General features: G+C 30.4%; 55 protein-coding genes, 1 tRNA gene and 1 other annotated feature (1 of these 57 running past the window's edge). Of the genes, 51 read left to right on the plus strand and 5 right to left on the minus strand.

Annotated features, from left to right (window positions below; all coding sequences use genetic code 11):
* The first annotated feature begins 39 nt into the window (after positions 1 to 39).
* Positions 40 to 285, plus strand: a binding site (T-box leader).
* 136 nt (positions 286 to 421) lie between these two features.
* Positions 422 to 1,804: a cation:dicarboxylate symporter family transporter gene (locus RDK80_RS11425; protein WP_308524348.1), complete on the plus strand. Its 1,383-nt coding sequence runs from the start codon at positions 422 to 424 to the stop codon at positions 1,802 to 1,804.
* 177 nt (positions 1,805 to 1,981) lie between these two features.
* Here the strand turns inward: RDK80_RS11425 and RDK80_RS11430 are convergent, their stop codons facing one another.
* Entirely contained in the window at positions 1,982 to 3,253 is a 1,272-nt protein-coding gene (locus tag RDK80_RS11430; RefSeq protein WP_235601209.1) for a D-alanyl-D-alanine carboxypeptidase family protein, read from the minus strand.
* Positions 3,254 to 3,384: 131 nt separating this feature from the next.
* Here RDK80_RS11430 and RDK80_RS11435 point away from each other — a divergent pair, with 131 nt between their 5' ends.
* The 7 genes from RDK80_RS11435 to RDK80_RS11465 all read left to right on the plus strand — a co-directional run bounded on the left by RDK80_RS11435 (position 3,385) and on the right by RDK80_RS11465 (position 10,262).
* Entirely contained in the window at positions 3,385 to 4,014 is a 630-nt protein-coding gene (locus tag RDK80_RS11435) for a helix-hairpin-helix domain-containing protein (protein ID WP_158220000.1), read from the plus strand.
* Between the two features lie 12 nt (positions 4,015 to 4,026).
* Positions 4,027 to 5,061, plus strand: a complete 1,035-nt coding sequence (gene selD, locus RDK80_RS11440; RefSeq protein ID WP_094899426.1) for a selenide, water dikinase SelD — start codon at positions 4,027 to 4,029, stop codon at positions 5,059 to 5,061.
* Between the two features lie 18 nt (positions 5,062 to 5,079).
* Positions 5,080 to 6,501, plus strand: a complete 1,422-nt coding sequence (gene selA, locus RDK80_RS11445; RefSeq protein WP_094899428.1) for an L-seryl-tRNA(Sec) selenium transferase — start codon at positions 5,080 to 5,082, stop codon at positions 6,499 to 6,501.
* Positions 6,502 to 6,504: 3 nt separating this feature from the next.
* Complete coding sequence (gene selB, locus RDK80_RS11450) at positions 6,505 to 8,415, plus strand: selenocysteine-specific translation elongation factor (protein ID WP_308524349.1); 1,911 nt, start codon at positions 6,505 to 6,507, stop codon at positions 8,413 to 8,415.
* A 27-nt stretch (positions 8,416 to 8,442) separates the two neighbouring features.
* Positions 8,443 to 9,138 carry a response regulator transcription factor gene (locus tag RDK80_RS11455; protein WP_094899430.1) on the plus strand — a complete coding sequence of 232 codons (696 nt, stop codon included), beginning with the start codon at positions 8,443 to 8,445 and terminating at the stop codon, positions 9,136 to 9,138.
* Between the two features lie 61 nt (positions 9,139 to 9,199).
* Positions 9,200 to 9,296 (plus strand) — tRNA-Sec (locus RDK80_RS11460).
* Between the two features lie 465 nt (positions 9,297 to 9,761).
* Entirely contained in the window at positions 9,762 to 10,262 is a 501-nt protein-coding gene (locus RDK80_RS11465; protein ID WP_094899432.1) for a GNAT family N-acetyltransferase, read from the plus strand.
* A gap of 206 nt (positions 10,263 to 10,468) precedes the next feature.
* On the opposite strand, the gene RDK80_RS11470 is transcribed toward RDK80_RS11465, so the two are convergent.
* A complete protein-coding gene (locus RDK80_RS11470; RefSeq protein WP_094899434.1) occupies positions 10,469 to 10,819 on the minus strand; it encodes a hypothetical protein in 351 nt (116 codons plus the stop codon).
* A gap of 190 nt (positions 10,820 to 11,009) precedes the next feature.
* Here RDK80_RS11470 and RDK80_RS11475 point away from each other — a divergent pair, with 190 nt between their 5' ends.
* Both RDK80_RS11475 and RDK80_RS11480 read left to right on the plus strand, forming a co-directional pair.
* Positions 11,010 to 11,471 carry an N-acetyltransferase gene (locus RDK80_RS11475; protein ID WP_094899436.1) on the plus strand — a complete coding sequence of 154 codons (462 nt, stop codon included), beginning with the start codon at positions 11,010 to 11,012 and terminating at the stop codon, positions 11,469 to 11,471.
* A gap of 382 nt (positions 11,472 to 11,853) precedes the next feature.
* Positions 11,854 to 12,918, plus strand: coding sequence for a hypothetical protein (locus tag RDK80_RS11480; RefSeq protein ID WP_094899438.1), 1,065 nt, complete (start codon positions 11,854 to 11,856; stop codon positions 12,916 to 12,918).
* Positions 12,919 to 12,954: 36 nt separating this feature from the next.
* On the opposite strand, the gene RDK80_RS11485 is transcribed toward RDK80_RS11480, so the two are convergent.
* On the minus strand, positions 12,955 to 14,160 hold the full coding sequence (locus tag RDK80_RS11485; protein ID WP_094899440.1) for a DHHA1 domain-containing protein: 1,206 nt from the start codon (positions 14,158 to 14,160) through the stop codon (positions 12,955 to 12,957).
* Between the two features lie 210 nt (positions 14,161 to 14,370).
* On the opposite strand from RDK80_RS11485, the gene RDK80_RS11490 reads away from it, so the two are divergent.
* Both RDK80_RS11490 and holA read left to right on the plus strand, forming a co-directional pair.
* Positions 14,371 to 16,818 carry a DNA internalization-related competence protein ComEC/Rec2 gene (locus RDK80_RS11490; RefSeq protein WP_094899443.1) on the plus strand — a complete coding sequence of 816 codons (2,448 nt, stop codon included), beginning with the start codon at positions 14,371 to 14,373 and terminating at the stop codon, positions 16,816 to 16,818.
* On the plus strand, positions 16,805 to 17,836 hold the full coding sequence (gene holA, locus RDK80_RS11495) for a DNA polymerase III subunit delta (protein ID WP_094899445.1): 1,032 nt from the start codon (positions 16,805 to 16,807) through the stop codon (positions 17,834 to 17,836). The genes RDK80_RS11490 and holA overlap by 14 nt, the downstream gene beginning before the upstream one ends.
* 40 nt (positions 17,837 to 17,876) lie before the next feature.
* Here holA and rpsT read toward each other — a convergent pair whose 3' ends face one another.
* Positions 17,877 to 18,140, minus strand: coding sequence for a 30S ribosomal protein S20 (gene rpsT, locus RDK80_RS11500; protein ID WP_094899449.1), 264 nt, complete (start codon positions 18,138 to 18,140; stop codon positions 17,877 to 17,879).
* Between the two features lie 132 nt (positions 18,141 to 18,272).
* On the opposite strand from rpsT, the gene gpr reads away from it, so the two are divergent.
* From gpr to RDK80_RS11570, 14 genes are all read left to right on the plus strand, one after another.
* On the plus strand, positions 18,273 to 19,247 hold the full coding sequence (gpr, locus tag RDK80_RS11505) for a GPR endopeptidase (protein ID WP_094899451.1): 975 nt from the start codon (positions 18,273 to 18,275) through the stop codon (positions 19,245 to 19,247).
* Between the two features lie 73 nt (positions 19,248 to 19,320).
* Complete coding sequence (spoIIP, locus tag RDK80_RS11510) at positions 19,321 to 20,391, plus strand: stage II sporulation protein P (protein ID WP_094899453.1); 1,071 nt, start codon at positions 19,321 to 19,323, stop codon at positions 20,389 to 20,391.
* 67 nt (positions 20,392 to 20,458) lie between these two features.
* Positions 20,459 to 21,004: a signal peptidase I gene (gene lepB / locus RDK80_RS11515; protein ID WP_094899455.1), complete on the plus strand. Its 546-nt coding sequence runs from the start codon at positions 20,459 to 20,461 to the stop codon at positions 21,002 to 21,004.
* Between the two features lie 50 nt (positions 21,005 to 21,054).
* A complete protein-coding gene (locus RDK80_RS11520) occupies positions 21,055 to 21,315 on the plus strand; it encodes a hypothetical protein (protein WP_094899457.1) in 261 nt (86 codons plus the stop codon).
* 214 nt (positions 21,316 to 21,529) lie between these two features.
* A complete protein-coding gene (gene lepA, locus RDK80_RS11525; protein ID WP_094899459.1) occupies positions 21,530 to 23,341 on the plus strand; it encodes a translation elongation factor 4 in 1,812 nt (603 codons plus the stop codon).
* A 207-nt stretch (positions 23,342 to 23,548) separates the two neighbouring features.
* Positions 23,549 to 24,685 carry a radical SAM family heme chaperone HemW gene (gene hemW, locus RDK80_RS11530; RefSeq protein WP_094899461.1) on the plus strand — a complete coding sequence of 379 codons (1,137 nt, stop codon included), beginning with the start codon at positions 23,549 to 23,551 and terminating at the stop codon, positions 24,683 to 24,685.
* A 133-nt stretch (positions 24,686 to 24,818) separates the two neighbouring features.
* Positions 24,819 to 25,871 carry a heat-inducible transcriptional repressor HrcA gene (hrcA, locus tag RDK80_RS11535; protein ID WP_094899463.1) on the plus strand — a complete coding sequence of 351 codons (1,053 nt, stop codon included), beginning with the start codon at positions 24,819 to 24,821 and terminating at the stop codon, positions 25,869 to 25,871.
* 25 nt (positions 25,872 to 25,896) lie between these two features.
* On the plus strand, positions 25,897 to 26,433 hold the full coding sequence (gene grpE / locus RDK80_RS11540; protein WP_094899464.1) for a nucleotide exchange factor GrpE: 537 nt from the start codon (positions 25,897 to 25,899) through the stop codon (positions 26,431 to 26,433).
* Positions 26,434 to 26,456: 23 nt separating this feature from the next.
* Complete coding sequence (dnaK, locus tag RDK80_RS11545; RefSeq protein WP_094899466.1) at positions 26,457 to 28,274, plus strand: molecular chaperone DnaK; 1,818 nt, start codon at positions 26,457 to 26,459, stop codon at positions 28,272 to 28,274.
* Between the two features lie 88 nt (positions 28,275 to 28,362).
* Positions 28,363 to 29,481 carry a molecular chaperone DnaJ gene (gene dnaJ, locus RDK80_RS11550; protein ID WP_094899468.1) on the plus strand — a complete coding sequence of 373 codons (1,119 nt, stop codon included), beginning with the start codon at positions 28,363 to 28,365 and terminating at the stop codon, positions 29,479 to 29,481.
* 250 nt (positions 29,482 to 29,731) lie between these two features.
* Positions 29,732 to 30,664 (plus strand): 50S ribosomal protein L11 methyltransferase, encoded by a 933-nt coding sequence (gene prmA / locus RDK80_RS11555; protein WP_308524350.1) that lies wholly within the window; start codon positions 29,732 to 29,734, stop codon positions 30,662 to 30,664.
* 11 nt (positions 30,665 to 30,675) lie between these two features.
* Positions 30,676 to 31,419 (plus strand): 16S rRNA (uracil(1498)-N(3))-methyltransferase, encoded by a 744-nt coding sequence (locus RDK80_RS11560; protein ID WP_094899470.1) that lies wholly within the window; start codon positions 30,676 to 30,678, stop codon positions 31,417 to 31,419.
* 451 nt (positions 31,420 to 31,870) lie between these two features.
* Positions 31,871 to 32,062, plus strand: coding sequence for a hypothetical protein (locus RDK80_RS11565; RefSeq protein ID WP_094899472.1), 192 nt, complete (start codon positions 31,871 to 31,873; stop codon positions 32,060 to 32,062).
* Positions 32,063 to 32,407: 345 nt separating this feature from the next.
* Positions 32,408 to 33,355, plus strand: coding sequence for a hypothetical protein (locus RDK80_RS11570; RefSeq protein ID WP_308524351.1), 948 nt, complete (start codon positions 32,408 to 32,410; stop codon positions 33,353 to 33,355).
* A gap of 78 nt (positions 33,356 to 33,433) precedes the next feature.
* On the opposite strand, the gene RDK80_RS11575 is transcribed toward RDK80_RS11570, so the two are convergent.
* Positions 33,434 to 33,844, minus strand: coding sequence for a DUF3888 domain-containing protein (locus RDK80_RS11575; RefSeq protein ID WP_158220001.1), 411 nt, complete (start codon positions 33,842 to 33,844; stop codon positions 33,434 to 33,436).
* A gap of 281 nt (positions 33,845 to 34,125) precedes the next feature.
* Between RDK80_RS11575 and mtaB the strand changes: the two genes are divergently transcribed.
* The 25 genes from mtaB to RDK80_RS11700 form a co-directional block, all read left to right on the plus strand.
* Positions 34,126 to 35,478 carry a tRNA (N(6)-L-threonylcarbamoyladenosine(37)-C(2))-methylthiotransferase MtaB gene (gene mtaB / locus RDK80_RS11580; RefSeq protein WP_094899479.1) on the plus strand — a complete coding sequence of 451 codons (1,353 nt, stop codon included), beginning with the start codon at positions 34,126 to 34,128 and terminating at the stop codon, positions 35,476 to 35,478.
* Positions 35,479 to 35,532: 54 nt separating this feature from the next.
* Positions 35,533 to 35,874, plus strand: coding sequence for a histidine triad nucleotide-binding protein (locus RDK80_RS11585; protein ID WP_094899481.1), 342 nt, complete (start codon positions 35,533 to 35,535; stop codon positions 35,872 to 35,874).
* A 106-nt stretch (positions 35,875 to 35,980) separates the two neighbouring features.
* Positions 35,981 to 36,163 (plus strand): 30S ribosomal protein S21, encoded by a 183-nt coding sequence (gene rpsU, locus RDK80_RS11590; RefSeq protein ID WP_094899483.1) that lies wholly within the window; start codon positions 35,981 to 35,983, stop codon positions 36,161 to 36,163.
* A gap of 16 nt (positions 36,164 to 36,179) precedes the next feature.
* Positions 36,180 to 36,623 (plus strand): GatB/YqeY domain-containing protein, encoded by a 444-nt coding sequence (locus RDK80_RS11595; protein ID WP_308524352.1) that lies wholly within the window; start codon positions 36,180 to 36,182, stop codon positions 36,621 to 36,623.
* 201 nt (positions 36,624 to 36,824) lie between these two features.
* On the plus strand, positions 36,825 to 38,111 hold the full coding sequence (locus RDK80_RS11600) for a nodulation protein NfeD (protein WP_094899485.1): 1,287 nt from the start codon (positions 36,825 to 36,827) through the stop codon (positions 38,109 to 38,111).
* A 1-nt stretch (position 38,112) separates the two neighbouring features.
* Positions 38,113 to 39,090 (plus strand): flotillin-like protein FloA, encoded by a 978-nt coding sequence (gene floA, locus RDK80_RS11605; RefSeq protein WP_094899487.1) that lies wholly within the window; start codon positions 38,113 to 38,115, stop codon positions 39,088 to 39,090.
* 11 nt (positions 39,091 to 39,101) lie between these two features.
* Positions 39,102 to 39,587 (plus strand): hypothetical protein, encoded by a 486-nt coding sequence (locus tag RDK80_RS11610; protein WP_094899489.1) that lies wholly within the window; start codon positions 39,102 to 39,104, stop codon positions 39,585 to 39,587.
* A 70-nt stretch (positions 39,588 to 39,657) separates the two neighbouring features.
* On the plus strand, positions 39,658 to 39,936 hold the full coding sequence (gene yqfC, locus RDK80_RS11615; protein ID WP_094899491.1) for a sporulation protein YqfC: 279 nt from the start codon (positions 39,658 to 39,660) through the stop codon (positions 39,934 to 39,936).
* A gap of 11 nt (positions 39,937 to 39,947) precedes the next feature.
* On the plus strand, positions 39,948 to 41,150 hold the full coding sequence (gene yqfD, locus RDK80_RS11620) for a sporulation protein YqfD (RefSeq protein WP_308524353.1): 1,203 nt from the start codon (positions 39,948 to 39,950) through the stop codon (positions 41,148 to 41,150).
* Positions 41,151 to 41,182: 32 nt separating this feature from the next.
* Complete coding sequence (locus RDK80_RS11625) at positions 41,183 to 42,124, plus strand: PhoH family protein (RefSeq protein WP_308524374.1); 942 nt, start codon at positions 41,183 to 41,185, stop codon at positions 42,122 to 42,124.
* A 20-nt stretch (positions 42,125 to 42,144) separates the two neighbouring features.
* Positions 42,145 to 44,193 carry an HDIG domain-containing metalloprotein gene (locus RDK80_RS11630; RefSeq protein ID WP_308524354.1) on the plus strand — a complete coding sequence of 683 codons (2,049 nt, stop codon included), beginning with the start codon at positions 42,145 to 42,147 and terminating at the stop codon, positions 44,191 to 44,193.
* A 3-nt stretch (positions 44,194 to 44,196) separates the two neighbouring features.
* Complete coding sequence (ybeY, locus tag RDK80_RS11635; RefSeq protein WP_308524355.1) at positions 44,197 to 44,661, plus strand: rRNA maturation RNase YbeY; 465 nt, start codon at positions 44,197 to 44,199, stop codon at positions 44,659 to 44,661.
* Between the two features lie 4 nt (positions 44,662 to 44,665).
* Complete coding sequence (locus RDK80_RS11640) at positions 44,666 to 45,370, plus strand: diacylglycerol kinase (RefSeq protein WP_216561265.1); 705 nt, start codon at positions 44,666 to 44,668, stop codon at positions 45,368 to 45,370.
* 11 nt (positions 45,371 to 45,381) lie between these two features.
* Positions 45,382 to 46,428, plus strand: coding sequence for a DUF3048 domain-containing protein (locus tag RDK80_RS11645; RefSeq protein ID WP_216561263.1), 1,047 nt, complete (start codon positions 45,382 to 45,384; stop codon positions 46,426 to 46,428).
* Positions 46,429 to 46,504: 76 nt separating this feature from the next.
* Positions 46,505 to 46,924 carry a cytidine deaminase gene (locus RDK80_RS11650; RefSeq protein ID WP_216561261.1) on the plus strand — a complete coding sequence of 140 codons (420 nt, stop codon included), beginning with the start codon at positions 46,505 to 46,507 and terminating at the stop codon, positions 46,922 to 46,924.
* Entirely contained in the window at positions 46,917 to 47,801 is an 885-nt protein-coding gene (gene era, locus RDK80_RS11655) for a GTPase Era (protein ID WP_216561259.1), read from the plus strand. The genes RDK80_RS11650 and era overlap by 8 nt, the downstream gene beginning before the upstream one ends.
* A 13-nt stretch (positions 47,802 to 47,814) precedes the next feature.
* Positions 47,815 to 48,555, plus strand: a complete 741-nt coding sequence (gene recO, locus RDK80_RS11660; protein ID WP_216561257.1) for a DNA repair protein RecO — start codon at positions 47,815 to 47,817, stop codon at positions 48,553 to 48,555.
* Between the two features lie 338 nt (positions 48,556 to 48,893).
* A complete protein-coding gene (gene glyQ, locus RDK80_RS11665; protein ID WP_216561255.1) occupies positions 48,894 to 49,781 on the plus strand; it encodes a glycine--tRNA ligase subunit alpha in 888 nt (295 codons plus the stop codon).
* The gene (gene glyS, locus RDK80_RS11670; protein WP_216561253.1) at positions 49,774 to 51,852 is read left to right on the plus strand and encodes a glycine--tRNA ligase subunit beta; all 2,079 of its coding nucleotides are present in this window, start codon (positions 49,774 to 49,776) and stop codon (positions 51,850 to 51,852) included. Before glyQ ends, glyS begins: the two co-directional genes overlap by 8 nt.
* Before the next feature lie 76 nt (positions 51,853 to 51,928).
* A complete protein-coding gene (locus RDK80_RS11675; RefSeq protein WP_308524375.1) occupies positions 51,929 to 52,522 on the plus strand; it encodes a helix-turn-helix transcriptional regulator in 594 nt (197 codons plus the stop codon).
* 13 nt (positions 52,523 to 52,535) lie between these two features.
* Positions 52,536 to 53,363: a pyruvate, water dikinase regulatory protein gene (locus tag RDK80_RS11680; RefSeq protein WP_094899514.1), complete on the plus strand. Its 828-nt coding sequence runs from the start codon at positions 52,536 to 52,538 to the stop codon at positions 53,361 to 53,363.
* A gap of 145 nt (positions 53,364 to 53,508) precedes the next feature.
* Positions 53,509 to 54,525, plus strand: a complete 1,017-nt coding sequence (locus tag RDK80_RS11685) for a deoxyguanosinetriphosphate triphosphohydrolase (RefSeq protein WP_094899516.1) — start codon at positions 53,509 to 53,511, stop codon at positions 54,523 to 54,525.
* Between the two features lie 98 nt (positions 54,526 to 54,623).
* Complete coding sequence (dnaG, locus tag RDK80_RS11690; RefSeq protein WP_094899518.1) at positions 54,624 to 56,447, plus strand: DNA primase; 1,824 nt, start codon at positions 54,624 to 54,626, stop codon at positions 56,445 to 56,447.
* 5 nt (positions 56,448 to 56,452) lie between these two features.
* On the plus strand, positions 56,453 to 57,604 hold the full coding sequence (gene rpoD, locus RDK80_RS11695) for an RNA polymerase sigma factor RpoD (RefSeq protein ID WP_094899520.1): 1,152 nt from the start codon (positions 56,453 to 56,455) through the stop codon (positions 57,602 to 57,604).
* 57 nt (positions 57,605 to 57,661) lie between these two features.
* On the plus strand, positions 57,662 to 57,671 hold the start of the coding sequence (locus tag RDK80_RS11700; RefSeq protein ID WP_094899521.1) for a class I SAM-dependent methyltransferase. 686 nt of this gene lie beyond the right edge of the window; the window shows 10 of its 696 coding nt (coding positions 1-10); the start codon lies at positions 57,662 to 57,664; its stop codon lies off the right edge, out of view.

The following is a 57,671-nucleotide window of genomic DNA, read 5'->3' on the forward strand; positions in this document are numbered from 1 at the left end:
AAGTATTATTATATATAAAACATAGTAATTTAATAGGAATTAAACATGGCGATTAGGGAAAGTAAATTATGTAGACCAGACAGAGAGGAGCTTCTAGGCTGAGAAAGCTCTATGCATAAACTTAATTGAAGTGCCCCTATGAATGTTAGGTCGAATAATAGTAGACTTTTACGGAATCTCCCGTTATCGAGATACAGCATGTTAGTGTTGGAAATGAGATAGACATTATTACTATTATTTTGTCTAAACAGAGTGGGATCGCGGAGTTAAACTCCTGCCTCTGAGTTATCAGAGGCAGGAGTTTTTTTATTTCTAAAAGTAGAAATTTAGAGGAGGCGATATTGGATATAAAATTAGAAGATTAGGGACGTTTAAAGTTAATTTAAGTTTACAAAATATTAATAAATAAAGGAGTGTAGTTATGAATACGAATTTAGTAGTAATAATAAACATTATGGTTATGTTAGTCGCTATTTACAGTTTAGTATTTTTGAAGAAAAAAAGATTTTCTTTTACGGTTAGGGTTCTCTTGGCAATGGGATCAGGGATTATCTTTGGTGCAGTGCTTCAGTTAATTTTTGGAGCATCATCTGAGGTAGTAAATCAGTCTAATACTTGGTTTTCTGTTATAGGAACAGGTTATGTAAGACTTCTTAGAATGATTGTTATTCCGCTGATTTTTGTTTCAATAACATCTGCCATAATAAATCAGAATTCTAAGAATTTAGGTAAAATGGCGACTCAAATAATTGTCATTTTGCTAATAACTACAGCTGTATCAGCCTTTATTGGCGCAAGTACAGCTAATATATTTAAACTTTCTGCTGAAGGCCTTCAATCTGGGGAGAATGAGCAAAAGGCAGTTGTAAATCTAGAGACTCGTTTAGAAGATTTTAAATCAAAACCAATTCAAGAGCAGATAGTTGAGATAATACCAACTAATCCTTTTTATTCAATGACAGGTCAAGGTAGTTCTGCTACTTTATCTGTTGTAGTATTTGCAGCATTCATAGGTTTAGCTACTATAGGTATAAGAAAAAATAAACCAGATTCAGCTGAAAATTTTACTAAACTTATAAGGTCTCTTCATGATGTAGTAATGCGTATGGTTACTATGATTCTTAGATTAACACCTTATGGAGTACTGGCACTTATGACAAAAATAGTTTCTACAAGTAATTTTACTGAAATATTGAGACTTCTTAACCTCGTAATGGCCTCGTATGTGGCTTTATTGATAGTTTTCATTATACATTTAGTGATTTTAGCAGTATTTAGGATAAATCCAATCATTTATTTAAAGAAAGCTGCAGCACCTTTAATGTTTGCTTTTACCTCTAGATCATCTGCTGGCGCTCTACCAATAAATATAGAAACTCAAGTAGAAAAAATGGGGGTATCTCAAGGTCATGCCAATCTGTCTGCTTCATTAGGTACTAGTATTGGGCAAAATGGATGTGCAGGTGTTTATCCTGCAATGCTTGCGGTAATGATAGCACCTACAGTTGGTATAAATCCATTAGCTCCAGCTTTCCTAATTAAGCTAGTTATAGTTACAACATTATCCTCTTTTGGTATAGCTGGTGTAGGAGGGGGAGCAACATTTGCTGCTTTAACAGTTCTATCAGCTATGGGTTTACCAGTAGGATTGGTAGGATTATTAATAGCTATAGAGCCATTAATCGATATGGGTAGAACCATGGTTAATGTAAGTGATTCAATTGTAGCAGGGCTTATTTCAAGCAAGCTCATGGGAGAATTAAATACTGAGGTATATAATGGTGAATTAAGTATAGAAAGGTAATAGGAAAGTAGATATAGGAAGTAGGATAATTATGCTATAACTATGACTTTTAGTTAAATATCAGTATTGTTGAATGATTTAAGATTGAAGAGATTTAAATTTGATTATAAATAATGGAGTTAATGATAGTAATAAAATAAAGAAACCTAGTTAAATTTAATTAGGTTTCTTTATATCTTATACTCTGTATAAACTTGTCCTTCTTCTTCTTTGTCTTTTTCTTTTTTTATTTAAAGCTACTATTCTTCCAAACACTAAAACCATTAAAACTAATATATACCATTTACTTAAAATATTTTTAAATATACTAGGAGCAGGTATCTTCTCTATATCCATGGTAGAGACAATATCTGTTTCGGCTACAACTTTGCCATTTAAAAGATATTCTAGCTTGCCAATTACTTGCCCTTTTGATATTGGAGCTTCTAAGGTTTCATCTACTATAATTCTTTCTTCTACCTTATCTTTCTGATCTTTCCTAACTATAAAATGAGAATCAGATTTACTAACTCCAGCTACAAAAGGAATGACACCATTATTCACATTAAAATTATTAATAAATTTATTAGCAAAACCAATTTTTACTTTCTCAAAATTTTCAATTCCATAATTTAATAATTTATGAATGTCGGAGTAAATATTTTTACCATTAGATTTTAATACTACAGCTATGAGTCTATGTCCATCTTTTTCTAGAGATGTAACAAGACATTGCTGAGCTGCAACTGTATAGCCCGACTTCACACCATTTACCCCATCATATTTAATGGGTGTTAGTTTACCATCTACATCAATCTTTTCTGTACTATATAGAAGCCTATTAGCTGATTTTAGAGGTCTAGGTTCAGTTTTTTTATTTGTTATAGGTATAGTGTAAGTATAATTTTTAACTATAGACCTAAACTTTTCATTTTCCATTGCATATCTACCAATCAATGCTAAATCATATGCTGTTGTTAAATGTTCCTCATTAGGTAATCCATTAGGATTAATAAAATTAGTATTCAAAGCACCTATTGATTTTGCCTTTTCGTTCATTAATTTACTAAAATTTTCTACACTACCAGAAATATGTTTTGCTATGGCAACGGCCGCATCATTGGCGGATTCTATAAGTAAAGCATTTAATAAATGCTCTAATGACAATTGTTCACCAGGTTCTAAGGCTATATGAGATCCATCAGTTAAATCTACAACTTCTTGATCTATGGTAACTATATCCTCCATATTACCATGTTCGATTGCTAATATAGCAGTCATAATCTTAGTAGTACTAGCAGGATAAAATTGAGAGTGTGAATTTTTTTCATATAAAATTTCCGATGTATCCATATCAATTAAAATAGCTCCTTCTCCAGATAGGGTTAAATCATCAGCATATGAAAAGGAATATGTACTAAATAGAAATACAAAAATAAATAAAACTAAAATTTTTTTCAAATTATCCACCACCTCATCTTGATATTAAGATTATACCAGAAAAGTCATAAATAATTAAGTATAAATATTTTAAAAAAAGAAGGGAAAACAAAAAATAGGTCGAATATTAACAAATAAGAACATATTTCGGGGGGATGTATATGGTTTCCTTTACAAAGAGAGAGCAAATAGTTATACTATTAATAGTTTTTACAATTATTCTTACTTTAGGTTTTAAATTTTTCATAAGGGATATAATTGAATCAAGAGGTAATGCTATACAAATCATTAGTTCTAGGGATGAAAAAGATATAGAAGAAGTAGCAGATAGTAGTATAATAGACAATAAAGATAAAACTATCATGGTGCATATAAGTGGACAAGTTTATAATCCTGGTATAGTAGAGTTAGAATTAGGCAATAGACTAATTGATGCAGTAAAATTAGCTGGGGGATTGAAAAAAGATGCTGATATAGATAGAATAAATTTAGCAAAGAAATTAGTAGATGAGGAAAAAATATATATACCTAAAATAGGAGAAGATACTTCAGAAGAAATAGAGATATTGGCTACAACAGGTTCTAGTGAAAAAGAATCTGGTAAAATAAACATAAATACCTGTAGTAAAGAGGATTTAATATCATTACCTGGTATAGGAGAAACAATTGCAGGAAGAATAATTGAATATAGGTCTATGAATCCATTTAAAAGCATTGAAGATATTAAGAACGTATCAGGTATAGGAGATAAAAAATTTGAAGGAATAAAGGAATTAATTATAGTAAACTAAAGAGGTGTACTCATGGAAAAGAAATTAACTCAATTAACAAAAAGCTCTGGTTGAGCGGCTAAAATCGGTCCCGATATATTGGCACAAGTTTTGTGTCATTTACCAAAAACTTATGATGAAAACTTATTAGTCGGATTAGAAACGTCTGATGATGCAGCTGTATATAAAATAAATGATGATTTAGCGATGATTCAAACATTAGATTTTTTTACCCCAGTAGTAGATGATCCATATACATTTGGACAAATAGCGGCAACAAATTCATTATCGGATGTTTATGCCATGGGTGGCGAACCAAAGCTAGCCATGAATATTGTATGTTTTCCAAATTGTTTAAGTCCAAATATATTAGCTGAAATATTAAAGGGAGGATATGATAAAGTAAAAGAGGCAGGAGCTATTACGGTAGGTGGGCATACTGTAGAAGATGATGAACCAAAGTATGGCTTATCAGTTGCAGGATTTGTACATCCAGATAAAGTTCTTACAAATAGTAATGCTAAACCAGGAGATATACTTATATTGACTAAGCCTTTAGGGTTAGGTATTATAAATACTGCTATAAAAGGTGAGATAGCAGATAAAGATACCTATGATGAAGCAGTGATGGTAATGTCCACTCTAAATAAGTATGCTAAGGAGGCTATGGAACGTGTAGGAGGCGTTAATAGCCTTACAGATATAACAGGGTTTGGATTACTCGGTCATGCCCTAGAAATGGGTATGGGAAGTTCTGTGACCATAAAGATAAATCACAAGAATATTCCTATAGTTTCTAATGCATTAGAATATGCTCGCATGGGATTAGTTCCTGCAGGTGCATATGCAAATAGAACTCATACAGGAGAGAATGTCTATATTAATGAATATATACCAAAGGATATAGAAGATATTTTATTTGATCCTCAGACGTCTGGTGGACTTCTAATATCTATTCCCAAGGAAAGACAAGGCAAACTTTTAGAAGAATTAAAATCAACACCTACTAAATATGCAGTGGTAGGAGAGGTATGTGAGAAGCAGGAGTATTATGTAATAGTAGAATAGAAATAAGGAAGGGATTATATGGCAGAGAAAAATCTATTTACTTTAATACCTAAAGTAGATGAAATATTAGACAAAAATAGTATAAAAGAACTATTAAATTATATACCAAGAAAGACTGTGTTGGATAGTATAAGAACGGAAATAGAAGAAATTAGAGGAAAGATTAAAGGAAAAATACTTTCAGAAGAAGAAATAATTAACGAAATTGAAAATATTGATTTTAAAATAAAAAAGAGAGCAGATGAAAAAAACACATATAGATTAAAAAGAGTAGTAAATGCTACTGGAGTTGTAATCCATACTAATTTAGGAAGGTCATTAATCAATGAAAAGATTATGGACAATGTTAAGGAAATTGCGATTAATTATTCCAATCTAGAATATGATTTAGAAACTGGATCTAGAGGCTCTAGATATAGTCATTTGGAGGAAATAATAGCTGAGATAACAGGTGGGGAAGCAGCTATGGTTGTTAATAACAATGCAGCTGCAGTGATACTTGTATTAAGTACTATGGCTAAGGATAAGGAAGTAATAGTATCACGTGGTGAATTAGTTGAGATAGGTGGTTCCTTTAGGATACCTGATGTAATGGAACAAAGTGGAGCATCTTTAGTATCAGTTGGTACAACAAATAAGACTCATCTATGGGATTTTGAAAATGCTATAAATGAAAATACAGGAGCTTTATTAAAAGTTCATACTAGTAATTATAGAATATTAGGATTTACATCAAATGTTGATTCTGAGGAATTGATTCCATTAAAGGAGAAATACAATTTACCTCTTATTGAGGATTTAGGTAGTGGTGTGCTTATAGATCTATCTAAATATGGTATAGAGTATGAGCCAACAGTTCAAGAATCTTTAAGAAAAGGTGTAGATATAGTTACATTTAGCGGTGATAAACTTTTAGGGGGACCGCAGGTAGGGGTTATAGTTGGTAAGAGAGAATATATTCAGGCCATGAAAAAAAATCCATTTACAAGGGCGTTTAGAGTGGATAAATTTACTATTTCTGCACTTGAGGCAACTTTAAGATATTATCTTGATGAAGGAACAGCAGTTAAAGAAATTCCAACTTTAGCTATGCTTGTTATGTGTTTAGAGGAAATAGAGAAAAAGGCAATAGAACTTAAATCAAGAATGGATGAGAAAAGTTTTGATGATTCTTTGGAGATAAATATAGAAGATAATTTTTCAGAAGTTGGTGGAGGTTCTTTACCTTTAGAAAAATTACCTACTAAATGCATAGTACTTACTCTGAATAATTTTAGTACTCAAGAATTTGAAAATAATTTGAGAAAATTCCATATACCAATTATTACTCGATTGTATAAGGATAGAGTATACCTAGATTTAAGAACTATTAAAGAAGAAGAATTTGATGTTATCGTGGAAGGAATAAGTTTTGCTTTAAATAAGGTTAAAGGAGTTTAATAAATGAAACATGTAATTATAGGAACAGCGGGTCATATAGACCATGGTAAAACAACTTTAATTAGAGCTATTACCGGAAGAAACACAGATAGACTAAAGGAAGAACAGGAAAGAGGAATATCAATTGAACTAGGTTTCACTTACTTTGATTTACCTTCAGGGCAAAGAGCTGGAATAATAGATGTGCCAGGCCATGAAAAATTCGTAAAGAATATGCTTGCAGGGGTTATAGGTATAGATATTGTTCTATTAGTTGTGGCAGCAGATGAAGGTATAATGCCTCAGACATTGGAACATCTGCATATTTTAGACTTATTAGGAATAAAAAAGGGATTTGTTGTTCTTACAAAGTCTGATTTAGTAGATAGTGAATGGATAGATATGGTTGAAGAGGAAGTAAGGGAGGAAATAAAGGGGACATTTCTTGAAGATACTCCTATAATAAGAGCTTCCTCTACTACTAAAATGGGGATTGAAAAGATTATCAATCTTATAGATGGATATGCAGCTGAGCTAAAGGATAGAGATGTAGATGATATGCCTAGGCTTCCAGTTGATAGAGTGTTTTCTATATCAGGTTTTGGAACTGTAGTAACAGGTACTTTATTATCTGGACAACTTAAGATAGGAGATGAAGTTCAAGTATTTCCAGGAGATAAAAAAGCCAGAATAAGAACATTACAAGTTCATGACCAAGATGCTAGTATTGCCTATGGAGGACAAAGGGTGGCTGCTAATTTAGCAGGACTAAAAAAGGAAGATATTGATAGAGGAGATACTATAGCACCAGTTAATTCCATGAATGATACTATGATGCTTGATGTAAAGATTAAGCTTCTTAAAGATATAGATAGATATATTGATAATAGAACAAGACTAAGGCTGTATATAGGCACAAAGGAAGTATTATGCCGTGTTGTTTTACTAGATAAAGAAGAAATAGGGCCTGGTGATGAAGCTTATGCACAGCTTAGACTGGAAGAAGAGGTAGTAGCTAAGAGGGGAGATAAGTTTATCATTAGATTTTATTCACCTATGTTTACAATAGGTGGTGGAGAGATATTAGAACCTAATCCAAAAAAGAAAAAAAGATTTGATGACAAAGCAATAAAAGAATTAGAGATTAAAGAGATGGGTTCGTCAACAGATATTATTGAAAATATTATCGAGGATAAATCAAAGGAATTTCCAACAACGAAAGAAATAGCAGTTTTTACTGCAATGTTAGAAGAAAGTATAAAGAATGAGATAAATAAACTTATAGAAAATAAAAAAGTTATATCATTTTCCCTTACTAAGGATTTGCATATAATTCATATAAATTATTTTAATAAGGTTAAAGATAAAATCTTAGAGGAACTTAAGAATTTCCATTCTAAATATCCTTTAAGAGCAGGCATGCAAAAGGAAGAAATACGTAGTAGATTTTTAAAGAATGCAAAGCCAAAAGTAGCTGAAGCATTTATAGATTTGTTAATTGAGAAAGGATATTTAGAACAGAAACTTGAAAATATTTCAATCAATGGATTTGAAATAAAATTCAATGATAATCAATTAAAAATTAGCCAAGAGATTTTGAGAGGTTTCAAAGAAAATCCATATCAGCCACCAAGAAGAGAGGATTTAGAATCTATAATTGGTGAGAAGAAAGATGAAATAGAAGAAGTATTTATTTCTCTGTTGAATAATGGAGATATTATCAAATTAAATGAAGAGGTATATATCTCTAAAGAAGCTTACGACTTAGGTTTAGATAAATTGAAAGAACACTTTACAAACAAAGATTCAATATCGATAGGTGAGTATAGAGATTTGTTAAATACAAATAGGAAGGTAGCCCTTGCTCTTCTTGAATATTTTGATCAAATCAAAATAACAAAAAGAGATAAAGATATTAGAATTTTAAACAAATGATTAATGCTCAAGTACAGGGGTGAGGAGATGGAGAAAAAAGTACTAATCTTAGACAATGATAAATCCTTTGTGAAGGGCTTAAAATATAGCCTTGAGCAAGACGGATATAGTATAGATATAATGCATCATGGAAAGGATGCTATAGAGAGAGTAAGTATAAATGATTATAGTTTAGTATTACTTGATCTAATATTACCAGATTCTAATGGCTTGAATATCTGTCAAGCCATTAGAAATGTTTCTCAAGTGCCAATTATAGTAATAACTGAAAAAGATGAGGATATTAATAAGATTTTGGCACTTGAATATGGAGCAGATGATTATATTGTTAAACCTTTTAATATCCTTGAATTAAAGGCAAGAATTAAGGCAATATTAAGAAGAGTAAACTATAAATCTGTAGAACTTAATAATCAAGCGATAAAAATACAGGACTTCACAATAAATACTGTAGGTAGAAAAGTAAATATAAAAGATAGGAATATAAATTTAACTGGAAAAGAGTTTGATTTATTTTTTGTTCTGATTTCAAATCCCGGAAAAGTTTTTAAAAGAGAAGAACTGTTGGAACTAGTATGGGGTTATGCATACTATGGTGATCTAAGGACGGTCGATGTTCATATAAGACGAATAAGAGAAAAGATTGAAAAAGATTCATCGGATGCTGAGTATATTATGACTAAATGGGGAGTAGGCTATTATTTTAATAATTCTAAATTATAAATTGTAAAAAATGCTTGAAAAAGGTCAAAATTTGTTGTATAATGGATTTTGTTCCTAATTTGGGGGTAGATGAGTCCTGGTGGGCTCTCTGGTCTTCAAAACCAGCGTGAGGGGTTAGTAGCTTCTTAGGTGGGTTCGATTCCCACATACTCCCGCCATAGTAGATTAGCGACTTAGGTCGCTTTTTTTATTTTTTGTTTTTGTTTAACCGATGAGTCAATATTAGAGCCATCATCATTGCAGAAAATAAATCTTTCATTTTGACATAGACTTCCTTGTTTTGTAATCAATTCATTTTGTTCTTCTTGATGTTTCTTTAATAATTCAATAACACTATCAGATAAAGCTAGGATTCTCGTACTATTCTCTGTCTTAGGATATTTTAAATATAATCTAATTCCAATATCTCCATTATCTCCATCTTTAATTAAGTTTATTTGTATATTGATAGTTTGTCCATAAGCCCTAAGAGTTTGTCATTTATGTATAATTGAACATTAAAAACTGAATAATACGATATTCTAAAATAGAAACTTTCTATAAAGCTATAAAAAAAATATGGTATAATTTTCTTGTTATACAGATTTGATCAGTATAATAAAATGAGTTAAGAAGGTGAAGTTATGATAAGACATAGGAGAATAGATATTGTTAAAGATAGAGAAATATTGCTTGAGTTCCATTGCGAAATAAACTATGAATGTGAATCGGATTTTGCTAAAAAAACACCATATGAAATATACTACCAAAAATGGTTGAATACTGAAAATCAGGTTGAAGAGTTTATTTCCACTCTATATAAGAGCATGGGTGACAATCGAACAATTGCAGATATATTAGAGGATGAAAATGGAATAGTACTGGGCTATATTTGGGTAACTTTCTCTGATATAAGAGATTATAATTTATCAATTGCAGAAATTAATGAAATAGCAGTCACAAAACAGTTTAGAAAATCTGGAGTTGGAACATATGCTATAGAATATTCAGAGAAAATTGCTAAAATGAGAGGTGCAAATATTCTTCGCTCAGGTACAGGTTATGGAAATATTCCATCAAGGGAAATTCATGAACGCTGCGGATTTAAGCCATGTAGGATTGAATATGAAAAGATACTAGACTAACACTTAAATCATTTCATAATATTTATATTAAATGTTATCCTTGGTAAAACTAAAAATTCTATTGAAATATCGTATTATTCAGAAAAGAATTTTACGGTATTTTATTGTTTATAAATACCACTTTCTAATGAAGTATACTCCAAAAGTTTAAATTATAGCCTAACTTTTGGAGTACACTTCATTTACAGATGGTCATGATTTCAATATTATCTAGATAAAATAGCCAAAGTGACATCATTGTCCTTATTAAAAAGAAATATCATTATCTCTTTATTCTCTTTTGTTGCTTCTATGAGAAGTGGCTTATTAACAAATGTTATATTCCAAGAATCATTTTCAAGTATTTTTATATATTCTTCTGTAACTTGTTCTTGAGTTGAATTCTTTACTGTGTAAAGTGTAGTGGTATATTCATTTTCTTCTTTAGCTTGATGAACGATTTCAACAAATTCCATATTAGGGTGAGTAGGTAGCGTAACTTCATTAGTATTAGGATTGTTGTTACAAGCTGTTAAAGTAAGAATACAGATAAATATTACAAAAATAAATTTTTTCATATTAACACCTCCAGTGTTAGTATTAGCAAAAAACTAATATTGTATGATTAAAAAGTAGATTAATGTAAAAAAATAGATATTTTTGGAGATGTAGAACGGAAAAGTTTAGCAGATATAAACACAAGTATATTTACAGCAGTAGAGGTAATAGGGAGTGTAATAATAAGATTATTTTGAAGGGGAGGTAAAAATGACAGAAGTTATTGTACATGAAATGAAATATTATGGTGGAAAAGTAAATTCAGACATAGATGTAGTTAATTATAGTAATGAATATTATAATGATTATCGAAGAATTTGTTGTGATTGTTTTCGGAATCTGAGTATAGCTACAAATCAAAACCCAGATTCATTTTATACACAGGAGGAAATGAATGAAAAGAAATCTAATGTTTTTATTATGTTTATAGATAAAGAAATGGTAGGTTCTGTTGAAATACATGAGAACATAATAGATCATTTGTTTGTTAACCCTAAATATCAAAATAAGGGATATGGAAAGAAACTCTTATTTTTTGCTATTAACCGTCTTCAGGAGGCAGGAACTGATGAAATTACTTTATTTGTTGCAGATTTGAATAAAGAAGCTGTTAAGTTATATTTGAATAACGGATTTGAATGTATAAATACAACAATAGAAAATTGGGAGTAATAAAAATAATCTGTAGCAAATTTTCTTTGCAATGTCTTTTAATTTAAAAATTTTCGGAAAAAGAGGGAATTTTAATTTGAATATTGAACTATATATAAGTAAAGAGTAGTAAATAATAGTAGAGACCCTATTATTTATAGCTAGAGATTTATTACGTTCTTTAGGAATTATAGAATTTACGGAAGATAGAAGGGATTATATAGTTTATGTAGTAGCAAAAATTATGGCTGTTTGTCAATTGAGTTGGAGAAAGATATAACAATAGAGAAGGATCTTATTGGTCCTATTTTTGTTTTAGATGCATCTATACTGTTTATCACAAAAGTTTCATTTTTTGAATATATTGTATGAGTAGGAAGAAACTATATTGGGAGGTTTTGTTATGGCGAAAATTAGAAGGATATTTCCAGGAGGGAATACAGCAAGTGGATTCTACTCCTTACATGATAATATAATATCTAAAGATAGGAATAGACTATATATATTTAAAGGAATGCCTGGTGGTGGTAAGTCTTCTTTAATGAGAGATTTAGGAGAAAGAATGATAAGTGAAGGCTATGATATTGAATATCATCACTGTCCATCTGATCCTAAGTCTATAGATGCTATAGTTATAGATAAGCTAAAAATATGTTTGCTAGACGGAACTGCGCCTCATACCATGGACCCAACTTATCCAGGATTAACAGATAAAATAATAGATCTAGCACAATTTATAGATGCTAATATATTAGAAAATAATAAAAAAGAAATAATTGAAGCGAAAGCAAATAATAAATATGCATATAGGAAAGCTTTTAACTATTTTAAAGCAGCAAAAATTATACTTGAAGAAATAACAGAAGATAATAGATTGAAGTTAGATATTGAAGAAGTGAACAAAGAAAGTAAGAGATTTATAGAAAAGATTTTTCTAAAAGAAGCAAGTCAAATAGTTTCAAATGGATTTAAAGAAAGACATTTATTTTCTACAGCTTATACACCTCATGGATTTGTGGATTATACAAATACCATATTAGAATGGGTTACAGATATATATTATATCAATGGTGATATAGGTACAGGGAAATCCACTTTACTAAATAGAATATTAGAAGAGGGAAGATTAAGAAATTATGCAATAGAGATATACCATAATTCTTTGATACCAGAGAAGATTGAATCTGTATTTATTAAAGAATTAGATACAATAATAACATCAAATAAACATGGAGAACATTTTGCAAAAACTAAAATAGATTTAAATAAGTTTTTTGATAGCAGCAAAATAAATATAGAAGAATATAAAATGTTTAATTCTTTAGTAGATAAAGGGGTTAAAAGTTTAAATGGAGCAAAAGAAAATCATTTCATCTTGGAAAAGTGCTATAGACCATCTGTTGATTTTGCAGGAGTGACTAAAGTCAGAGAAGAAATATTTGATGAAATTTTAAGCTATATAAATTAATAAGATAAGGCAGACATAAGAGTCTGCCTTATCTTATTAATTTAGGGATATAGAATTTTTAATCCTTTCGAGGAATTTGTTTAGTAACTTATCCAAATCTTCTAATGAGCATCCACCTTGAACTGTTTGAGAGCTGCCTCCACCTTTTATCTCGAATTCTCCAGATATTTCTTTGAGAATATCTTTAAGATTTATATTTAAATCTTTTGATGCACTAATTAAAAATTGACCTTTATTTTCATATTTAGATCCATAAGCTTGAACAGAATCACATATATTATTTAAGTGATTTGCTATTACATTGATTTCTTTTAAGTCTGTATCATCAAATACTTTGGTAATAAAAGGAGTATTATTTATATGAATAGAATTTCTTAGTAGTTCATCTCCTTTATACCTAAAAAGTTCACCTCGTAAGTCTTTATTCTTTTTTTCCAGTTCTTCTTTTTGATTATATAATATTTGTACTTTCTCGAAGACATCTGTATCTTTTGAAGATAGTAGAAGTCCAATATCTTTAATGATCTTATTTTTCCATCTATAATCAAATAGAGCTCTACTTCCACAAACAAATTCAATTCTGACATTGCCTTTATATTTTTCCCATTTTCGTATCTTGATAAGGCCTATTTCTCCAGTGTTTCCCAAATGAGTACCTGCACAAGGGGAAAAATCAATATTATCAATTTCTACAATACGAATATCAGAATTCACAGTAGGTTGTTTACGAACAGGGATTTTATTTATGTCATTTTTTTCAATATAATAAGATTTAATTTCAAAATTTGAAGATATTATTCTATTAGCATATACTTCAATTTTTTCTGCCTCTTCTTCCGACAGTTCTGGTAGAGTAACATCAATGTATACATAATCTTGCCCTATATGAAATCCAACTGTTTCACCATTATATAATTTATAAAATGCAGCCGATAGAAGATGCTGCCCAGTATGTTGTTGCATGTTGTCTAGTCTATTTTCCCAATCTATATTTAATATCACTTTATCACTATGAATATTTTCTTTAACTACGTGAATTATATTTGAGTCTTCTTCGTACACTTCTAATACTTGAACACCATTTATAGTTCCTTTGTCTCCTGGCTGTCCTCCAGATAGATGAGGATAAAAAATTGTTCTATTAAGCTTTATATAATACTTGCCATCTTTATAAATTTTATCAATTATCCTTGAATCAATTTCTCGTAAATAAGGATTATCCAAATAAAGTTTATGAGTCATTTTGCCATCATTCCCTTCGATATTATATATAATATATTATCATAAAAAAATAAAAACAATAATAAAATATTAAATTATTATGTTATAATGAGGGAAATAAGGTTTGAGGTGATATTATGCCTGATGGTAGTATGTTAGTTCTTTTAGGATTAATACTTATGATTTGGAGTTTAAATAGAATGCATAGAAAAAAGTAAATTGGAGGGTCCTATGGATAGACCTTTTGTATTTATAACAATTCCGTTAGTTATAGGAATAATTCTTTCCTATTATTTTAACTTTAGTATATTTACTATTTTTATGCTAATTGTTTTAGGGTTGGGGACCTATTTTGTAAATCTTATGAGAAATAGTTCAAACGCTATCATATTATTTTTTATCATGGTCATACTAGGAGTTAGCCTTGGAACTTATAATTTAAATAGCAGTATACTTGCTTCAAGGGTAGATAGAGATATTATCCTTAGGGGTACTGTTAATGATATACTTTGGAAAGAAGATGGGCAAGGGAAATACATTGTTCGTATCAATGGGATAGAAGATAAATCAATTCATTCTAAAATAAATGAAAAATTGGTTTTAAAGGTAATAGGAGATAAAGATATTGAATTAGGTGATGAGATAAATTTTACAGGTAAATTAAAAAAACCTCTGGAAAATACAAATCCAATGCTTTTTAATTATAGACTTAATTTATTATCAAATAGAATACATACAACTATGACGATAAAAGATTATTCCATAATAGGAATTAACAATATGAATAAATCTTTTATATATAGGACAAAAGCTAATTTTAGAAAAACCATTGGAGCTATATTTGATAATAACTTAAATACTGAGAACAGCTCTTTGATGAAAAGTATAGTATTAGGAGAGTATTCCTATCTAGAAGAGGAAAATGTTGAAAAATATAGAAATTTAGGACTAGCCCATATATTAGCTGTATCAGGACTACATATAGGAATAATAGCAGGAGCTTTGATTTATATATTGTCTCATTTAGGTGTAAATAGGAAATTAGATATAATTATAACTCTAATTATTATTTGGCTTTATGGCTATCTTATAGGATTCCCGCCTTCTTTACTTAGGGCAAATATAATGTTTAGTATATTTTTTTATGCTCAAACCCTAGCAGAGCCTTATGATTCTATCAATGCTTTATTTCTTGCAATGTTTATCCTGTTAATCATAAATCCAATGTGGATATTTAATCTTGGATTCCAGCTTTCTTTTATTGCAACATTTTCAATAATTTATTTTACTCCTAAAATACAGAAGGTTTTTTATCCATATAATAATAAAATAATATATACCTTATGCGGGCTTCTAGGAGTCCAGATAGGATTATTGCCCATACAAGCATATTATTTCAATAGATTATCTATTTTAAGTATATTTTCTAATCTAGTTATAGCTCCTATATTATCGTTATCTTTAATTATAGGAACAATTATGATAGGATTTTATTATTCAGTACCTATATTGATTCCATTGATAGGTAATTTGCTAGACTTGATTTTGTCAATACAATTTAATTTAGTCAATATTTTATATAAGTTTCCATTTGGAATAATAAAATCTTATTCTCCAGGAATTGCAGATATTATATTGTATTACATTTTAATGTTAGTAATATTTGAGGTTATAAAAATAGATAAAGTCGGTTTAAGCATTAAAAAAGTCATTATATACTATTTATCTATCTTATTGTTATTTAATTCTATAATATTACTTATAGATAAATCCATTGAAATACAATTTATAGACGTAGGGCAAGGAGATTCAATTCTTATCAATACTAAAAAAGGGAGTTATTTAGTAGATACTGGCGGAAATATAATGGACTCTTTTGATGTCGGAAAAGATATTACACTTCCATATCTAGAGAAAATGGGGATAAATAGACTTAAAGGAGTCTTTATAACTCATTTTGATGATGATCATTGTAAATCATTACCTCTTTTAATAGAGAATATAGAGATTAACAATATTTTAATATCCTATGAGGATAATACATCCAAAATTTATAATGAAATTAAGAATAAAACTATACCATTAATTATATTAAAAGAAAATGATTTAATGTGGCTAGATAATAATACATCTATAAAGGTTTTAAGTCCTAATGAAGAACTGATAAAAAGAGGATTTGAGGGAAATAATCTTTCTTTAGTATTTTTGCTTTCTTATTATGATAGAAAGATACTCTTTACGGGAGATATGGAAAAAGAAGTAGAGCTGGGATTGATAGATAAGTTTGAAAGGCAAGTAGATATAATAAAAGTACCCCATCATGGAAGTAACACCTCTTCTACCGAGGAATTGCTAAGCAAAATAAAGCCGTCCGTAGGTATTATTTCTGTAGGAAGAAATAACTTCTATGGACATCCTAGGAAAGAAATAATAGATAGATATGAGGAATTAGGTACTAAGTTATATAGGACAGATACCATGGGAATGATTAAAGTAAAATTAGATAAAGAAGATATAGATATAATTCCTTTCATACAGAATGATTCAGACTTAATAAATATATTAAATGAAAACTTATTAATTCTTTCTTTTTATGCAATATATTATTTACTATCCTATATTTTAATAAAGAACTATTTATATTTTGAAACGGAGTTGACAATTAATGAATTACAGTGAACTTATTAATAGTATAAAAAAAGATAATCTATTTCCAGTATATTTCTTTACTGGAGTTGAGGAATATCTTATGAATGAAGCAATAGAAAACTTAAAGAATAAATTTATCGATTCTTCCTTTGAGGCATTAAATTATGTGGTAATAGATGGGAAGGAAATAAAATTTGATAATATATTAAATGCATGTGAAACTCTTCCATTTATGTCATCAAAAAAGATAGTCATTGTGAGAGATATTAGCGAAGTTATGGAGAATGAAACAAATGACATAGATGGGATAATGAGTTCATATATAGAAAAATTAGATAATTATCTTTGCTTGATTATAATGGATAGATCAAATAATCTAAAGAAAACAAGTAAACTATACAAAACCATTAATAAGTTAGGTGGGGTAGTGGAGTTCTCCAAATTAAAAGGCAAGGATTTAAATATATGGCTAGAAAATAAATTAAGGAAGTATAACAAAAACATATCAAATGTAAATCTAAATTACTTTATTGGAGAGTCTGCTTATAGTGATTATAATAGTACTAAAACCCTTTATGATTTGGAAAACGAGTTGTTAAAGGTAATTAACTATAGCTCAAGTAAAGAAATCATGAAAGAAGATATAGATATAGTTTTAACAAAAACGTTAGATACTAACATATTTAATTTACTGGCTAGCATAAACAAAAAAGATAGTGACTCAGCATTAAAAATATTTAATGAAATGCATATATCTAATGAACCTGTGCAGAGAATACTTGTTATGATTATTAGACAATTAAGATTAATGCTAGGGTATAAACTATATAGAGAAAAGGGATATTCTGAAGGAGAAACTCAAGAGAAATTACAGATAAAACCTTACGAATTTAAAAAAATATCCAAAGAATCTTATAATTTTACTGAAGAGCAACTCAAAGTATCATTAAATTACATCTTAGAATTAGATATAAAACAAAAGACTAGTTCCCATGATGAAAAGCTAGCCCTTGAAATGTTGATTATTAATTTAGTTTACTCAATATAAAAAAACTTCGGCCTCCCGAAGTTTTATCTACTTTTTTATATTACATTGCACTATTTAATTTCTTCGTTAAGCGGCTAACTTTTCTAGATGCGTTGTTCATATGAATAACATTTTTATGAGCAGCTCTTTTTAATTTCTTATCAATAGTCCTAAGTAATGTCTTTGCTTCATCAAAATTTCCGTTATCGATAGCTTTATCAAATTTCTTAATATATGTTTTAATTTCAGATTTTCTAGCTTTATTTATAGCTGTTCTTTTTTCTGTAATAAGAATTCTTTTTTCAGCAGATTTAATATTTGCCAATAGTTTCACCTCCTCTAATCTAACAAAAAACATTTTATCACGAAGAACCATAAAATGCAAGGATATTTAACATTATAATGGATAAAATTATAAAATGAAAGAAAAATTTATTATTTTAGGAGGAGAATTTAATTGTATCAAATTCGTACTGATTTAGCCTTAGAAAATAGAGAATTATATAAACAAGCAAGCAATGAGGATTCTAAGGGGGTTGATATAGAAAAAGAAGAGAAAGAATCCTATATAGTTACAAGAATAAAAGTATTAAACAAGGAGGGGAGTGAAAATATACACAAGCCCATTGGTACTTATATAACTATTGATGTGCCTAGGTTAAATAAATCAGATGAAGATCTAAAAGATGAAATTTCTCAAGTGGTGGCCAAAGAAATAAAAGGTCTAGGGAAGAATAAAGAAAATAGTAAGATTTTAATTGTAGGACTAGGGAATTGGAATATTACGCCTGATGCATTAGGACCAAAAGTTGTAGAACGAGTTTTAGTTACCAGACAATTTTTTATTAACTATAATAAAGAAATTGATGAGACTGTTGCAAATGTAGCAGCTTTATCCCCAGGAGTAATGGGAATAACAGGCATAGAAACAGGAGAAATAATAAAAGGCGTAGTAGAAAAAGTGAAACCAGACTTAGTAATAGCTGTAGATGCATTAGCTTCAAGAAAGATGGACAGAGTATCCACCACAATACAAATATCTGATACAGGTATAAATCCTGGAGCAGGTGTGGGAAACAATAGAATGGAATTTAATGAAAGCACCATAGGAGTTCCAGTAATTGCAATAGGAATACCTACTGTTGTTGATGCAGCTACTATTGTAAACGATACACTGGATTTAATCATAGATTCATTGAAAAGTGAAGCCAATGTAGGGTCAGAATTTTATAATTTGCTATCCCAAATATCATCAGAAGAGAAATATTCTTTAATTCAAGAGGTTTTAAATCCTTACATGAAAAATGTTGTGGTTACACCGACAGACATAGATATATTAATTGATGATTTGTCTATAATAGTAGCTAATGGCTTAAACATGGCATTACATCCTGGAATAGATTTAAAAGATGTAAATCGATATATAAGATAATTAAATTTTAGTATATTCGAGCCCCGATAAGAATATAATTTTTGTATTGAAAGTATATTGGGGAGTGTTTAACATGAGAAAAACCAGAAAGTCTGATTATATTATTTTGGCATTGATGTGTTTAATAACCTTAAATATTGGTGCTATAGCTATTGGATTATATTCATCAAAGCAGCCTCATGATCTAGATGGAAATGAGTTTAAGATAGTTAATATATCCTTTGATAAAATAAAAGAAGCATTAAATATAAATGAAACCATTAAAAAAGCTATCAACTCTTTATTTCCAGTAGCTAAGGTATTGGACAATACAGATGTAGTTGAAGTAGGATCTATAAATACAGAACATAAAGATGGCGATGAATTAGATGAGGAATATGATACTCAAAATGATATAATAATAGAAAATCTAGATGAGTATGAATCTTTAATAATTGTTAAGGATTCTGATGGTATAAATACAATAGAAAATGTTCCAGAGCCTTTGATGTTAAAGAAAGTTAAAATTGATAGAGAAAAACCATATGTATTGATTTATCATACACATGCAACGGAATCCTACCTAATCTCAAAGGATACTAATTATCGTAGTTCTGATAAAAAATATAATATGATAGGTATAGGCAGCATTATGTCAACTGTTCTAGAAGCCAATGGACATAAAGTGGATCATGTTGAGACCTCTCATGATCTACCATCATATAATCAGTCTTATTCACGAAGTTTAAATACAATCAAGAATAAAAAAGAGGGATCTGATAATCTAAAAATTTTGTTAGACATACATAGAGATGCTGTACTAGACACTAATCCAAATATAGAAAGTATAAAAGCAAGATCTAAAATAGATATAGGAGGAAAATCCGTTGCTACTTTTTCTTTAGTAGTAGGTCCAGATTCACCTAATAAGGAACAAGTCCTTAGCTTTGCTAAGTATGTTAAGGCTGTTTCTGATGCACTATATCCCGGATTATGTAAAGGAATAACCATAAAACCAGCAGGGAAATATAATCAACATTTATCAGACTATTCGGCTTTAATAGAGGTAGGGTATCATATTAATACATTGGAGGAAGCAAATGAAGGGGCAAAATTAGTAGGAGAAGTGCTGACTTTAGTACTAAATAGCATATTGGAAGAATAGTCTTTTCTAAATTCTGCAAATCTGATATAATGTAAATTACTTGAAATAGTATTAGGAGGTAATACTTATGGAAGAAAAAAATAAAGATGTAAAGAACGAAACTATGGAATGGATAAAAAGTATTGCAACAGCCGTAGTTATTGCAATCTTGATTAAAACTTTTGTTTTTAATACTACTTATGTATTGGGGAACTCTATGTACCCTACTTTGCATGAGAAAGATAGACTTTTCGCTAATAAGATTTCCTTATATTTTGGCGGACCATCAAGAGGTGACGTGATAGTTCTTAAGGCCCCAGATGCTCCAGATAAGGATTATATAAAAAGAGTAATAGGTATAGAAGGAGACGTAGTAGAGATTAAAGATGGAAAGGTATATGTTAATGGTTCTATGCTAGAAGAAGAATATTTAATTAACGATTCATACACTCATGTTTATGATGAGAGTATTTGGGAAGTTCCAAAGGGACATGTATTCGTACTAGGAGATAATAGAGAAGAAGGTGCATCTAAAGATAGCCGTTATTTTGGATGTATATCAGCTAAAACTATTAAAGGGATTACAGGATTTAGATATTTTCCTATAGATGATAGATTTGGAAAAATTCAATAAGACTTAGTATAATATATACAAAAATTGGATAATCTAATCTGGGTGATGGTATGGAAACTAGATTAGAGAAAAATAAGAGATTAAAGAAACAAAGACGAATAAATAGAGTAAAAAAATTCTATATTTTGATTTTATTCTTACTTTTGATATTAGGATTAGAAATTGTAAATCAAAATATTGTAGAATTGGACTGTTTGGACAATCCAAATATTTTAAGATTTGATATTAAGACGAAGAAATTAGATCTCTTTGGCAAATCTTATATAATAGACTTATCTTTTATAAGAAAGGTTTTTAAAGAAGCATTATAAGGAAGCCTTTTTGTCATTGCATAAGTAACTTGCATAAAATCAAAGGTTTAGGCAATCATGGAAAGTTCATTATTTAAAATAGATTAAAGTTGGACTTTCTATTCGTTATAAAAAATTATTAAAAGACCAGTTTCTGGTCTTTTAGTTTTACATAGTATGAAATTTCTGCTATAATTGTCTAGAGTTATCTTGAAACTTCATGAGGAGGAAAAATATGCAAAGAAATAAACAAAAAAATATTAGAAATTTCTCAATTATTGCCCATATCGACCATGGAAAATCTACTTTGGCAGATAGATTAATAGAAAGAACAGGAATGTTAACTTCAAGAGAGATGCAAAATCAAGTTCTAGACAATATGGATTTAGAACGAGAAAGAGGTATAACAATAAAACTAAAGGCTGTAAGATTAGTTTACAATGCTAAAGATGGAGAAGAATATATATTAAATCTTATAGATACCCCTGGACATGTGGACTTTACCTATGAAGTCTCAAGGTCCTTGGCAGCTTGTGAAGGAGCAATTTTGGTAATAGATGCTACTCAAGGAATAGAAGCACAAACATTAGCTAATGTCTATCTAGCACTAGATCAAGATTTGGAGATAGTACCTGTAATAAATAAAATAGATTTGCCAAGTGCAAGACCGGATGAAGTAAAAAAGGAAGTAGAAGACATTATTGGAATAGATTGTGAAGAGGCACCACTTATATCAGCAAAAGAAGGTTTAAACATTGAAGATGTATTAGAAAGTATAGTGAAAAATGTACCTGCACCGAAAGGAGATCCAAATGCGCCTTTAAAGGCATTGATATTTGATTCATATTATGATAGCTATAAGGGTGTTGTTTGCTATATAAGAGTATATGAAGGTACAATAAAACCTGGCATGAATATAAGGATGATGTCCACAGGAAAATTCTATGAGGTAGTAGAAGTTGGTGTAAACACTTCAAAACATATATCTTTAGATAAATTAGAACCAGGAGATGTAGGCTTTGTCACAGCTAGTATTAAAAATGTAAAGGATGCAAGAGTAGGGGACACAATAACAGATCACGATAATCCAACTACAGAGGTCCTGCCAGGATATAAAAAGGTTATTCCTATGGTTTACTGTGGCATTTATCCTGCAGAGGGAGAAGATTTTAATACAGTAAGAGAAGCCTTAGAGAAATTGCAAGTAAACGATGCGGCCCTAGATTTTGAACCTGAATCTTCTGCTGCATTAGGCTTTGGATTTAGATGTGGATTTTTAGGACTTTTACACATGGAAATTATCCAAGAAAGATTAGAAAGAGAATTTGATTTAAATATAATAACTACAGCTCCTTCAGTTATATATAAAGTTACAAAAACTACAGGAGAGGTACTTCAGATACAAAATCCATCTAACCTTCCACCTACTACAGAGATAGAATATATGGAAGAACCAATTGTAAAAGCTAATATAATGACACCTACAGACTATGTTGGTGCAATTATGGAACTTTGTCAAAATAAGAGAGGTACTTTCTTAAATATGGAGTACTTAGAAGAAAAAAGAGTTGTATTACATTATGAGTTGCCTTTAAATGAGGTTATTTATGATTTCTTTGATGCCCTTAAATCAAAGACTAGAGGATATGCATCTTTAGACTACGATTTAAAAGGATATCAGCAGTCAGAGCTTGTGAAAATGGATATACTTATCAATGGAGAATTAGTAGACGCATTTTCACTAATAGTTCATGAGGAAAAAGCATATGAGAGAGGAAGAAATATTGCGGAGAGACTTACTGATGTAATCCCAAGACATCAATTTGCAGTGCCTATACAGGCAGCTATAGGTTCTAAGATAATAGCTAGAGAAACCATAAGAGCTCTTAGAAAAGATGTACTTGCTAAATGTTATGGTGGAGATATATCAAGAAAGAAAAAACTATTAGAAAAACAAAAAGAAGGTAAAAAGCGAATGAGACAAATCGGTTCAGTTGAGGTTCCGCAGGAAGCTTTCCTAACAGTGTTAAAATATGACGAAAAATAGAATGATGTAGGGAACGACGCTTCTGTCGTTCCTATTTTTATAACTAATATGAAAGTTTGGTTTTTAATTATATATAGGAACTTGACCTTAATGAGTTTTAAGCAGATTACGAAATATTTGATTTCGTGCAAGTTTCTTATGCATTAGCCAATAAAAGTTTCCTTGATATGCTGCCATAGAAGATTTTATTATTATTGGAGGAGAAGAATGAAAGAATTATCCTTATACATCCATATACCTTTCTGCATAAGTAAATGTTATTATTGTGATTTTTCATCTTTTGTCAATATAAATCACAAAATTGATGATTATATAGATAGCTTGATTCATGAATTAAGCTTATATAAAGAAAGAATAAGTGAATATAATATAAAAACTATATTTATAGGTGGAGGAACACCATCATGTATAAATCCAAAATATATCAATAGGATACTAGAATTTATATATAAGAATTTTAGAACTACTGGATTAGTTGAAGTTACAATAGAAGCTAATCCTGGTACATTAGATAGAGAAAAGGTACGAATATATAAAAAATCTGGAATAAATAGGGTAAGTATAGGAGTGCAGACATTAGATGATAAATTGTTAGAATCCATAGGAAGAGTTCATAAGGCCAAGGATTTTTATAGAAGCTATGAAATTCTAAGAGAAGAGAATATAAACAATATCAACGTAGACCTAATATTTGGATTGCCAAATCAAACTATAGATAATGTAATAGACTCATTAAAGAAAGTAATTGAACTAGGAGTAGAACATATCTCATACTATGGACTTATACTAGAAGAGGGAACGAGACTTTATAAATCCTATATCGAAGGAAAGATTTTATTACCTGATGAAGATATGGAAAGATTAATGTATCATAAGGCTACGGAATACTTGATTGAACATGGCTACGACCACTACGAAATATCTAACTATGCATTACCAAGCTATGAATGCAAACATAATTTAGTCTATTGGGATGTAAAACCTTATCTTGGGATAGGGTTAAGCAGTCATTCAAATATGGAGGGAAAAAGATTTTCAAACACATCTGATATAAATATTTATATTGAAAACTTGAAAAAGAAAATCCTTCCTATAGAAGATGAAGAAATAATAGATAAGAATACAGAAATAGAAGAATTTTGTATACTAGGTCTAAGAAAAATATCTGGTATAGGTAAGACCCAATTTAAGAACAGATTTAGTATAGAAATAGAAGAATTATATAAAGATATAATAAATAAACATATAAAAAATGGTTTAATATTAAATGATGATAATTGTATCCGACTAACAAAACGAGGATTAGACTTGTCTAATTTAGTTGAAATAGATTTTTTAATGTAATAAAATATTTTGATAAAAACTATTGACAAAATTTAGAGATAGTGGTAACTTTAAATCGTGAGCATTAGCACTCAATGACATAGAGTGCTAATAAAACTATCTAGTATGTGAAAGAATACTGAGGTGATTAAATATGCTAGATGATAGAAAACTTAAAGTTCTTTATGCGATTATCAACTCTTATATAAATAGTGCAGAACCTATAGGTTCTAGAACAATAACTAAGCAATATGATTTAGGAGTAAGTTCAGCAACTATAAGAAATGAGATGTCAGATCTAGAAGAGTTAGGATATTTAAATAAACCACATTCTTCTGCAGGAAGAATTCCATCAGATAAAGCTTATAGATTATATGTAGATGAAATTTTAAAGAGTAAAAAGCCTAGGTTAGATTTAATAAAAAAAGATGAGATAAAAAAAATATTAGCTAGTGAATCTAGAGAGATAGAACAACTGCTTCAAAATTCAGCAAAAGTCCTATCGGCAATAACTAGTTATACGGCTCTTGCAATATCTCCACAGTTAATGGGTTCAAAAATAAAACATATTCAATTAATACCAATTGATAATCAACAAGTATTGATGGTTTTAGTTACTAATACTGGAGTAGTTAAAAATTCAATTTTTAGGCTAAATAAAGAGATTCCTGAAGAACAAATTAATATAATGTCTAATTTTTTGAATGATAGATTAAAGGGACTATCAGTAGATGAAATAAATGAAGAAGTTTCCAATGGAATTATTAAGGAGATATATGATTATAAGGTTATCATAGACGGGATTATACCTATTATAAATCAATCTATGGAAGATATAGATAATGTTGATTTATATGCTGATGGGATAACCAAAATACTCAATTTCCCAGAGTACAGAGACTTAGAGAAAGCTAAATCTTTTATATCTTTTATAGAAGATAAAGATTTGGTACTAAATCTTTTACTGAATGATTCTCTATCTCAAGATATTGAAATAACAATTGGTAATGAAAACATTTATGATCCTATAAAGGACTGTAGCTTGATTACAACTACCTACAGGTTAGGAGAAAGAACTATAGGTAAAATTGGAATAATTGGTCCTACGAGGATGGATTATTTAAAGCTAGTAAATACTTTGCATTTATTTTCTGTAAATATTACAGAGATTATAAATATGTTGATGAGTAAACATATATCAAAATAATCATAACATTATAAGAGGTGATGTAATGAAGAACAAGGATCAGGATAAAAAAGAAAACTCAGAGGTAATAGAAGAGGATATCTGTAAGGAGGAAATTGAAGAAACTAGTAAAGACTTAGAAGAAGCTTTAGAATCAAAGGATAAAGAACTAGAGGAATTAAATAATAAGTTATTAAGACTTCAGGCCGATTTTATTAACTTTAGGAAAAGAGCTGAAAAAGAGAAGGAGAGTACTATATCTTATGCTTTAGAATCCTTCGTATGTAATCTATTGCCTATAATAGATAATTTCCAAAGAGCCATGGAATCAGAAAATGATAAGGAAAATAATTTCTATAAAGGGATAGAAATGATATATCAGCAATTAATGAAGGTTCTTAATGAGAATGGAGTTGAACAGATTAAATCTCTAGGAGAAAGTTTCGATCCAAATTTCCATCATGCAGTATTCATGGAAGAGTCTAATGATTATGAGGAAGGTAAGATAACAGAAGTTCTACAAAATGGATATATACTAAAAGATAGAGTTATAAGACCATCTATGGTTAAAGTAGCAAAATAACATTTATTTAAGGAGGAGTTTTTATGGGAAAAATAATTGGGATTGACTTAGGTACTACAAATTCATGTGTCGCTGTTATGGAAGGTGGAGAGCCTATTATTATACCTAATTTAGAGGGAAATAGAACAACACCATCTATAGTAGCATTTACAAAAGATGGAGAAAGACTTGTTGGGGAGACTGCAAAAAGACAAGCTATTACAAATCCAGATAGAACTATAGCATCGATTAAGAGAAAAATGGGTTCTGACCATAAAGTAAATATAGATAGTAAAAATTATTCACCAGAAGAGATATCAGCTATGATTTTACAAAAAATTAAAATGGATGTTGAAAACTACTTAGGGGAGACAGTTTCTGAGGCAGTAATCACAGTACCAGCATATTTTACAGATAGCCAAAGACAGGCAACAAAGGATGCAGGGAAAATTGCTGGATTAGAAGTAAAGAGAATCATTAATGAGCCAACAGCAGCTGCATTAGCTTATGGAATGGATAAGGAACATGGTCAGCATAAGATAATGGTATTTGACCTTGGGGGTGGTACTTTTGACGTATCCATACTAGAGCTTGGAGATGGAGTATTTGAGGTATTAGCTACTCGTGGAAACAACCACCTAGGTGGAGATGACTTTGACGAAGCTTTGGTAAATTATATAGCAGAACAGTTTAAGAAAGAAAATGGCATTGATTTAAAACAAGATAAGATGTCATTACAAAGATTAAAAGAGGCGGCAGAAAAGGCAAAGAAAGAATTATCTTCCACCATGTCAACAAATGTAAATTTACCATTTATCACCGCGACTCAGGCAGGACCATTACACTTAAATATGGATATCACAAGAGCTAAATTCAATGAATTAACTTCATCCTTAGTGGATAATACATTAGAACCGGTTAGAGAAGCCCTAAAGGATGCTGGACTACAAGCATCTGATATAGAAAAAGTACTTTTAGTTGGAGGCTCCACAAGAATACCAGCTGTGCAAGAAGCGGTTAAAAAATTAATTGGCAAAGATCCGCAAAAAGATATTAATCCAGATGAATGTGTTGCATTAGGTGCAGCTATTCAAGGTGGAGTACTTGCAGGTGAAGTTAAAGATATATTATTATTAGATGTTACGCCTTTATCCCTTGGTATTGAAACTCTGGGTGGAGTAACTACTAGATTAATTGAAAGAAATACTACAATACCAACTAAGAAGAGTCAAGTATTCTCAACTGCAGCAGACAATCAAACATCAGTAGATATTCATGTTCTGCAAGGTGAGCGTCAAATGGCAAACGATAATACTACTTTAGGTAGATTCCAACTAACAGGAATACCACCAGCACAAAGAGGTATTCCACAAATAGAAGTAACTTTTGATATAGATGCTAATGGTATTGTAAATGTAAGTGCTAAGGATTTGGGAACAGGAAAAGAACAAAGAATAACTATTACAGCATCAACTAAACTTTCAGATGAGGAAATAGAAAGAAAAGTAAAAGAGTCAGAAAGATTTGCAGAAGAAGATAAGAAGAAGAAAGAAACAATTGAAATAAGAAATAATGGAGATAATTTAGTTTATCAAACTGAAAAAACTCTAAAAGAATTAGAAGGAAAGATTTCTGCAGATGAAAAGTCAAAGGTTGAATCTAAGTTGGAAGAGCTTAAAAAATCATTAGAAGGTGATAATTATGATGAAATTAAGCAAAAAACTGAAGAATTGACAGAAGCTTTCTATTCCATATCTCAAAAAATGTATGAGCAAGCTGGAGCACAAGGTAATCCAGAAGAAGGTGCAGGACCTAAGGATGATGTAGTAGATGCGGATTATGAAGTGGTAGATGAAGAATAAATAACCCATGAAAGATATGAGCTAAATCATTTGATTTAGCTCATAAATTTGATATAATTGTATAAGCAAATTAAAGGTTGGTGAAAAGATGAGGGATTACTATGAAATCTTAGGTTTAAATAAAGATGCATCAGAAGATGAAATAAAGAAAGCATATAGATCTTTAGCAAAGAAATATCATCCTGATTTGAACCCAGATAATAAAGAGGCAGAAGCAAAATTTAAAGAAGCTAATGCAGCCTATGAAATATTAAGTGACCCAGAGAAAAGATCTAGATATGATAGATTTGGGCATGCAGGGGTAGATCCACAAGCAGGAGGTTTTGGAGAGGGCTTTGGAGGTTTCGGTGATATCTTTGAAGATATATTTGACATATTCGGTGGAGGAGGATTTAGCAGAGGCTCAAGAAGAACAGGCCCAGTAAGGGGAGCAGACCTAAGATATAACTTAAATCTAGAATTTAAAGAGGCTGTTTTTGGAGTAGAGAGAGAAATACAAATTAGAAGAACAGAAAACTGTGAAACTTGTGGTGGAACAGGAGCCAAATCAGGTACAGGAAAAGAAACTTGTTCAACCTGTAAAGGTAGGGGAGAAGTGAGATATGCCCAGCAAACTCCTTTTGGTCAATTTGTTAGGACATCTACCTGCGATGCATGTAATGGAACTGGTGAGATAATTAAAGATAAATGTAATACCTGCGGAGGCACTGGTAAAGAAATAAAAACTAAGAAAATGAAAGTGAAGATACCAGCGGGTGTAGATACTGGCTCCATAATTTCTATGAGAGAAGAGGGAGAAGCGGGAGACAGAGGAGGACCTAATGGAGATTTATATATTTATATAAATGTGGTGGAAGACCCAATATTTAAACGTTCAGGCAATGATATCTATTTAACAGTACCTATTTCTTTTACCGAGGCAGCACTGGGTGCAGAGATACAGGTACCAACTTTAGAAGGTATAACAAGTCATAATATTCAAGAAGGAACTCAGACAGGAACAGAATTTAGACTCAAGAACATGGGAGTGCCAAATCTTAAAGGATATGGAAGAGGAGACCTTTTCTTTACTGTAGAAGTTAAGGTTCCAACTAAGCTAACTGATAGACAAAAAGAACTATTAAGGGATTTTGCCAATGAAACAGGGGAAAATATCAAGGAGCATAAAAAAGGTTTCTTTGATAAAGTAAAGGATGCTTTCAACTAACAATCACTCCAGGAGTGATTGTTCTTTATAACTAATAGGAAAGTTCTACCTTTATATTTTTTATTTAGAAATTTTATGACAATGAATTTTAAGCAGATTGCCGAATCTTTGATTTCGTGCAAGTCGCTTATGCAGTGGCTAAGAAAAGTTATCTCTAATATAACCTTAGAAGCTTTTCTTAAAATCATGGTAGTTTTTCCATGGCTCTTAGGGTATAATTATTTTAGATTTTAAAAAAGGATGTGTATTTATGAAGTGGACAGAGGTTCAGATAAAAACTACTGAAGAATTAGAAGATTTAGTATCAAATGTTCTATATGATGTAGGTGCTGCAGGACTTGCCATAGAAGACCCAAGGGACATAATAGAACTATCTCAATCAAAAGAAAAATGGGATTTTGTGGATCCAGGTTTAATAAATCAAGACTTTGATGGAATAATAATTAAGGCATATTTTTCTGAGGCAGATGATTTAGAAAATAAAATTGAAGAAATTAAAAATAGAATAAAAAATGATCCAATACTAAATACTGGAGAGAGTGAAATTATAATAGGCATGGTAGACGATAATGATTGGGCAGAATCTTGGAAAAAGTATTATAAGCCAATTAAGATAGGTGAAAGAATCCTAATAAAACCTTCTTGGGAAGAATATGTTTTAGAAGAAAATGATATATTAATCGAATTAGATCCAGGTATGGCTTTTGGAACAGGTACCCACGAGACAACTATGATGTGCACGGAAGCTTTAGAGAAATATGTAAAGCAAGGAGATATAGTGTATGATATTGGATGTGGAAGTGGAATACTTAGCATAGTTGCAGCAAAACTAGGAGCTGAAAAGGTAGTGGCAGTAGATCTTGATGAGCTGTGTGTAAAAGTATCCAATGAAAATATAAGGCTAAACGATGTAGATAAGATTATCGAAATAAAGGAAGGAAATTTATTAGACGTGGTTGAAGGCAAAGCCAATATAATAGTTTCAAATATAATAGCGGAAATAATTGCAAAAATGACAAAGGATTTAAAAGCTTATTTAAAGGAAGATGGCATATTTATTACATCTGGCATTATTGTAGAAAAAATTGAATTAGTGGAAAATGCTTTAGTGGAAAATGGATTTAAAATATTAGATATCAAGAAGCTAAATGGCTGGGCTTGTATTATAGCTATTAATAGTTAGGTGAATAGATTATGCATAGATTTTTTGTTGAGAAAGAACAAGTTATTGATGAGATAATAGAGATAAATGGAACTGATGTAAAACATATAAAGGATGTATTAAGGCTCAAACCTAAGGAAAGAATTGAAATTGCATCAGATGGAATTACTTATACCTGTGAAATTGAATCTTTATTTAAGGAAAAAATTATTACAAGAATAATAGATGAAGTTAAGGGAGTTAATGAATCGTCAGTTGATATTATTTTATATCAAGGACTTGCTAAAGGTAGCAAGATGGATTTAATTATACAAAAGTGCACGGAAATAGGAGTAAAGGAATTTTATCCTGTAGCAACCCATAGATCAGTTGTAAAAATAAAAGATATAAAAAAGGAACAATCTAAGGTAGAACGATGGAATAGTATAGCTGATGAAGCTGCAAAACAAAGCAAAAGAGATATTCTTCCTAAAGTAAAAAATATTATTTCTTTTGATGAAATGGTGGGTATATTAAAAGACGAGGACAATATAATAGTCCCTTATGAAGATGAAAAAGGAAATACAATAAAAGGAAGTTTGGAAAGCAGCGGAATAAAAAAAATGCATTTAATAATAGGACCTGAAGGAGGATTTGAGCCTAAGGAAATAGAAAAATTAAAATTAATAGGGGCAAGAATTGTAACACTAGGACCTAGAATATTAAGGACCGAAACTGCCGGGATTGTTGCATCTACCATAATACTTTATGAGTTGGGAGATATGGGAGTTATTTAGTGAATAAAGTAGCTTTCTATATTCTGGGGTTTGGGAAAGTAAACCTAAATATGGCTACTTTTAATTCTTGTACACCCCTTATATAATTACTTGTATAATAGAATTGAATTTAGCAGACCAAAGACCACTTTTAATAAAAAAGGTGGTTTCTTTATTTTTTCAAAACATATTTAGTTGATATAGATTCGCCTTTTCCTTCTATGATTTCTCTATCCATAAATTCCTGTAAATAAAATATGCATTTGACCTACTTATGCCTGCTGGACTTTCTAAATCCTTTTTAGTAACATATATATACTCATTTAAGTATTCTAGTAGCATAGGTTGAAATGATAAATACTTTTATATTTATCATTTCAACCAAATGTGATTATTATATATGCTATAATATACACATAAGCAATTTATAAGAGTATGAATATATTCTATAAAAATTAAGTGGAGAGATTCTATGAAAAATAAACTTAAACAGGATCGAAAGAGATGGTTGTTTAGTGGGGTTGTGTGGTCATTTATCTTCTTGGTAAAATTATCCAAGGAAGGACTAACTTTATATCCTATTATAAATGGAATTACAGGTGTTCTATGTTTTGCTAATGCTTATATTCGTCATAAAGAAATTATAAAAAATGATGAAGATTAGCTTAATGAACATAGGGGATATAGAATCTCAATTTTTATAATTTATCTTAAAAATATCATGATTACTAAAATTAAATATTTTATTGAAATACGGTATTATTTAGAAAAGAATTATACCGTATTTTTAGATTACATTTTCACCAACTATATATTAATTTAACTTATATTGATATATAAATACAAGTTTTGATCTTAATCTAATGAAAATCAGTTTTTTGTAAATATAATACATACTCTATAATGTCCACATAAGTAATTCGTAATAGTAAAAAATGTGAAATAAGTTTATAGTATCTATAACACTAGCTTAACACGTGAGCTACTTTAATTTAGGAGAGATTAAATTATGAGAAAATTTAATGAGCTGGAATTTAAATCATATTTATGGAAGGGACAATTACATGAAGCTGTGAGTTATCTCAGTAAATTTCATGATAAGAAAGATTGGTTTCAGAAGTACATTAATATTTTTGAAAATGGACAATATTATAAAAGAACAGATAATAAGGTTATTGGAGATATAGACAAAATCTATCAAAATTATTATAGAAATGTATTTTGGATGAATATACCAAACGAAGACGCAAAAAAATTGCTCTTACAAGAATTAACGATTTTTTGTGGAATAAAATCAGATTTGCTAAAGGATGATAATATTGAAAATGAGATTGAAAAGATAGTGAAAGCAGAAGGTTATGAATATTTAGGTGGATATACATCAGGATTTTTCGGACCATATATTTGGAAAAACTCCACAAAAGTAACTTATGAAGTAGAACTGCCAAGTGGTATAGAACCATATACAATCATAATGATGGATGGATTTATATCACGAAGTTGGTTGGATTTTATTTCTTTTGGGAAAACAGGAACTGGCGGTTGGGTTGGTAAAGATGGGACTTTATGTTGTGTCAGAAGTTCATATGATATAGAAAGTGAGAAATTCAATATTTCATTTTTGAAGCATGAGGCACAACATGCTTATGATAAGAAAAGATATTTAGATATAACAACCGTTGATTTGGAGTATCGAGCCAAGCTAGTGGAATTGATCTATTGGCCTGATATTGAAAAAATAAAGACAATATCTAGTGAGGCAGATAATACTAATCCTGATAATGGACATTCAGTAGCAGCGTATAGGATTATTAATGAGATGTCACGAAAAATATTTGAGTGTGAATATGTAAATGATGAAAAGGTTTGGGAGGATAAAGTAGATAATGTTAAGAAGTATGCTTCAGAACTTTTAGAGGAAAGTAGTAAAGTTTTGAGATTAGCAAATGTTGTCTAGCTCAGAAGTACTAATTTCTAACAATAATAATACACGGTATTCTATATATAAGATAAAGCTCTAGATTACTCTAGAGCTTTATCTTAACCATGGAGGGATTTCATAACTTTTAATGTGTTCAAAGCCTTCTACTTTGGCTTCTTCACTTGATATTCTGATGGTAATATTATCAATACCAACAGTATTATGAGCACCTGTATAAGGAATTATTTGAATTTTTACTATAAAACATGCTGTGCTCTGACGTTCAATATTTAAAATCTTAATATCCCATGGATCACAACAATATGGTTTACCATAATACTCTTCTATTGCTTCTTTTATATAGGGATAAATAAGGGTAGTAAAAATATCCTGATATAATTCTTCATTTGATCCAGTAGATGAATTGCATTTTGATTCATTAGCTAGTGTGAGTGTAGAATTTAGAGAAAATATGCATACAATTAGTCCAACTATAAGAATTATTAAAATAGAATTCTTTTTCAATGTTGTCACCTCCACGATAACTTCGTTATTATTATATGCAAAAATAAATATTATTTATTGGAAAATAAATGCATAAATGTTATTAAAAATGTTGGTACTTGCTTAAATATATACATTATATTAAAATAAATGCTATAATTAAATGTAGATAGTTTATTAGGCAAGATACATGTAAGAAAAAATATTTGAAAAGATTTTTGTTTATGTATATAATTGAAGACATTATTTACAAATAATAGAAAAGTTATATTTAACTTATACTAGAAACAGAGAGGGATAAAATGAATAATATAGATATAACATTTAGTGGTGAAGAATTTTTTCATCGCTATGGAAGGAAAAAGACCGTAAGTATGTTCACCTTGGGATGCAAGGTAAATCAATATGAAACCGAGGCCATGGAAGAAATATTTGAAAAGAATGGTTATATTATCGTAAATAGTGATGAAATAGCTGATATATATGTAATAAATACTTGTACAGTTACAAATTTGTCTGATAGAAAATCTAGACAATTTATATCTAGGGCAAAGAAATTAAATAAGGATGCTGTAATAGCAGTTGTAGGATGTTATTCTCAAGTATCTCCTGATGAAGTATCTAAAATAGAAGGAGTAGATGTTGTAATTGGCACTACTGATAGAAGTAGAATTTTAGAATTATGCGAAAAAGCAAAAAAAGAGAATGGGAAAATTAATATTGTTAGAAATGTAAAGACACAAAAGAAATTCGAGACAATAAATATAGATGATATAAAATCTAAAACAAGAGCTTATATAAAGATACAGGATGGATGTAATCAATTTTGCTCCTATTGTATAATTCCATATGCAAGAGGTCCTATTAGAAGCAGAGAACTAGATGAGATTATTAAAGAAACTAAAAAATTAGCTGATGCAGGATTTAAAGAAGTAGTTTTGACAGGAATTCATGTAGCGTCCTATGGAAAAGATATAGATAAGACTTCTCTAAACAAGGTTTTAGAAGAAGTAGGAGAAGTAAATGGGATAGAAAGGATTAGGCTTAGCTCTTTAGAACCGACATTAATTGATGAAGATTTTATGAAGAACATAGTAAAAATAGGAAAAGTGTGTGATCATTTTCATCTATCCTTACAGTCTGGTTCTGATACAGTATTAAAAAGAATGAATAGAAAATATACAACTAATGAGTATAGAGATATTGTAGATCTCATAAGAAAATATATGCCTAATGCAGGAATTACAACAGATATAATAGTGGGATTCCCAGGGGAAACAGAAGAAGAATTTAATGAAACATTAGAATTTGTTAATGAAATACGTTTTTCTAGAATTCATGTTTTTAAATATTCTCCTAGAAAGGGAACTCCAGCAGCTAAATATGAAAATCAGATAGATGGAAATATAAAAAATATTAGGTCAGAAAAATTAATAGCTTTAGGAGAGGAGTTAATGTTAGAGTTTAACTCAAAACTTATTAATTCTACACTGTCAGTCCTGTTTGAAGAGGAAAGTAAAAAAGAAGATGGCTATATAGAAGGGTATACTACAAATTATGTTAGAGTTAAATCTAATAAAGATACTAGTATGATTGGTAAAATAGTAGATGTGACAATTAACGAAAAGAAAGATGATTTTTTATTGGGAAAATAGATGATTTTAATATAGAAATGTAATAAGATAGTATATAAGAAGGGGGTGGATAAATTGACTGATTGCTTATTTTGCAAGATAGTTAAGGGGGAAATACCTAGTACTTTAATATATGAAGATGAGAAGGTAGCGGCTTTTGAAGATATCAATCCTCAAGCTCCTGTTCATTTCTTAGTAATTCCTAAAGAACATATACAGTCGGCAGCTCATATAGATGAGTATAATAAAGAACTTATAGGTCATGTTTTCTTTATAGCATCTAGGATAGCAAAAGATAAAGGGTTAGATACAGGATATAGGATAGTTAACAACTGTGGTATAGACGGAGGTCAAACAGTAGAACACATTCATTTTCATATACTAGGAAAAAGAAAAATGTTATGGCCGCCGGGTTAAATACTAGTTGAAATATTTTAGATTATAATGTATAATAGTCTAGTGCAAAGCCCTTGATGGGGATAGTATGAAGTACTCTTGCAGTAGAGAGAGGAGGGAGAAGTCGATGTCAGAAATTAAGGTAGGAGAAAACGAATCTCTTGATAATGCGTTAAAAAGATTTAAAAGACAATGTGCACGTGCTGGCATTTTAGGTGAAGCTAGAAAGAGAGAACACTATGAAAAGCCAAGTGTAAAGCGTAAAAAGAAATCTGAAGAAGCTAGAAGAAAGAAATATTCAAGATTTTAATTGAGAAGGTGAACAAATGTCCCTTAAAGAAAAACTTATGGAGGATTTAAAAGACTCCATGAAATCCAAGGATACAATTAGAAAAAATACTATCACTATGGTAAGGGCAGCAATAAAGCAAAAAGAAGTTGACGAAAGAATAGAAGTATCTGAAGAGGCCATACTAGACATTATATCGAAGCAATTGAAGGAAAAAAGAATGGCTATCGAGGAATTTAAAAAAGGACAACGACAGGATTTAGTTGAACTAACAGAAAAAGAAATAGAAATTCTATTACAATACCTACCGAAACAACTTTCTGAAGAGGAAGTAGAAGAAATTGTAATTGAAACTATAAAAGAAATAAATGCTACGTCTATGAAAGATATAGGCATTATTATGAAAGCTGTAATGCCAAAGGTAAAAGGTAGAACTGACGGCAATATTGTAAATAAAATAATAAAAAAAGTTTTTAATTAACCTGGGTTTATTCCCAGGTTTTTTGACATAATTAATATCTTACTACAAACTTAACTTTTTAGGGATATGCCAGTGTTGAGAAAGCCTTGGAATTTATAAATTTGTTAGTTATTTTACAAATTTATGGGTAATAGTATAGATAAAGAGATATAAATATAATTATTTATGGTCTCTTAAGTACATATTATGGGAGGTGCTTAAATGAAAAAAAGTAGGGCAGTAATTATACTAATATCTTTAATAGTCTTAATTTTATCAAACATAGGCTATGCAGATGCTGGGGGAGATGTATATGTTGTTCCCATTAAGGGTGAAATCAATAAGGCGACTTATAATTTCTTAAACAATACCATGTCTAAATTGATTAAAGAAAATCCAGCAGCAATTATATTTGAAATAGATACCTATGGTGGACTAATTAATGAGGCAGAAAAAATTAAATCTCTAATCATGTCCTCATCTATACCAACTATTTCCTATGTAAATAACAAGGCAGAATCTGCGGGAGTATTGATAACCATTGCATCAGAAAAAGTTGTTATGGCTAATTCAGCTACAATTGGGTCTGCTGAAACAATACCAAATACCGAAAAAGTACTTTCTATGTGGAGAGGTCTCTTAAGAGATACGGCTCAATATAGAAATAGAAATCCTGAAGTTATAGAGGCTATGGCAGATAAAGATATTGAAATTGAAGGTTTAGTAACTAGGGGTAAATTAGTTAATTTAACTTCATCAGAAGCTGTCGAGTATGGAATAGCTGATTTGTCTACAGATAGCTATAGGGAGATATTAGATTATTTTAATCTTGATAATGCAAATATACAAAGGATAGATGAAGGTCTTCAAATAAAACTGGCTAAATATATATCAAATCCTTATATAAGTAGTTTATTGTTGACTTTAGGATTTGTTGGGTTAGTAATTGAAATATTAACACCTGGATTCGGAATCGGAGGCACAATTAGTATAATAGGCTTTGGATTATACTTTGGAGGAAATATCTTAGCAGGGAACTCCCATTGGACATCTTTAGTATTGTTTGTGACAGGTCTGATACTATTAGTCATAGAGGCAATAATGCCAGGCTTTGGACTTCCTGGAATTAGTGGTATAATACTAGTAATAGTAGGTACAGTCCTTGCTATGGATTCATTGGGAGTGGCATTATTTTCTTTAAGTATAGCTATAATAATAACTACTATAGTGACTATAATATTAATAAAGATGGGTTTTAAATCCAAAATGCTTAATAAGATCGTTTTGGATACAGAACATAAGGATGAAAGAGGATATCTATCTGTTGATTCTATGAATCAGTATATAGATAAAGAAGGAATTAGTATAACAGAACTTCGCCCTGCTGGGTTTATAGAGATAGAAGGAATGAAGCTAGATGCACTATCAGATGGTGGTTTTATTCCAAAAGATACAACTATAAAAGTAGTAAGGGTAGAAGGTTCAAAAATATTTGTTAGGAGGTTGTAATATGCCATATTTACCAATAGGGTTTGCCCTAATTATTATTATTTTTGTAATGCTTTTCTTCTCATTTGTACCAGTAGGACTTTGGATTACAGCTTTTTTCTCAGGAGTTAAAATTTCTATGTCGACTCTTATAGGTATGAGACTTAGAAGAGTAGCACCATCTAGAATAGTAAATCCAATGATCAAAGCTACAAAAGCAGGTCTAGTTATTAAAATCAATGAGTTAGAAGCTCATTATTTAGCAGGAGGAAATGTAAATACTTTGGTAGATGCTTTAATAGCAGCTCAAAGAGCAAATATTCCACTAGAATTTGAGAGAGCAGCGGCAATTGACTTAGCTGGTAGAAATGTATTAGAAGCAGTTCAAGTATCAGTTAATCCCAAGGTAATAGAAACACCTCAAATTGCAGCAGTGGCTAAGGATGGTATTGAAGTAGTAGTAAAAGCAAGAGTTACTGTTAGAGCTAATATTGAAAGGCTAGTTGGAGGAGCTGGAGAAGAAACTATCATTGCCAGGGTAGGTGAGGGGATAGTAACCACTGTAGGTAGTTCTAATTCCCATAAAGATGTATTAGAAAATCCTGATAGCATATCAAAGACTGTACTTGATAAGGGCTTAGATTCAGGAACAGCATTTGAAATATTGTCTATAGATATAGCAGATGTAGATGTAGGTAGAAATATAGGTGCTAAACTTCTAATGGATCAGGCAGAAGCAGATAAGAGAATTGCTGAGGCAAAGGCAGAAGAAAGAAGAGCTATGGCAGTAGCTAAAGAACAAGAAATGAAGGCTGAGGTACAGGCGATGAGGGCTAAGGTAGTAGAATCAGAAGCAGAAGTGCCATTAGCATTAGCAACAGCTCTAAAATCAGGTAATCTAGGCGTCATGGATTATTATAATATGAGAAATATATTGGCAGATACAGATATGAGATCATCCATATCAAAAATAGCCGAAGACGATAAGAAACAGAAGTAAGGAGGGATAATATGCCCGGTCCTTTATTATTCTTTATATTCATTGTAGTAATAGATCTAATATTAAAGTCTGCTAAAGATAAGAAAAAAATAGAAGAAGCAAAAAACAGGAGGACACAGGAATTAAGCAAACAACCTGTACCTTCTAGACCTATGGCAGACTTAAGAAAGATATTGGCAGAAGAAGTTGAAAAAGAAAGACAAAAAGAGATAGCAAGAAGACAAGGAAAGACTAATCAACGTCAGGATATCTTGATTAAGGAAAAAAGACCAGATATAAATGCTGATGATAAAAAAGCAGATATAAATGAAATATCTTGGGAAGTAAGAGAAAATGGAAATAGAAATTCAGAAAATAAAAATTCAGAAACAGTATCATCACAAAATAAGATAGAAAATAATGAAAGAAATTTAAGGGAAGATATTCTAAGAGGAATAATATTTTCTGAAATATTATCAGAACCAAAAAGTTTGCAAAATCAAAGGAGAAGTCTGTAATTTTTACAGACTTCTTTTTCGTAGGAATAGTCCATATATGAAGGGCATAGAATTAATAGGAGGGATGATAATGAAACGACAGATAGAGAATGTAAAATACAGTATTTCAGAAGCGCTGGAATTGCCCATAGATATTATGATGGACTTACCAAGACTAACAGTTATAGGAAATATTGAGGCTTCATTATTGAATCACAAAGGGATTATAGAGTATACACAGGAAACCATTAGAATAAATACAAAATCGGGTGTTTTTAAAATAACGGGTCAGGGATTAGAGATTAAAACAATACTTTCTGAAGAAATAATTATTGTTGGTTCAATTGAAAATATAGAAATAATCAGCTAGGGAGTGTTATTATGCTAGCTATAAAAATATGGAATTATTTTAAAGGATATGTTATTATTAGGGTTGAGGGACTTACTTTGGAGAGACTATTAAATTTAGCGGCTACGTACAATATATATCTATGGGACATAAAAAGACATAGCAACATTGTTCTTGAGATGAAATCTAGCATTAGAGGATTTAAGGAACTCAGGGAAATAGTAAAAAAAGTAGGCTGCAGAGTGGAAATAAAAGAAAAAATAGGATTTCCTTTTGTAATAATGAAGCTTAGGGAAAGAAAAATGTTGGTAGCAGGTTTCTTATTGTTTTTGATGACAATTTTTTTACTAACTTCTACTATTTGGAAGGTAGAAATATTAGGTAATGAACAAACGCCAAAGGAAGAGATAATTTCTTTGCTGAAAAGTAACAATATATCTATAGGTAAACTTAAATTTAATATGGAAAAAGAGGCTATAAAGGATATATTAATAGATAATTATGATTATTTTTCATTTATTTCAGTAAATATAAAAGGAACAAAGCTAATTATAGAGGTAAAAGAAGAAGATTTGCCACCGGAGAAAATCGATAAATCATATCCCTGCCATGTAGTAGCAAAGAAAAAAGGTGTGGTGGTAAAGGTAATTCCTAAAAATGGCAAAGCTGTTGTGGAAAAAGGCGGAGTAGTTAATGAAGGAGAAATTCTTATTACGGGTATACTAAATAATGAAAACACACAGGAGCATATATTAGTTCATGCCGAGGGAGAAGTATTAGCCTTAACACGATATAGTAGTATAATTAAAGAACCTATAATAAAAAATGAGGAAAAATATACAGGGAAAGTTCATAAGCAAAAAGGCATAAAAATTAAAGATAAAGGAATTATGTTTATGAAAGGCAGTATTCCCTTTTCAAATTATAAAGAATTCGAAGTAGAGAAAGATTTAATCAATCTTGATAAATTGGGCATAGAATTTCCTATTAAGAGGGTTGAATATGAATATAGAGAAGTTGAGATAAAAGAAGTAAAACAAAATATAGATTTCTTGAAAGAAGCTACTCAAATTCAAGCTACAAAGGAAATAAATAAGGAACTGCCAGAAGGTGCGCAAATACAGTCAAAGACTACAAGACATCAAGTGGATGATAATATATTAACAACACAGGTTATAGTAGAGACAATAGAAGACATAGGAAGAAAGCAAATAATTGAAAATAAGGAGGATTAAATTTGCCAAACAATATAGAAGAAAATAGCATAATGATTGAAGACAATGAAATAATTAGAGAAATATTTGGAGATTTTGATGAAAATATTAATATAATGAAAGAAGAACTAGGTATCAATATTGCTATTAGAGATGGTGAAATAAAATTATATGGTGATAGAGTATCTATAGACTTAGGACAAAAACTGATTTATAATTTAATTGAGATAGTAAGAAAACAAGGCAAATTAGATAAACAAAATTTAAGATATTCAATTCAACTTTTACTTGAAGGGCAAGGAGAATATGTCAAAGAACTACTTAAAGATGTGGTATGTGTTACAGTTTCGGGAAAAAGTATTAAACCAAAGACTTTAGGTCAAAAAAGATACTTGGACTCTATTAAGAAAAATGATATAGTATTTGGGATTGGTCCAGCAGGTACAGGAAAAACCTATTTGGCCATGGCTATGGCAGTTCAATCCTTTAAAAATAAAGAGGTAAATAGGATAATACTTACAAGACCAGCAGTTGAAGCTGGGGAAAGCTTGGGATTTTTACCCGGTGATTTGCAAGAAAAGGTAGACCCATATTTAAGACCAATCTACGATGCATTATTTGATATATTAGGGGCAGAGTCTTATGCAAGATATATTGAAAAGGGTGTAATAGAAGTAGCACCACTGGCCTATATGAGGGGAAGGACATTGGATTCTTCTTATGTTATATTAGATGAGGCTCAAAATACTACTAATGAACAAATGAAAATGTTTTTAACAAGGCTTGGATTTGGTTCAAAGGCAATAATTACAGGTGATATAACCCAAATCGATCTTTCAAAAGGGAAGGAATCAGGACTTAAAACAATAGCAAAAATATTAAATGGCGTAGATGGAATAGATTTTATATACCTTTCTAAAAATGATATAGTTAGACATCCTTTAGTTCAAAAAATAATTGAGGCGTATGACAGATTTGAAAACATAAATGGATAAGCCATAAGGGAGGAATACCTATGGATAATAAAAAATTTTCAATAACAAAAAATCGCAGATTATATAATGGGCTATTGCTTGTAATTTTTACGGCAATCCTTTTTTTTATAACGATTCATAAACTGGAGACAAATAAATTCAATCTAAAAATAGGAGACATAGCCATTACTAATATTAGAGCTACTAAGGATTTGGAAGATATCTATACTACTGAAAAATTGAAGATTGATGCAATGAATAAAGTAGAGCCAAGATACAGAATATCTCCATCGGTCCAAATGACCATGAAAAATACTATTAAGGATTTCTTAGATACTACTAGGGATATTAAGGCTCAGGAAAGTATCAGCATAAATAAAAAAGCTCACCTTCTTAATGAGAAACAAGAACTTGGGCTAAGCTCTAAGGAAATTTATATTGCCCTTAGAATGGATTATAAATCTTTAAATAATTTTGAGAATAATTTGATGGATTTAATAAACCAAGTAATGGGAAATGGCATTAAAGAAACAGAACTTGAATATGAGAAAGAGAACTTAGTAAAAACTTTTGAGTCTTTAGATATGAAAGATGAGGAAAAACAACTAGGTCTTTTGCTTATGAATGCCACTATAAAGGCAAATGAATTTTTGGACAAGTCGGAGACAGATAGGAGAAAAGAGGAAGAAGCGAAAAAAATAGAAACAGTTATCCTAAAAGAAAATGAGATTATAGCATCACAAGGAACTACAATAGGTGAAAGAGAACTAGAGTTAATTAGAGAGTCTGGACTACTAAAGGAAGATAATAAGATTCCAATAGGTGTGATAATAGGGACAGTTATGTTAATATCATTGGGAATGTCTATTATCGTCGGATATATATATTTATTTAATAATGAAATACTATACAATAATCGTTTGTTAATATTACTTATTATTATATTATCATCTATAATAATATGCAAAGAAATGTATTTAATTTCCCCATATATAATGCCAGTAGCGACAGCCGCCTTATTAATTTCCATGCTAATAGAACCAAAACTAGGATTATTAGTAAATATGTTTCTATCTTTCTTTTTAGGATTTATATTAAGACTCGATGCTAGTACAATTACTATGTATATGATATCAGGAGGCATTGCTGCATTAATAGCTATTAAACAAGAACAAAGATACAATATTTTGCTTAATGGTTTCATTGTTGGAGCTATTAATCTTTTGGCTTTAACATCCTTTAAATTAGCTAAGGGAGTAGGAGGAATAGATTCAGTTACAACAGCGGGATATAGCTTTCTGAATGGTATTATAGCTGCAATTTTAACTTTAGGATCTTTACCAGTATGGGAAAATGCGTTCTCAGTTTTGACTACATTGAAATTACTTGAATTATCAAATCCTAATCAACCATTATTAAAAAAATTGTTATTAGAAGCTCCTGGAACGTATCATCATAGCATATTAGTTGGCAACCTCTCTGAGGCAGCAGCAGAATCTATATCAGCCAACCCATTGTTAGCTAGAGTAGCATCATACTATCATGATATAGGCAAGACAATAAGACCTTATTACTTTGCAGAAAATCAATTTGGCATGGAAAATCCTCATAATAAATTGCAGCCTATGCAAAGTACCACTATAATTACATCTCATACTATTGATGGAATGGCTTTAGGTAAAGAAAAAAAATTGCCTAAGGAAATAATTGATATAATAGAGGAACATCATGGAAATACAGCTGTGGCATATTTTTATTATAAAGCAAAAGAACTAGATAAAGATATAGATATATCTATAGATGCCTTTAGATATAAAGGCAGGAAGCCTCAGACGAAAGAGGCAGCAATCGTGATGTTGGCTGATTCTTCTGAGGCTGCTGTAAGAAGCATGAAGGATTTAACAAAGGAAAAAATTGAAGATATGGTTAGAAAAGTAGTTCAGGGGAAACTAAAGGACGAACAGTTAGACGAATGTAATGTGACATTGAAGGAAATTGAAATTATTATCCACTCTTTTGTAAATGTATTAACTGGAATATACCATGATAGAATTGAATATCCAAATGTAGAAGAAAAATCGGAGGCATAAATAATGGAAATATTTATAGATAATAGGCAAGATAAAGTTGAAATTAATGAAGAGATATCTGAAATAATACAGAAAGTAGTTAATGAAGTTTTAAGTTTTGAGAACAAGTCCTTAGATTGTGAAGTTAGTGTATCTTTTGTAGATAATCAAGAGATAAAAGAGTTAAATAGAGAGTATAGAGGAGTAGATAAAGATACAGATGTATTATCTTTTCCTATGGAGGATGAATTTTTCATCGAGGGACCTATATTATTGGGAGATATAATTATATCTATGGAAAAAGCTTTAGAACAATCTGAGGATTTTGGACATTCCTTTTATAGAGAAATAGCGTATTTAACAGCTCATTCAATGTTTCATTTATTAGGATATGATCATATGGAAGATGAGGAAAAGAGTATAATGAGAGAAAAAGAAAAGGAAATAATGAAGAGATTGAAGATATTCAAAGATAATAAAGGGGAGTAGTATAATGAAGAAAAAGACTATCATTGATAGTTTTAACTATGCAGTATCAGGTATTATTATAGCATTAAAAACTGAAAAAAATATGAGGATACACTATTTAATTGCTATTTTAGTCATAGCATTAAGTCTTTTTTTTGATTTTTCGAGGGCAGAGTTTCTCCTATTGCTATTTGCAATATCCTTAGTAGTTGTAGCAGAGATGGTTAATACTGCATTGGAAAGAGTAATAGACTTAATTACAGAAGATTATCATCCATTGGCACGATTAGTAAAGGATGTAGCTGCTGGAGCAGTCCTTATTGCTGCTATAAATTCTATAGTAGTAGGATATTTACTTTTTTTTGATAGATTAAGTTCATATACAGATTTATTATTATTTAAAATAAGAAGGTCAGATATTCATCTTACTTTTGTAGCTTTGTTATTTGTTATATTATTAACCATAGGATTAAAAGCAAAGTTTTATAGAGGAAGGGGGACTCATTTTCAAGGAGGAACAGTAAGTGGGCACGCAGCTGTATCATTCTGTATAGCTACCATAATAGCATTTTTAGCACAAAATATGTTAGTTACAACCTTAACTTATGGTCTTGCTATTTTAGTAGGTGAAAGCAGGATTGAAGGTAAGATTCACACTTTTTTAGAAGTTTTATTAGGAGCTGTACTAGGAATATTAGTAGGAGTTTTAGTATTTCAAATCATAGGATAAGGGGGAAAAAAATGAAATTTAAGATGAAAATTATTTTAATAGGAATTTTAATAGCATTATTATCTAGTAGTTGTAAAAAACAAAACGTTGAAGAACCACCAGTAGTGGAAGAATCAGAGGACGTAGTAAAAGAAGATGAGGTTGTAGAAGAAGTACCAAAAAAAGAAGGAATACCTTCACCTATTAGTGGAATATATGCAGAAGAGGTAAAGGTAAATAGAAGACCAGTAGCAGTTATGTTTGATAATCACCATAGTGCAAGATGGCAATCAGGACTAAAAGATGCAGAAATAGTATATGAATTTTTAGTAGAAGCTCCGTATACTAGATATATGGGTATATATTTAATAAATGATCCGCCATCCATAGGACCAATTAGATCTGCTAGGCCTTATTTTATAACATCATCTTTAGAGTATGATGCTGTTTATGTTCATGTAGGTGGTAGTGAACAGGCTAAATCAGATATAAGAACTCTAAAAATAGCTGATATTGATGGATTATCTAGCTCCAATAAAGTCTTCTTTAGAAAATCTCATAAAAAGGCTCCGCATAATACTTATTCCAGTATGGAAGTCATAAGAGCGACACAGGAAGAAAGAAAATATAAATTAACTGGAGAGTATACTCCGTTTAAATTCAGAGAAGATGAAGCTGACATAGAGGGGAATATTGCTAATAAGTTAACTATTAAATATATGAAAAATAATACGACCCAGTATAATTACGATGAAGAAAAGAAAGTATATACTAGAGAAAAAGATGGTAAGCTACATATAGATGAGATAGATGAGACTCCAATTGTAGCTAAGAATATAATAATTCAAGAGGCAAAGACTAAGGTATTAGATAAAGAAGGTAGGCTAGAAATTCAATTAGTAGGCGAGGGAGAAGGAAAATACATAACAAATGGAAAAGTTATGGATATAAAATGGGTAAAAAAATCAAGAAATGATAAAACTTTATACTATAACCCAGCAGGAGAAGAAATAGTTTTAAATCCAGGAGTTACATGGATTCAAGTAATTAATGCAAAAACTGAGATCATAATAGAATAGCTTCCAAAAGAAGCTGACAAAATTGTCTAAATACCCTTTGGATATGAATTTTGAATTGATAAAGAGGAGGTATTCTGTGAATACAAGGGAATTAATAAAAAAAGCTTTAGAGGCTCAGAAAAAGGCTTATGTGCCATATTCTAATTTTCATGTTGGTGCAGCATTACTTACAGAAAATGATGAAATATTTACTGGTTGTAATATAGAAATAGCATCCTACTCACCTACTTTATGTGCAGAGAGAACTGCTATCTTCAAGGCTATATCAGAAGGTCATAAAAAAATTAAAGCTATAGCAGTAGTTGGAGATGCAGATTTTACTTATCCTTGTGGAGTTTGCAGGCAGGTAATTAGAGAATTTGGCAAGGATGCTATAATAATTATAGCTAATTCAGAGGACGAATATAGAGAATATAAATTAGAAGAACTGCTACCACATAGTTTTGGACCAGAAGATTTAGCGGATGCAGATACTAGGAGTGAAAAAAATGTATAAATCAGGATTTGTTGCAGTTATAGGAAGACCAAATGTTGGAAAGTCAACGTTACTAAATCAAGTTATAGGGGAAAAAATATCTATAATATCAGATAAACCTCAGACTACAAGAAATAAAATTCAGCTTGTATATACCGAAGAAAATTGTCAGATAATTTTCCTTGATACACCAGGAATACAAATGCCTAAAAATAAACTTGGTGAATATATGCTAAAAGTATCAAAAAGTACTTTAGAAGAAGTAGATGTTGTTACATTTATGATAGATGATAGTATGGAAATTGGACCTATGGATAACTTAATAATAGAAGATTTAAAAAAGATATCTACTCCAATAGTATTATTAATAAATAAAACTGATAAGCTGAACGAAGGACAGATATTAGAGTTAATAGATAAATATAGGAAGATGGAAATGTTTGAAGAAATAATACCTATATCTGCAATGAATAATACTAATATAGATAGATATATAGAAGCATTGAAAAATAAACTGCCAGAAGGTCCCCAGTATTTTCCAGAAGACATGATAACGGATCAACCTGAAAGATTTGTTATTGCTGAAATTATAAGAGAAAAGGCTCTTTTAAATTTAGAAGAAGAAGTGCCTCATGGAATTTATGTAGAAATAGATGGAGTCAAAGAGAGAGAAAATAAAAATATTATAGATGTATTTGCAAATATCTATTGCGAGAAGGAATCTCATAAAGGTATAGTAATAGGAAAAAATGGAGCTAAATTAAAAGAAATTGGTCAAAATGCAAGAATGGATATAGAGGCACTTTTAGGTAGCAGAGTAAATCTTCAACTTTGGGTTAAGGTAGAAAAAAATTGGAGAGAAAGAGATAACAAGGTAAAATACTTTGGTTATAAATAATTAGGGGAATTATATGTTAAAAACAGAAGGAGTAGTACTGAGGGAACTAAGATATAGAGACACATCCAAGATACTTAGTGTATATACAAAAAAATATGGAAAGATAGCAGTGATGGCAAGGGGAGCTTATAGGCCTAAGTCTCAGATTATAGCCAATACTCAGCCTTTTTCATATAATGAATATCAATTATATAGGGGTAAAAATTTTTTCTACCTTAATCAAGGAGATATAATAGATTCTTTTTATTCCATAAGAGAGAGAATAGAGAGAGTCACCTATGGATATTATATGCTTGAGTTAATTGATAAATCAATACCGGAGGAACAAGAGAATGAAAAGCTTTTCAACCTTCTAATAAAAGGTTTGACAGTCTTATCTTCTTTAGAGAATGATTATTTAAAATTTATCGCAGCTTATGAACTTAAATTTATATCCTTCTTAGGATATAAACCTTATTTGGATAAATGTGTTTTATGCGGCTCTTTTAATAAAAATAACATCAAATTTAGTATTTATGAAGGTGGGATAATCTGTGATAATTGCTTTGTCACGGACCCATTTAGTATACAAGTGAATAAGGAAATATATAAAGGGATGTGTGAACTTTTATATACATCACTGGAAAAAATATCTGACGTTGTTATTTCTAAGGATTCCCTTTATAAAATACATGAGATGATAGTAGAATATATATTGTATAATATAGATAGAAAAAAATTTAATAGTTTAAATTTAATCAAATCATTACAATAATTATCCTTTAGAATAGCTGTTTCTTTATAATAACAGTATATTTTGAAATACTATATACTTGACAATAAAATCAATTTTTGCTAAATTAATAATCATACAAAATGCATTACTATACGATGAGGAAGAAAATATCGATTGTAATTATTTAAGAGAGTCTAGAATGGTGAGAGCTGGACATAATTACTATTGACGAAAGGCACTTCGGAGTATACTTTATTAAGTGAATACTCTTTAGGGAGTATTAAATAGGGTGGAACCGCGGAAGTTAACCTTTCGTCCCTATGTGGGATGTAAGGTTTTTTTGTTGCCACTAATCGTAAAAATAAGGAGGTTTTTATATGTATTTTCAGGATTTAATGCTGAAATTACTAGACTACTGGGGAAATAAAGGATGTATAATATTAGAACCTTATGATGTAGAAAAGGGTGCGGGAACAATGAGTCCTCATACCTTTTTAAGGTCCCTTGGACCAGAACCGTGGAAAGTAGTATATGTGGAGCCTTCCAGAAGACCTGCAGATGCTAGATATGGTGAGAATCCAAATAGAGTTTATCAGCATCATCAGCTTCAAGTTATACTTAAACCATCGCCAGAAGAAGTCCAAGAGATGTACTTAGATAGTTTAAGGGTAATAGGTATTGATCCGCTTAAGCATGATATTAGATTTGTTGAGGATAATTGGGAAGCTCCAACTTTAGGGGCCTGGGGGCTGGGATGGGAAGTATGGTTAGATGGAATGGAAGTTACTCAATTCACATACTTTCAACAAGTGGGTGGTATTAACTGTGAACTGGAATCAGCAGAGTTAACCTACGGTCTAGAAAGAATAGCCATGTATTTACAAGATGTAGACAATATATTTGATATAAAGTGGAATAAAGATTTTACCTATGGAGATATTTTCAATAAGGCCGAATATGAACATTCAGTATATAGCTTTGAAAAAGCGGATATTGAAACTCTAAAAGGGCTATTCAATACTTATGAAGAAGAAGTAAAAAAGATACTAGACGACGGTCTTGTATTACCAAGCTATGATTATGTCCTTAAATGTTCCCATACATTTAATGTATTAGATGCAAGAGGAGCCATATCTGTATCGGAGAGAACAAATTATATAGGAAGAGTAAGGAATCTAGCAAGGATAGTTGCAGCAAAGTATATTGAGCAAAGAAAAGAAATGGATTATCCTCTATTAAAGAAGGAGGGTCATGATAATGAGTAAGAACTATTTGCTAGAAATAGGTGTTGAAGAACTGCCAGCAAGATTTGTTGGAGATGCTTTAGAACAATTACAAACCAATACTTCAAACTTCCTCAAGGAAGAAAGAATAAGCTATAATAGTATGAAAGTTTATTCTACACCAAGAAGATTAACATTGATAGTTGAGGGACTAGAAGATAAGCAGGAAGATTTAAAAGAAACAGTAAAAGGGCCAGCTAAAAAAATAGCATTTGACTCTGATGGAAATCCGACAAAAGCATTGCTGGGATTTATGAGAGGTCAAAACATAGATATAGCATCTATTTATGTGGAAGAGCATAATGGGATAGAATATGTTTATGCAGATGTTGTTAAAGAGGGCAAGGAAATAGAAGAAATATTAAAAGGAAATATACCTAATATAATTAAGTCTATTAATTTCCCTAAGTCTATGAGATGGGGAGGCAAAAATATAAGATTTGCTAGACCAATTAGATGGTTAGTTTCATTATTAGATGATAAAATTGTATCTTTTGATTTAGAAGGCATAGAAGCCTCTAATATTACAAAAGGTCATAGATTTTTAGGCAGCAATAGAATAGAGTTAAATAATGTTGATGAATATGTAGAAGCTTTAAGGAAAAACTTTGTCATAGTAGATCAAGAGGAAAGAAAAGATATTATTAAATATGGATCTGAAAGACTAGCAAAAGAAAAAGGCGGCAACTTACAACAAGATGAAAATCTATTAGATGAAGTAACTAATATAGTAGAGTATCCTACACCAATGATAGGTAGAATAAAAGAAGAATATTTATCTTTACCAGCAGATGTAGTTATAACTCCTATGAAAGAACATCTAAGATTTTTCCCTGTGTTAGATGATAAGAAAAGGCTGTTACCTTATTTTATTACAGTAAGAAATGGAAATGATGATTTTATAGAAACTGTTATAAAAGGAAATGAAAAGGTACTCGGTGCTAGACTAGAGGATGCTAGGTTTTTCTACATGGATGATGTAAAAAGACCATTGGAGTCTTATGTAGATGACCTTCAAAGAATAGTATTTCAGGAAAAACTAGGGACTTTATATGACAAGACTAAGAGAGTACAAAACCTAGGAATAAAGATAGGAGAGTATCTAGAAGTCGGAGAAGAGACTGAAAGAAACATAGAAAGAGCAGGGTATTTATCTAAGGCGGATTTAGTTACAAAAATGGTGAGTGAATTTACAGAACTTCAAGGAAAAATGGGTATGGAGTATGCAAGATGTTCAGAAGAAAATGAAATAGTTAGTTTAGCTATTTTTGAACAATATCTACCTAGATTTGCTGGAGATGAACTTCCAACAACTACTGCTGGTTCAGTTCTTAGTATAGCAGATAAGATGGATACTATTTCTGGATTATTTGCCATAGGTATACATCCAACAGGTTCTCAAGATCCTTTTGGCCTAAGAAGACAAGCGTTAGGGATTATAAATATAATATTAGACAAAAAACTAAACTTATCTATAAATGAATTGGTAGAAACAGCCCTTTATTTTTACGTAGAAGTAAATGGATTGGCCTTTGATTATAACAGGGTTAAAGATGAAATAATCGAATTCTTCAGTGGAAGAATAAGAAATATGTTTATGGATATGGGCATTAGATATGATATAGTAGAAGCAGTAATTAGTACAAATACTGATGATATTTATGATATGAAAATAAGGGCTAATAAATTAAATGAATGGTTAAAGAAAGAAGGTTTATCAGAGATATTATCAGCATTTAATAGAGTTGCAAATCTAGCAGAAAAAGCTATATCTGATGAAGTTCAAAGAGATTTGCTTACAGAAGATGAGATAGAATTATATGAAAGCTTCAACAATGTAGAAGAAAAGATAAATAGTTCGATTGATAAGAAAGAATATGATAAGGCATTAGATCAATTAGTAGTATTAAAAGAACCGATCGATAAATTCTTTGATAAAGTTATGGTAATGGTAGATGATGAAAAGATAAGAAATAATAGACTAGGTTTATTAAAGAAAATATACGATACTATGTTGCAAATTTGTGACTTATCAAAGATAGTTAATAAATAGTCCACTACTTACAAAACTGAAGTAGCAGGGATATTGGGGGGAGATCACTATTCAACTAAATGAGAGACAAGAAAAAATAGTAGATATAGTTAAAAGGAGTCAACCAATTACATCTGAAGCCATTGCAAGTGAACTGAAACTTACAAGATCAACCCTGCGACCAGATTTGGCCATCTTGACTATGTCTGGAATACTAGATGCAAGACCAAAGGTTGGATATTTTTACACAGGAAAAACTAGCCTATCTTATATTTCTGAAAAGATAAAAAACATAAAAGTATCTGATGTAAAATCTGTTCCTATAGTAGTAGATGAATCTACAAATCTCTATGATGCAATAGTGCTAATGTTTTTAGAGGATGTAGGATCTATATATGTTACTTCTAAAGGTTTTTTATCAGGTGTCGTATCGAGAAAAGACTTTCTTAGAAATGCTATGGGGGGTATGGATTTAAATAAGGTTCCTATAGGGATGATTATGACAAGGATGCCTAATATTGTGTATGTAGAACTAGAAGACAGTGTTTTAAATGCTGCAGTGAAATTAATAGACCATGAAATAGATAGTTTGCCTGTAGTGGAAGAAGATGAAAAAAACTATAAAGTAGTTGGCAGAATAACAAAAACAACAATAACAAGGTTATTTGTAGAATTGGGTAAAAATGATTAAAGGGGGTAAGGTTATGGACAAAAGCTTAACAATTTATGTACTATCAGATTCCATAGGGGAAACGGGAGAATTGTTATCTCGTGCAGCTTTAAGTCAATTCAATTCAGGAAGATATGAAGTAAGAAGATTCCCCTTTATTACAGCTGAAGACCAGATAAATGAGATATTTGAAGAAGCTAAAAATGAACCGAGTGTTGTAATTTATACTATAGTAATAGAAAAGTTAAAAAACTTTATAAGTGCCAAGGGACAAGAATTTAATATTCCAACAGTGGACTTGATGACACCAGCTTTAAATGCAATTGAATCAGTTCTTGAATATCAGCCTAAAAGAGAGTCAGGGCTAATTAGAAGATTGGATGAAAATTATTTTAGGAAAGTTGAAGCAGTTGAGTTCGCTGTAAAATATGATGATGGTAAAGATCCTAGGGGAATAAAGAAAGCAGATATTGTATTAGTTGGAATTTCTAGGACATCTAAAACACCTTTGAGTATGTATTTAGCTCATAAGAATTTTAAAGTAGCTAATGTGCCTTTAGTACCAGAAGTTCCAGCTCCAAGTGAATTATTCTTAAAAGATAATAGAAGAATAATTGGGCTTGTTGCTAATCCAGTAAAACTAAATGAAATTAGACAAGAAAGATTGAAGGCATTAGGCTTAGATGATAATGCAAATTATGCAAATGTAGATAGAATAAACTTAGAATTGGAATATTCTAAGGAAATAATGGAAAAACTAGGATGTATAGTAATAGATGTATCATATAAAGCAATAGAAGAAACTGCTGGGCTTATAATAGACTATATAAAGAAAAACTTCGGAGATAGAATCTTTGAATAGAAGTGTTAAAGATAGCACTTCTATTTTATTTGTGAAATACTTAAAAATATTTAAAAAATATTTAATATAAAAGAAGGATTATTAAAACTTATGTTGTATATATATATTAAGAATAATTTATCAGTAAATATAAAGGGGTATATATATGAATATAAGATTAAGAACCGAGGAAATAGAAAAAAATAATTTATCCCAATATGCTATGCATAGTCAAAATTCTAAAGGAAGAGAAAAATTTGAAGAAAAATGTGATATAAGGACTGACTTTCAACGAGATAGGGATAGAATAATCCATTCTAAATCTTTTCGAAGATTAAAACATAAGACCCAAGTCTTTATTGCTCCAGAGGGAGATCATTTTAGAACAAGACTTACTCATACATTAGAGGTGGCTCAAATAGGGCGAACATTGGCTAGGGCTCTAAGGCTAAATGAAGATTTAGTTGAGGCCATAGCACTGGGACATGATTTAGGACATACGCCATTTGGGCATACTGGAGAAAGAGTATTAAATAAATTGCATCCAAAAGGTTTTAACCATAACGAACAGTCCATAAGAGTTGTAGATTTTTTAGAGCATAAGGATGATAGAATAGGATTAAATCTCACCTATGAAGTGAAAGAAGGTATAAGGAAGCATTCTGGTGATGAAAAATCACAGACATTGGAAGGACAAGTCGTTAAATATGCAGATAGAATTGCATATATTAATCATGATATTGATGATGCTATTAGGGCAGGAGTTATAAGAAAGGAAGATTTACCTGAGGAATGTGTAGAAATATTGGGAAAAACTCATGGTGAAAGAATAAATACTATGATTTTAGATATAATTAAAAATAGTATGGAAAAAAATACTATAATAATGAGTGCAGATGTTGGGGAAGCAACTAACGCACTAAGAAACTATATGTTTCAAAATGTATACCTTAATCAAGATGCAAAATCAGAAGAATCCAAAGCAGAATATGTTTTAGAACAACTATATATATATTATTTAAAAAATATAAATACACTGCCAGAAGAACATTTGAAAATCTATAAGAATATGCACTCGGAGATAGAAGATATTATTTGTGATTATATTGCAGGAACAACAGATAGATATGCAGTAAATCTCTTTAATAATATTTTTATACCAAAACCTTGGCAAAAATATTAAAAAAAAGAAGGATTTTTGATATTTATGTCGAATATATCTTATAGTGAAAAAATATTATAATAAATAAATTTTGGTAGGTGAGATATTCAGGTGATAATATGACGGGTTATATAAATGATGAAACAATTGAAAAGGTACGAGATGCTGCAAATATAGTTGATATTATTTCAGACTATATTCCACTGAAAAAATCAGGTGGAAATTATGTAGGATTATGTCCTTTTCATAATGAGAAGACACCTTCTTTTACAGTTTCAGATACAAAGCAATTTTTTCATTGTTTTGGCTGTGGAGAGGGAGGAGATGCTTTGGCTTTTATAATGAAAAAAGAAAACTTAACGTTCCCTGAAGCAGTTAAGTTTTTAGCTGATAAATTGGGAATTACTGTGGAAGAAGAAACTCCTAGAAATGAAAAGCTATATCAAGACAGAGATAGGGGTTATGATATTAATAGAGAAGCTGCTAGATTTTTTTTCAGCAATTTAACTAAAGAGAAAATTCCGTTATCCTATCTATATCAAAGAAAAATAAACAACAAAGTTATAAAACAATTCGGTTTAGGCTATTCTCTAAATAAATGGAATTCTTTGCATAAGTATCTTCAGGATAAAGGATATAAAAATGAAGAAATAGAGAAACTAGGGCTAATTGGTAAAAAAAACAATAGTGATGAATATTATGATAAGTTTCGAAATAGGATTATGTTTCCTATAATTGACACTAAAGGAAGAGTTATTGGATTTGGTGGAAGAGTTTTAGACAATTCGATGCCAAAATATTTAAACTCTCAGGAAACTTTTATATTCAATAAAGGAAATCATCTCTATGGATTGAACTTGGTCAATAAACTTTCAGATAGAAAGAGGATCATATTAGTAGAAGGATATATGGATGTAATTTCATTGTTTAGTAAGGGGATTAATTACGCAGTAGCAAGCCTTGGAACAGCTTTAACTGAAAGACAAGCAAAGCTGCTAAAAAGGTATGGGGAAAATGTGTATATCTGTTATGATTCAGATCAAGCGGGAATTAATGCTACAAATAAGGCGATTCAAATACTCTTGAAAGAAGGAATCGAACCTAAGGTAGTAACACTAGGGAAATTTAAAGATCCAGATGATTTTTTAAAGGAGAATACTATAGAAAAATTTGAAAATAGATTAAACGAAGCTCTCAACTATATAGATTTTAGAATACATGTTAATAAACAAAAATATAATATTAACGAGGCAGAAGGCAAAATAAAATTTACAATTGAAATAGCCAAAATAATAAAAGAACTAAAGTCTCCAATAGAAAAGGATGTATATATAAACAAAATTGCTGCTGAAATGAATATTTCAAAAGAAGCAATACAGAAAGAAGTATTTGGCAATAATATAAAAGGTGTAGAAAATAAAAATTTTAAAGAGAAGCTTACTATTTCTCCAGTTAGAACAATATTACCATCAGCAAGTCTTATTGCTGAGATTGACTTAATAAAATTAATGATTTTTGATAAAGAGTATTTTGATATACTAATCAGGGAGGTTTCTTTGGATGAATATGAGAATTTAGAATGTAGAGAAATCTTGAAGATAATGATAGAATTATACCAGAAAGCTGAAGATCTGGATGAAGACTTATTATATAAAAGGGTAAAAGAGTTACCAGGTATTGATACTGGATTACTTAGCTTGATCTTCGAAAGACCAATAAACTTTCTGCCTGAGAATATAGATCAGATGATAAAAGATCTAATAACCACATTAAAAATTAACAAACTAGAAACTAAGAGAAATAATATAAAAAAAGAGATTGAAGAATTAGAAAGAAAGAGTGTCAGGAATTCTAACGAGGATGAACGATTTCTTAAGCTGTGTATAGAACTAACTAATTTAAACAAAGAACTAAACCTCATGAGATATGAGGAAGGGAGGTAAACCAGTTGGACGAATTAAATAAAGACAATGAAAAAACAAATATGGCGAGAATAGAAGCAGTTAAGAAATTGATCGCTAAGGGAAAAAAGGAAGGGATATTAACATATAGTGAATTAATAGATAGTTTAGAGGAGATATCTTTAGATGCAGACCAGATAGAAGAGGTTTATCAGAGTTTGGAAAGTATGGGAATTGAAGTAGTAGGAGATAAAGAAGATAGCTTGTTGCTAGAAAAAGATGACATTGATGACGATATGGATGATGATATTGATAAGGAAGATTTAGATGAAGTAGATATAAAAGAAGATTTATCAGTACCAAAAGGCATCAATGTAGATGACCCAGTTAGGATGTATCTGAAGGAAATTGGTAAAATACCTTTATTAACAGGAGATGAAGAGATTGAATTAGCTAAGAGGATGCAAGAAGGTGATGAAGAAGCAAAAAAACAACTTGCAGAGGCTAATCTTAGGCTAGTAGTTAGCATTGCAAAGAGATATGTAGGTAGAGGTATGCTTTTCCTAGATTTGATCCAAGAGGGCAATCTAGGACTTATGAAGGCAGTAGAAAAATTCGATTATAAAAAAGGATTTAAGTTTAGTACCTATGCAACATGGTGGATTCGTCAAGCAATTACAAGAGCTATAGCAGATCAAGCTAGAACTATTAGGATACCTGTTCATATGGTTGAAACAATCAATAAATTAGTTAGAGTACAAAGACAACTAGTGCAAGAACTAGGAAGAGATCCTAGTCCAGAAGAAATAGGTAAAGAAATGGGTATGGAAGTGGAAAAGGTTAGAGAAATAATGAAAATAGCACAGGAACCAGTTTCTTTAGAAACTCCTATTGGTGAAGAAGAAGATAGTCATTTAGGAGACTTCATACCTGATGATGAGGTACTAGCTCCTGCAGAAGCAGCTACATTTACAATGCTTAGGGAACAATTGATTGATGTATTAGATACTTTGACACCTCGGGAGCAAAAAGTATTGAGGCTTAGATTTGGTTTAGATGATGGTAGAGCTAGAACCCTTGAAGAAGTTGGTAAAGAGTTTGAAGTTACAAGAGAAAGAATTAGACAAATAGAAGCTAAGGCTTTAAGAAAGTTGCGTCATCCAAGTAGATCTAAAAAATTGAAGGATTTTCTAGAATAATAAAGATTCGCTTAAGCGAATCTTTAATTATACTTTTTGGAAAGGAAGAAATAAGAGATGAAATTAT

The sequence above is a fragment of the uncultured Tissierella sp. genome, from assembly GCF_902479755.1.
Classification (GTDB): Bacteria; Bacillota; Clostridia; order Tissierellales; family Tissierellaceae; genus Tissierella; species Tissierella carlieri.

Excerpts from the sequence above, each read along its gene's own strand:
- hemW (WP_094899461.1), top strand. The coding sequence starts at position 23,549 with ATGAAAGAATTATCCTTATACATCCATATACCTTTCTGCATAAGTAAA.
- RDK80_RS11600 (WP_094899485.1), top strand. The coding sequence starts at position 36,825 with ATGAAAAAAAGTAGGGCAGTAATTATACTAATATCTTTAATAGTCTTA.
- RDK80_RS11425 (WP_308524348.1), top strand. The coding sequence starts at position 422 with ATGAATACGAATTTAGTAGTAATAATAAACATTATGGTTATGTTAGTC.
- RDK80_RS11570 (WP_308524351.1), top strand. The coding sequence starts at position 32,408 with ATGAGAAAATTTAATGAGCTGGAATTTAAATCATATTTATGGAAGGGA.
- yqfC (WP_094899491.1), top strand. The coding sequence starts at position 39,658 with ATGAAACGACAGATAGAGAATGTAAAATACAGTATTTCAGAAGCGCTG.
- RDK80_RS11630 (WP_308524354.1), top strand. The coding sequence starts at position 42,145 with ATGGATAATAAAAAATTTTCAATAACAAAAAATCGCAGATTATATAAT.
- RDK80_RS11485 (WP_094899440.1), bottom strand. The coding sequence starts at position 14,160 with ATGACTCATAAACTTTATTTGGATAATCCTTATTTACGAGAAATTGAT.
- RDK80_RS11645 (WP_216561263.1), top strand. The coding sequence starts at position 45,382 with ATGAAATTTAAGATGAAAATTATTTTAATAGGAATTTTAATAGCATTA.
- holA (WP_094899445.1), top strand. The coding sequence starts at position 16,805 with ATGAATTACAGTGAACTTATTAATAGTATAAAAAAAGATAATCTATTT.
- recO (WP_216561257.1), top strand. The coding sequence starts at position 47,815 with ATGTTAAAAACAGAAGGAGTAGTACTGAGGGAACTAAGATATAGAGAC.
- floA (WP_094899487.1), top strand. The coding sequence starts at position 38,113 with ATGCCATATTTACCAATAGGGTTTGCCCTAATTATTATTATTTTTGTA.
- dnaK (WP_094899466.1), top strand. The coding sequence starts at position 26,457 with ATGGGAAAAATAATTGGGATTGACTTAGGTACTACAAATTCATGTGTC.
- glyS (WP_216561253.1), top strand. The coding sequence starts at position 49,774 with ATGAGTAAGAACTATTTGCTAGAAATAGGTGTTGAAGAACTGCCAGCA.
- RDK80_RS11490 (WP_094899443.1), top strand. The coding sequence starts at position 14,371 with ATGGATAGACCTTTTGTATTTATAACAATTCCGTTAGTTATAGGAATA.
- era (WP_216561259.1), top strand. The coding sequence starts at position 46,917 with ATGTATAAATCAGGATTTGTTGCAGTTATAGGAAGACCAAATGTTGGA.
- RDK80_RS11565 (WP_094899472.1), top strand. The coding sequence starts at position 31,871 with ATGAAAAATAAACTTAAACAGGATCGAAAGAGATGGTTGTTTAGTGGG.
- prmA (WP_308524350.1), top strand. The coding sequence starts at position 29,732 with ATGAAGTGGACAGAGGTTCAGATAAAAACTACTGAAGAATTAGAAGAT.
- dnaJ (WP_094899468.1), top strand. The coding sequence starts at position 28,363 with ATGAGGGATTACTATGAAATCTTAGGTTTAAATAAAGATGCATCAGAA.
- RDK80_RS11470 (WP_094899434.1), bottom strand. The coding sequence starts at position 10,819 with ATGAAAAAATTTATTTTTGTAATATTTATCTGTATTCTTACTTTAACA.
- lepB (WP_094899455.1), top strand. The coding sequence starts at position 20,459 with ATGGAAGAAAAAAATAAAGATGTAAAGAACGAAACTATGGAATGGATA.
- RDK80_RS11560 (WP_094899470.1), top strand. The coding sequence starts at position 30,676 with ATGCATAGATTTTTTGTTGAGAAAGAACAAGTTATTGATGAGATAATA.
- RDK80_RS11595 (WP_308524352.1), top strand. The coding sequence starts at position 36,180 with ATGTCCCTTAAAGAAAAACTTATGGAGGATTTAAAAGACTCCATGAAA.
- yqfD (WP_308524353.1), top strand. The coding sequence starts at position 39,948 with ATGCTAGCTATAAAAATATGGAATTATTTTAAAGGATATGTTATTATT.
- RDK80_RS11625 (WP_308524374.1), top strand. The coding sequence starts at position 41,183 with ATGATTGAAGACAATGAAATAATTAGAGAAATATTTGGAGATTTTGAT.
- spoIIP (WP_094899453.1), top strand. The coding sequence starts at position 19,321 with ATGAGAAAAACCAGAAAGTCTGATTATATTATTTTGGCATTGATGTGT.
- RDK80_RS11680 (WP_094899514.1), top strand. The coding sequence starts at position 52,536 with ATGGACAAAAGCTTAACAATTTATGTACTATCAGATTCCATAGGGGAA.
- mtaB (WP_094899479.1), top strand. The coding sequence starts at position 34,126 with ATGAATAATATAGATATAACATTTAGTGGTGAAGAATTTTTTCATCGC.
- selB (WP_308524349.1), top strand. The coding sequence starts at position 6,505 with ATGAAACATGTAATTATAGGAACAGCGGGTCATATAGACCATGGTAAA.
- RDK80_RS11520 (WP_094899457.1), top strand. The coding sequence starts at position 21,055 with ATGGAAACTAGATTAGAGAAAAATAAGAGATTAAAGAAACAAAGACGA.
- glyQ (WP_216561255.1), top strand. The coding sequence starts at position 48,894 with ATGTATTTTCAGGATTTAATGCTGAAATTACTAGACTACTGGGGAAAT.
- RDK80_RS11475 (WP_094899436.1), top strand. The coding sequence starts at position 11,010 with ATGACAGAAGTTATTGTACATGAAATGAAATATTATGGTGGAAAAGTA.
- lepA (WP_094899459.1), top strand. The coding sequence starts at position 21,530 with ATGCAAAGAAATAAACAAAAAAATATTAGAAATTTCTCAATTATTGCC.
- RDK80_RS11455 (WP_094899430.1), top strand. The coding sequence starts at position 8,443 with ATGGAGAAAAAAGTACTAATCTTAGACAATGATAAATCCTTTGTGAAG.
- hrcA (WP_094899463.1), top strand. The coding sequence starts at position 24,819 with ATGCTAGATGATAGAAAACTTAAAGTTCTTTATGCGATTATCAACTCT.
- RDK80_RS11685 (WP_094899516.1), top strand. The coding sequence starts at position 53,509 with ATGAATATAAGATTAAGAACCGAGGAAATAGAAAAAAATAATTTATCC.
- RDK80_RS11435 (WP_158220000.1), top strand. The coding sequence starts at position 3,385 with ATGGTTTCCTTTACAAAGAGAGAGCAAATAGTTATACTATTAATAGTT.
- dnaG (WP_094899518.1), top strand. The coding sequence starts at position 54,624 with ATGACGGGTTATATAAATGATGAAACAATTGAAAAGGTACGAGATGCT.
- selA (WP_094899428.1), top strand. The coding sequence starts at position 5,080 with ATGGCAGAGAAAAATCTATTTACTTTAATACCTAAAGTAGATGAAATA.
- grpE (WP_094899464.1), top strand. The coding sequence starts at position 25,897 with ATGAAGAACAAGGATCAGGATAAAAAAGAAAACTCAGAGGTAATAGAA.
- RDK80_RS11640 (WP_216561265.1), top strand. The coding sequence starts at position 44,666 with ATGAAGAAAAAGACTATCATTGATAGTTTTAACTATGCAGTATCAGGT.
- RDK80_RS11465 (WP_094899432.1), top strand. The coding sequence starts at position 9,762 with ATGATAAGACATAGGAGAATAGATATTGTTAAAGATAGAGAAATATTG.
- RDK80_RS11480 (WP_094899438.1), top strand. The coding sequence starts at position 11,854 with ATGGCGAAAATTAGAAGGATATTTCCAGGAGGGAATACAGCAAGTGGA.
- rpsU (WP_094899483.1), top strand. The coding sequence starts at position 35,981 with ATGTCAGAAATTAAGGTAGGAGAAAACGAATCTCTTGATAATGCGTTA.
- ybeY (WP_308524355.1), top strand. The coding sequence starts at position 44,197 with ATGGAAATATTTATAGATAATAGGCAAGATAAAGTTGAAATTAATGAA.
- RDK80_RS11610 (WP_094899489.1), top strand. The coding sequence starts at position 39,102 with ATGCCCGGTCCTTTATTATTCTTTATATTCATTGTAGTAATAGATCTA.